Below are 55,092 nucleotides of genomic sequence, written 5' to 3' on the forward strand. Positions count from 1 at the left end.
CGCGCATCGAGGTGGCGACGCCGAAGGATCCGATCACCATCAATATGAACGTCAAGATCGAGCATGAAATTCATATCAAGGTGGATAAGGACGTCGAAAACCTGCTGAAAACCCAAAGCGGTCTGTTCTAGGAGCCGACATGAAAAAACGTTATTTGTGGCTGGCCGGCGCCGCCTTGTTGTTCAGCGGCGTGGCGATGGCGTTGACGCTGGATGAGGCGAAGCAGCAAGGGCGGGTGGGCGAAACCCTGAGCGGCTATATCGCCCCGGTGAAGCAGGACGCGGAAACGCTGGCGCTGGTGAAGCGCATCAACGCCGGCCGCGCCGAGAAGTATCAGGAAGTGGCGGACGGCAACCATATCGCCGTCGACGAAGTGGCGCGCATGGCCGGGCAGAAGCTGGTGACGCGGGCGCAGAGCGGCGAGTATGTGCGCGGCATCAACGGCCAGTGGCTGAAGAAATAAAAAAAAGCGCGCCGTCTGGCGCGCCAAGAGATACGGATAGATGATTATTATGAGGGTAGTGCAGGTTTGACAGGATTTGCTTCTTGTCCGGCAGGGGCGCGGCGCCCCTGCGCAGGATCTTAGGCAGACACCACCTGAGACAGGGCCGCCTTGGCGTCTTCCTGTGCTTTGGTCGCCACTTCCGGGCCGTAGGCGATGCCTTCCGCGAAGACGAACTCAACGTCGGTAATGCCGATGAAGCCCAGGAACAGACGCAGGTAAGGTTCCACCAGGTCGGTCGGGGTGCCTTTATGAATGCCGCCGCGGCTGGTCAGGATCACCGCGCGTTTGTTTTTCACCAGGCCTTCCGGACCGTTTTCGGTGTAACGGAAGGTCACGCCGGCGCGGGCAACCAGGTCGAAATAGTTTTTCAGCTGGGTCGGGATGTTGAAGTTGTACATCGGCGCGGCAATCACGATGACGTCGTTGGCCTGCAGCTCGGCGATCAGCTCGTCCGACAGGGCCAGCGCTTCTTGTTGACGCGGGGTCAACGGAGCATCGGAAGGACGCAACGCGCCGACCAGTTCACCGTCCAGCACCGGGATGGGCTGTGCGGCCAGATCGCGCACGGTGATGGTGTCGCCGCTGTGGGCGTTGCTCCATTGCTCTACGAAGAAATCGGCCAGTTGGTTAGACTGAGAGTAGGTCGCCAGGATGCTTGATTTCAGAACCAATACGTTGCTCATCGATAATTCCTTACGTTGTGACAGTGACATCAGGACTCAGCGTCCCTTGCATGGAGTACATGCTATTCACATTCCTCCAACAGTGATAGCGCAATATTTCGAGATCTTCGTTCGATTTTATTGAATGACATGGCGAGGCTTTACTCGTGGAAGTAGGGGGAGAAAGCCGTTTGTGATAGGCTGTGCGGCTAAAGCAAAAAAATCGCTAAAAAAACATCAAACCGTTGCCAAGCCTGGCCTTGGCGGCGAAGAAACAAGGAACACCGAACGTGAAATCTCCGCTCGAGGCACTGCCGGCCCAACTGGGTGAGCTGATGCTCCGCGATCAACAACGTCTGCGTCGTCGCCTGCAGGGCGCACGAAAAATCAAAAATCCCGATGCCCAGTTGGCGGTGGCCGCCGAAGTAGAAAGCGACATCGCGGCGGCGCGGCAAAAAGTGCAGGCGCGCGCCGCGTCTTGCCCGCGCATTACCTATCCGGAAAGCCTGCCGGTCAGCCAAAAAAAGCAGGACATATTAAACGCCGTCCGCGATCACCAGGTGGTGATTGTCGCCGGGGAGACCGGCTCGGGGAAAACCACCCAGCTGCCGAAGATCTGCCTGGAACTGGGGCGCGGGGTGAAAGGGCTGATCGGCCATACCCAGCCGCGCCGCCTGGCGGCCCGCACCGTCGCCAACCGCATCGCCGACGAGCTGGAAACCCCGCTCGGCGGCAGCGTCGGCTACAAGGTGCGCTTCAACGATCAGGTGGGGGAAAATACCCTGGTCAAGCTGATGACCGACGGTATCTTGCTGGCGGAAATTCAGCAGGACCGGCTGCTGATGCAGTACGACACGCTGATCATCGATGAAGCGCACGAGCGCAGCCTCAACATCGACTTTATTCTCGGCTACCTGCGCGAACTGCTGCCGAAGCGCCCGGATCTCAAGGTGATCATCACCTCGGCGACCATCGATCCGCAGCGCTTCTCGCGCCATTTCAACAATGCGCCAATCATCGAGGTTTCCGGCCGCACCTACCCGGTGGAGGTGCGCTACCGCCCGGTGGTCGACGACGGCGACGATACCGATCGCGACCAGCTGCAGGCGATTTTCGATGCGGTGGACGAGCTTGGCCGCGAAGGGCCGGGCGACATTCTGATCTTCATGAGCGGCGAGCGCGAGATCCGCGATACCGCCGACGCCCTCAACCGCCTCAATCTGCCGCATACCGAGGTGCTGCCGCTGTATGCGCGCCTGTCGAACAGCGAGCAGAACCGGGTGTTCCAGTCGCACCACGGCCGGCGCATCGTGCTGGCCACCAACGTGGCGGAAACCTCGCTGACGGTGCCGGGCATCAAGTACGTTATCGATCCGGGCACCGCGCGCATCAGCCGCTACAGCTTCCGCACCAAGGTACAGCGCCTGCCGATCGAACCGGTGTCGCAGGCCTCTGCCAACCAGCGCAAAGGGCGCTGCGGCCGCGTGTCGGAAGGGGTGTGCATCCGTCTGTACTCTGAGCAGGACTTCCTGTCGCGGCCGGCGTTTACCGATCCGGAAATCCTGCGTACCAACCTGGCATCGGTTATTTTGCAGATGACCTCGCTGGGGCTGGGCGACATCGCCGCGTTTCCGTTTGTCGAGGCGCCGGACAAGCGCAATATTCAGGATGGCGTGCGCCTGCTGGAAGAGCTGGGGGCTATCGCCACCGCCGACAACGGCCACTATCAGCTGACGCCGCAGGGCCGCCAGCTGGCGCAGTTGCCGATCGACCCGCGTCTGGCGCGCATGGTGCTGGAAGCGCAGAAGAGCGGCAGCGTGCGCGAGGTGATGATCATCACCGCCGCGCTGTCGATTCAGGATCCGCGTGAGCGCCCGATGGACAAGCAGCAGGCCTCGGATGAAAAACACCGCCGCTTCGCGGACAAGGACTCGGACTTCCTGGCGTTCGTCAACCTGTGGGATTATCTGCAGGAGCAGCAAAAGGCGAACTCCTCCAGCCAGTTCCGCCGGCTATGCCGCAACGATTTCCTCAACTACCTGCGGGTGCGCGAGTGGCAGGATATCTACACCCAGCTGCGCCAGGTGGTGAAAGAGCTGGGGCTGCCGATCAACAGCACGCCTTCCGACTACCGCAGCGTGCACACCGCGCTGCTGACCGGCCTGCTGTCGCACATTGGCCAGAAGGATGCGGACAAGCAGGAATACACCGGCGCGCGCAACGCCCGCTTCTCGATCTTCCCCGGCTCCGGCCTGTTCAAGAAGCCGCCGAAGTGGACCATGGTGGCCGAACTGGTGGAAACCAGCCGCCTGTGGGGGCGCATCGCTGCGCGCATCGAACCGGAATGGATCGAGCCGCTGGCTCAGCACCTGGTGAAACACAGCTACAGCGAACCGCACTGGTCGAAGTCGCAGGGGGCGGTGATGGCCAGCGAAAAGGTCACGCTGTTCGGCCTGCCGATCGTCGCGGCGCGCCAGGTCAATTACGGCTCCATTGATCCGCTGCTGTGCCGTGAGCTGTTTATTCGCCATGCGCTGGTGGAGGGCGACTGGCAGACGCGCCACGCCTTCTTCCGCGAAAACCAAAAGCTGCGCGCCGAAGTGGAGGAGCTGGAGCATAAATCACGCCGCCGCGACATTCTGGTGGATGACGAAACGCTGTTCGGCTTCTACGATCGCCGTCTCCCCAACGACGTGGTTTCCGGCCGTCATTTCGACAGCTGGTGGAAGAGCGCGGCCAAACAGCAGCCGGATCTGCTGAACTTCGAAAAAGAGATGCTGATTAAGGACGGCGCCAACAAGATCAGCGCGCTCGATTACCCGAACTTTTGGCATCAGGGCAACCTCAAGCTGCGGCTGAGCTACCAGTTTGAACCGGGCACCGACGCCGACGGCGTGACGGTGCACATTCCACTGCCGATCCTCAACCAGGTGGAGGAGCAGGGCTTCGAATGGCAGATCCCAGGAATCCGCCGCGAGCTGGTGATTGCGCTGATCAAATCGTTGCCGAAACCGGTGCGCCGCAACTTCGTGCCGGCGCCGAACTACGCCGAGGCGTTCCTTGGCCGCGTCACTGCGCTGGAATTGCCGCTGCTGGACGCGCTGGAGCGTGAGCTGCGGCGCATGACTGGCGTGACCGTGTCACGTGATGACTGGCAGTGGGATCAGGTACCCGATCACCTGAAGATGACCTTCCGCGTGGTGGGCGAGAAAAATCAGACGCTGCGCGAAGGCAAAGACCTGGCCGCGTTGCGCCTGCAGCTGAAAGAGAAGGTGCAGGAGACGCTGTCGGCGGTGGCCGATGATGGGCTGGAGCAGAGCAATCTGCATGTATGGAGCTTTGGCCAACTGCCGGCGTTTTACGAGCAGAAGCGCGGCGGCTATTCGATGAAGGCTTACCCGGCGTTGGTGGATGAAAAGGACAGCGTGGCGATCCGCCTGTTCGACAGCGAAAGCGAGCAGCAACAGGCGATGTGGCAGGGCACGCGCCGCCTGCTGTTGTTGAATATTCCTTCGCCGATCAAATACCTGCATGAAAAGCTGCCGAACAAGGCCAAGCTGGGGCTCTACTTCAACCCGTACGGCAAGGTGCTGGAGCTGATCGACGACTGCATTTCGTGCGGCATCGACAAGCTGATCGCCGAACACGGCGGCCCGGTCTGGCAAGAAGAAGGCTTTGCGCGCCTGCAGGAGCAGATCCGCGCCGAGCTGAACGACACGGTCGTCGAGGTGGCCAGGCAGGTTGAGCAGATCCTGACGGCGGTCTTCAACATCAACAAACGGCTGAAAGGCCGGGTGGACATGTCGTTGGCGCTGGCGTTGTCGGACATCAAAACCCAGCTCGGCGGGCTGGTTTACCGCGGTTTCGTCACCGGCAACGGCTGGAAACGCCTGCCGGACACGCTGCGCTACCTGCAGGCGATCGAGCGCCGGTTGGAAAAACTGGCTATCGATCCGCACCGCGATCGCGCGCAGATGCTGCGGGTGGAGCAGGTGCAACAGGCGTGGCAGCAGTGGCTGAACAAGCTGCCGCCGAAGCGACAGCAGGAGGAAGAGGTGAAAGCGGTGCGCTGGATGATTGAAGAGCTGCGCGTCAGCCTGTTCGCGCAGCAGTTGGGCACGCCTTACCCGATCTCCGACAAGCGCATTTTGCAAACTATCGAACAGCTTTCGGGCTAAGTTCGGGTGCGCCGGCCGGCGTCGAACGACAGACAGCACAACTGGCCGGGCAGAAGGTTTTGGGCCGCCGGGCGAGAGGGGGCACCGTGGAGGCATTCCCCTGGCATATTTCTGCCAGGGGGCGTTTGCCTGTCCAGGCTCGGCTCCGATGGCATGAAAGGCGAGTCGAACCCTCTTCGAGTGCGCTGGAGGCTGCATTACTGAGAGAACGGGGATGTTTCAGGTGCATGTTTGTCTCAAAGTCTGTTTCGAAAACCTTGAATACCAGATGCGTGACTACACTGAATTTAATGATTCAGCGTGATTTCAAACGAATCGTTAAAAGATAAAAATGAGGGATGCCTGAGGTACAGAGGCCTTTTTTCAGCCATTATCTCTGAATGCCGCCCCATTTAAAAACATGTGAACTGCATGGCAAACCATTTCCCGAATTTGCGGTGTACTTAGCGGGGTTAATTGGCGCTGGTACACACGCATATCAACCTCTGCGGTTAATAGCGACAAAAATTGTAAAGCTCTAAGGTGCGGATCTGCCAAATGCAGTTCCTTACGCTCCATCGCTATCGCCATGAGTTCCGAGAGTTTTGTTACACTTTCTCGTATTCCTGCATCATAAAATAGAGTGCCGATATCAGAATTACCAGACTCGGCAACCACCATCCGATAAACGGCGATTGCGCTATTATCGTTGGCAACAACCTGCAGCTTTCGCTCGGCAAAACGCATCAAAGTCTGTTCCAGCGTGAAAGTTTGCGCATCAATCATCAGTCCCTCAGCGGCTTCTGTGAGGTGCTGAGTTGCATGTTCACGAACAACGGCGACAAATAGCGCCTCTTTAGAAGGGAAATAACGGTAAAGAGTCGCTTTCGATCCGCCAATCCGCTTGACCAGTTCATTCATTGACGCTCGTTCATAGCCCATTTCTTGAAAAAGCAATGCCGCTTCTTCGACGATAGCGTCGCGGCGTGCTTTAGTACGTACTTTCATTAGCATTCCTTACCGTTAAAGCAATGGTTACATGACAAGACGCTTTTTCTTGACACGCGATGAAACTGTGATAAAAGTGTACCAGGTGGTACTGTTTTGGTGTTTTTGTGATCGCTTTTGGTTGTGTACACCACCATCCACCTAAAGAAAAAGTCTTGTTAAGCACCATATTTCGGTTGTTTTTCTGGGGAAAAACAATCAGTTAAAATCAGTATCGATGATATCTCTGGTCGGGAGCCTTAAATGTCTAATTATATCAACGCTTTTCTCTTGGTTGTTGCGGTACCTACCGTTATTTTGGCCGGATGTTCGGCAAAACCACCGGTACGGTATGCTAGCATTGATTCATCATCATTGCTCACTCCTAACACTGATGATAAATCCAACCGTATTCCTTACCGCTATGCCCCGCCAGTGGACTGGAGTAAATACACCAATATCATTATCGAACCGGTCGTTATTTATCAAGGGGGGGATCACCAGTTTGGCGATCTCTTGCCGGAAGAGCGCAAGTTATTGGCGGATTATATGTATAACAAATTCAGCGAAAGTTTGCGTCCACACTTCCGAGAAGTCAGCACACCAATTTCCGGTACTATCCGATTAAAACTGACGTTAACAGGTGCTGATACGACGACGTCTTTTATCGGCACTATCACTAAGTTAGACCCTCTGGTGGGAGGGCCTTACAATATTGTGCAATCTATCCGTGGTGAGGAAGGATTATTCAACGGCTCAGTGAATTATGTTGTGGAGCTTTATGATGCTTCTAACCATAGCCTTCTCAACGCCTACGTGGCCAGACAGTATCCGAATGCTATGAATATCGGTGCAAGTATCGGCTCGCTCAACGCGGCCGAGGTGGGAATTGACAAAGGTGCGGAAGAACTGGCTGAGATGTTGAATTAATTATGCTCAATGTGCTGATGGTGAAGCTGAATTACCGCCCTTAATGGCGAAAAGATATTTTACCAGAGCCGCCGACAGATAAACATGAGCGAGTCAAGTGGGTATATTAATCTACAACGGAGACAGTGCAATAACATACATCGGCTATCAGAGAACATATGTTTGAGCGCAGTGGAAGGAGGGATGATGACGGTGGGCCGGTTTATAGTGATATTTACAATCATAGACATTTCATTTCTTGTGTTTGTTGTCTTACTGATTTTGTAAACGACACTGATATTTATAATTGGCAATGGATAGCTCAGCGGGTTTTTCTGGATGCATTATGGGAATACGGCATTTTTGCCTTATGCTCCACACAGCGGCGCCTATTCTGAAGAGGTCGCGCATCAGTATTTGAAAGCGGAATGAGATGTTATCTGGCTTTTTTTATAAAAACGGTCAGTCGCCAACTTTTTGATGAGCGCGTTGGCGGAAAGCAAAGCAAGGCAAACCACAGTTACTGATAGATTTAACCCTCTCATCGGAGAAAATAGGGCATCATAATCTCAGTGATATTTGATGAATTATTTAAATAATAAATTTGTATAGGAGTAGCTTAATTATGGCAGATGAATATAGTATGCAATCGCAAGCGTCCTCTTGGCAGAGCGTATTACCCATTTCTCGTAATCTGTATTATGGCGGAAATTGGCATGCTCCCGTCGGAGGTGAAGTCAGAGCAGTGAATAGCCCAGGAACCGGAACGGAGTTATGCAAAGTTGCAGAAGCTGACGAACGCGATGTATCTTCCGTTATCGACGCCGCCAGAAATGGATTTCAGCTGTGGCGTCAAGTCAAGCCACTCGAAAGAGCAAAAACACTTCGAAAAATGGCTGCTGTAATCCGCAGCAATTTACGCGAGCTGGCGTTGCTTGATGCCATTGACTGCGGAAACCCTGTGCAGATGTTATATGGGGATGTGGCTGCGGCGGCAGAACTGCTGGACTTCTTTGCGGGACTTGTCACCGAGATGAAAGGAAGCTCAATCCCAATGGGAGTCGGGACCGTTAATTTTTCGACACGGGAGCCCTATGGTGTTGTTGCGCGAATAATTCCTTTCAACCACCCGCTACTGACGTGTGCGGGGAAAATAGCTGCGCCGTTGGCGGCGGGAAATGCCGTTATAATTAAACCCTCAGAGCAAAGTCCGCTCTCGGCGCTGAGACTGGCTGAGCTCTTTCACGAACTGTTGCCGCCAGGGGTCTTCAATGTGGTGACAGGAGGGAAGGCCGTTGGCGCTGCACTCTCGCAGCATCCAGGCGTTTCAATGATCACTGTAGTCGGAAGCATACCTACGGGGCGGGCGGTAATGCGTGCAGCCGCGGAAACGATAAAACCGGTGCTGCTTGAGTTAGGTGGAAAAAACGCCCTCATTGCCTTCTCTGATACTCATCCAGATCAAGTTGCCGATGCTGTGATACGTGGTATGAATTTTGAGTGGTGCGGGCAATCATGTGGTTCAACAAGCCGGGCATACATTCATAGCGATATATATGAGGATGTTATCGAAAAGGTTGCATCGCGCGTGACTCGATTTAAACCAGGCATACCGTCAGACCCTGAAACCACCATGGGGGCATTGATTTCTCAGGCTCAATTAAGCCGCGTGGAATCTTATGTTGAGCAGGCAAAGCTCGCTGGGGCACGGCTTATTGCCGGAGGCTCGAGGCCCGCACATGAATCACTAAAGAACGGCTGTTTTTTTGAAGCAACTGTATTTGCTGATGTAACCATGGATATGGATATTGCACGGGAAGAAATTTTTGGTCCCGTGTTGTCCATTATAAAATGGGATAACAAGAAAAGTCTTATTCAACAAGTGAATCAGTTGGATCTTGGGCTAACTTGTTCTATATGGACTGACAGCCTGCAAGACGCGAATCAATTGGCTCAGGATGTTGAGGCAGGGTTTGTGTGGATAAATGATGTGGCTAAACATTTTCTTGGTGCTCCATTTGGTGGTGTAAAACAGTCTGGGATTGGCCGAGAAGAGTGTTTGGGTGAGCTTTTGGCCTTTACCAGGGAAAAGAATATACATATCAATTTCACACCCAAATAAGTTGATTTGATACGGCATCGATTTTATGTAAAGGGAAATATAAGGAGTTTTCACGATGAGATTTCTGAGCATTTTATTAGAACCAAAGAGATAGAGTTATTTATATGTCATTATTGCCTCAGATTATTCCCCCAGAGCATGGCAATATTTTCAATCATTGGCATGACACAAAGAACTGTCGGGTTTTAATCAAGGCGATAATGGCATGTTTCTTAACATTAAAACCCTCTTTCTCTCGGACTAAACGCTGGTTAAGGGAGATCGCCTGAAACCAGCGCTTGTGGAGATAAAGGCTATTTGCCTGCCGCCAGGGCGTCCAGTGCTTCCCGGATGCCGGGCACCGCCAGGGCGCGGTTATCGGCGCGGTAGCGATCTTTCGCCGCCGGCGCCGAGCTTTGGATGGCGATCAACTGCCAGCCGTCGGCGGTTTTCAACAGCAGCGGTGAGCCGCTGTCGCCGGGCAGGGTATCACACTGGTGCGACAGTACGCCTTGCTGGGCCCAGCCGGTGACCTTGCAGTTTTGGTGGCTGTAGAGGTCATCCAGATGATCCTCCGGGTAACCCGCCTGAGTAATCAACCGCTTGGCCTGTTTCAGGGCCTGGGTCAGCGCCTTGCTGTCGCCTTGCCACAGCGGCAACGGTGCGATCGGCAGCGGCTTTTTGTCTTTCAGACGGATCAGCGCAAAGTCATAAGCGGCGGCGGCGGGCGGCACGATCCAGCCATCGCCGTCCGGCTTCAGCTTTTTGCCCAGCTTGCTGTCGACCAGAGTTTCGATATTGTCGGTTTGATACCGCCAGGATTTATCGCCCGCCACGAAGCGCAGGGCGATGGCTTTATCCAGTTGCCCCGGCGGCGCCAGCACGCAGTGGCCGGCGGTCAACGCCAGGTGTGGGGAGATCAGCGTGGCGGTACACAGATTGCCGCTGGCGGTTTCGACCTGGCCGATGGCCTGCCAGGGCTGGGCGGTGGTATCCGTGACCTTGATGCGTTCATCTTTGCCGAAAAACAGACGCGTTTGCTCGGCCTTGGACGGGCCGTCGGCGCGTGCCGCCTGAGCAGCGATGAGCGGGAGTGAGCACAGCAACAGTAAAACGGATTTGCGCATAGATCTCTTGCCTGACAAATACGGATCATCCATAAACACACTGAATGCTAACTATAGACTGATTTAGCATCCGTGTGGATGGGCAATAATTGATTTTTCAATAATTTCCCGCCGGCGATGCGGCAGGCTACAGGTAAAAAAAGACGGCGATCAGTCCGCAAAGGATCAGGGCGGTCAGAACGATCTCGAACAGGTAGCGGCGCAGCATCAATGCGAACCCCCGATAAAAAAACACCCGGCGAACCGGGTGTTGTACACGTCAAGCCTGAAACGGTGAGGGGATCCTCACGTTGTTACGCCTTTTTGTGGCTGGCTTTCTTGTGGTGTTTTTTAGCCGCCTGGGCTTTTTGGGCCGGGGCTTTCGCACCGGCTTTTTTGTGATGCTTTTTGGCCGCCTGAGCTTTCTGAACCGGGGCTTTCTTGCCGTGGTGTTTCACCTGGGCTTTAGCCGGCGCAGCGGTGGCGGTGGTTGCGCTAGCCGCAGGTGCGGTGGTGGCAGCCTCGGCAGCGAAAGCTACGGAAGACAGACCCATTGCAGCGGCAACAACCAGAGCTAATACTTTTTTCATCGCAGAATCCTCAATATGGCTTTTGGGTATCAACCCCACTGCGGGGCCGTTGAAATGATAGTAGGCAAACGGCGTCCGCCTTTCCGTGAGTGATTGGTTTCGGCATGTAACCTAATGTACAGGGCGGCGGTGGGGAGTGGGATTGCTGTTATAATGACCGCCAGGCACGGTAAAAAGGATTTAACATGAACGAGATATCAATTCGTTGTGGCGTGACCGAACAGGGCGAGGTGCCGCTGGCCTATGAGGACTGGGGTGATGAGGCGCACCCGCCGCTGCTGCTCATCATGGGGATCGGCGCACAGCTTTTGCTGTGGCCTGACGACTTCTGCCGCGCCCTGGTGGCCAAGGGATTTCGGGTGATCCGCTATGACAACCGAGACGTCGGCCTTTCCGGCAAAACGCAGGCACAACGTACGCAGCCGTTGTGGCTGCTGATGTTGCGCGCCCAGCTCGGTTGGCAAACGCCGGTGCCTTATACCCTGGCGGACATGGCGGCGGACGCGGCGCATCTGCTCGATCATTTACGCATTCCGCAGGCTCACGTACTGGGCGCTTCGATGGGGGGGATGATCGCCCAGGTGCTGGCCGCCGAATACCCGCAGCGCGTCGCCTCGTTATGCATCTTGTTCTCCAGCACCAATCAGCCGCTGTTACCGCCGCCGGCCCCTTCGCTGCTATGGCTGTTGGTGCGCCGGCCTGCGGCCGATTTGACGCTGCAGCAGCGCCACGAAGGGATGAAAACCTTCCTGCGCGCGCTCGGCACCCGATTTTATCCGCCGGAGGAGGCGGAGCTGGATACGCTGGTGACGCGGTTGCTGAAGCGGGGCGTGGATCCGGAAGGCATGCAGCGGCAACTTTCCGCGTTGCTCGGCAGCGGCGATCTGCGTCGTTATAGCCGGCGCATAGCCGCGCCGACGCTGGTTATTCACGGCGATCGCGATCGGCTGGTGCGCAAGGCGGGTGGGGTTGCGATCGCCCGTGCGGTCGCCAACGCCAAATTGCATATCATGCCGGGCATGGGGCATGACCTGCCCGCGCCATTGAGGCCGCAGCTGGCGGCGATGATCGCCCGTCATGCGCTGGGGTGACAGGCCGGAAAGCCCGGCGTTTTTTGCTATTTTAGTTACAACATACTTATGGTGAGTAGCCAGCCGCCACTCTGTGGCCAAGGCGTTGTCGGCAAGGAATGCGCGCTATGAAACATTATCCGGTCATGCAGGCGGGAAAAGGGCGCGGCCGGGGCCGCGCCAGGAGAGATTACAGGTAGCGGATTTCCAAATGCTGACGGAAGTAGCGTGGGTTGAGCGCTTCGCCGGTCGCGTTGGCGATCAGCGTTTCGGTCGGGAAACGGCTGCCGTGGCGCCAAATATTGTGCTGCAACCAGTGGAACAGCGGCTGCAGGTTGCCGGCGGCGATATCTTCGCTCAGCGAAGGCAGGGCCTGACGCACGCTGTGGAACAGCTGCGCGGCGTACATCGCGCCGAGGGTGTACGTCGGGAAGTAGCCGAAGGCGCCGTCGGTCCAGTGAATATCCTGCATGCAGCCGTTGCGGTAGTTGCCGATGGTATCGAGGCCGAGGTAAGCCTGCATCTTCTCATTCCACAGCGCCGGAATGTCTTCCACCTCGATATCGCCTTCGATCAGCGCTTTTTCAATTTCGTAGCGCAGGATGACGTGGGCAGGATAGCTCACCTCGTCGGCGTCGACGCGGATCAGGCCCGGTTTAACGCGCTGGTTGAGGCGAATAAAGTTGGCCTCTTCCAGCGCCGGCTGTTCGCCAAACTGCGCGGTGACCAACGGACGCAAGATCTTCAGGAATTCATTGCCGCGCGCCAGCTGCATTTCGAACAGCAGGCTTTGCGATTCGTGGATAGCGGTGGAACGAGCCAGGGCGACCGGCTGGCCGAGCAGATCGCGCGGCAGGTTCTGCTCGTAGCGGGCGTGGCCGGTTTCGTGCACGATGCCGAGCAGCGCGGTCAAAAACTCTTTCTCGTTGTAACGCGTGGTGATGCGCACATCTTCCGGCACGCCGCCGCAGAACGGGTGGGCGCTGACGTCGACGCGGCCGTTGTCGAAGTTGAAACCGAGCAGCTTCATCACGCTGAGGCTAAGCTGGCGCTGGGTGTCTACATTGAACGGACCCTGCGGCGCCTGGCAGGGCTCGTTAGCCTGTTTGGCCACCACGCGCTGCAGCAGATCCGGTAGCCAGGTTTTCAAATCGCCGAAGATGCGGTCGAGATCGCTGCTGCGCATGCCCGGTTCATACAGGTTTAGCAGGGCGTCGTAACGGCTGGTGCCGGCCGCCTGCGCGCGGATCTGCGCTTCTTCCCGGCTGAGCTTGACCACTTCGCGCAGGTTGTCGGCGAAGCCGTCCCAGTCGTTGGCCGGGCGCTGGGCACGCCAGGCGTGTTCGCAGCGCGCGCCGGCCAGCGATTTGGCTTCGACCAGCGCGGCCGGCAGCAGCACGGCGTCTTCATATTGGCGGCGCATTTCGCGCAGGTTGGCGCGGTCGATTTCGTCCAGCGTCTCTTGCTGCGCGCGATCCAACAGCGCGCCGGTGCTTTGTGCCGTTAAAATCTGGTGCTGCAGCACGCTCAGCTCGGCCAGCGCTTCGGAGCGCGCCTTGCTGCCGCCCGGCGGCATCATGGTTTGCATGTCCCAACCGGCGATGGCGGACAGGTGGCCGAAACGCGACAGCCGGCTGAACAGGGCGCGCAGGTGATCGTAAGCAGACGTGTTGGAATGTGCAGATGTCATTATTATTCGGCTCCAATGAGAAGGTCTGGCGGCATTACGCCAGATCGGCTTTTAAACTGAATGTCGGCTTCACCGGCCAGCAGAAACGGAAGCTGGCGCCGCCGAGCGAACTGCCTTCGACGAACACCTGTCCCTGGTGGGCGACGGCGATGGAATGGACGATGGCCAGCCCCAGCCCGCAACCGCCGGTAGCGCGATCGCGGCTGGGATCGAGACGGACGAAAGGTTCAAACACCCGTTCGCGCTCTTCCGGCGGGATACCCGGCCCGTCATCCTCGACCTGCAAGCAGGCGAGGTCGCCGTCAAACCACAGGCCAACGCGCAGCCGCTGTTCGGAATAGCGCAGCGCGTTGTTGACCAGGTTGTCGAGCACGCGCTCCATCAGGCGCAGATCGACGCCGCCGAAGTCGCCGACGTGCGGGATATCGAGCTGGATGTCGCGATCCTGATGGATCAGGCGGATATCATCGACCTTGTCCTCGAGCCACTTTGGCAGATCGATGGGTTCAATGTTTAACGCAACCTGCGGACGGTCCAGACGGGCATAGGTCAGCAGCTCGTCGATCAGCGACTCCAACTGGCCGATATCGCGGTTCAGCGCCTGCTGCTCGCTGTCGGACAGGTTATCGCTCATTTCAAGCCGGTAGCGCAGGCGCACCAGCGGCGTGCGCAGCTCGTGCGCGATGCCGTCGATAAGCTGTTTCTTGCTGGCGATCAGGGTATTGACGTTGTCGGCCATCTGGTTGAACGCCACGCCGAGCCGGCTCAGGCTGGAGGTGGGATCGAAGTGGGTGCGTTCATCCAGATGCCCGGCGCCGAGCCGCTGGGCGGCGTTTTCCAGCTTGAGCAGGTCTTGCCAGTGCGGCCGCATCCACAGAAACACCGGCAGCGCCAGCGACATGCCGATAAACACCAGCAACACCAGATCCAGCAGGCGCATCTGATGCAGATAGAACAGATAAGGAATGGGGCCGACCACCAATACGTAGTGGCTGCGCGGAATGCGCTGCATAAAGGTGTACTGATCGTCGAGGGCGATGATTTCCCCCAGCCGCAGCCGTTTTTTCAGATCCTCGCTCAGCTCCTGTTTGCCGAGCGGTTCGATATGCAGCTTGAACGACAGGTTGAGATCCAGCGTGGCGATGGTCTTGTTCCAGTCCTTCAGCGGGATTTCGCGCAGCTCGCTGCGCATCAGGTACAGCGAACTTTTCATCAGATCGTCCATCGACTGGCGGCCGGCGCGCTCGGCGGTCACTTTGTACACCAGGCCGACCAGCATCGCCATCACCAGAAAACAGACGAACAGCAACAGGAAGAACTGGACGAAAAGTTTTCTCATTGTTGCACCGATGCCCAGGCGTTAGGGGCGAACAGATAACCTTTATTGCGCACGGTCTTGATACGGAACGGCTCCAGCGCGTTGTCGTACAACTTGCGGCGCAGGCGGGAGATCGCGACGTCGATGCTGCGGTCCATACCGTCATAGCTCACGCCGCGCAGGTTTTGCAGCAGCGCCTCGCGATCCATGATCTGCCCGGCGTGGGTCGCCAGCTCCCACAGCAGATCGAAATCCGAGGTGGACAGCGTGACAGTTTCTTCGCCCAGCGTGACCTGCCGGTTGACCGGATCGATGCACAATAGCCCGAAATGCAGCGCGTTGTGCTGGGTAAGCGGCTGAACCGACTCTTCTTTCGGCTGTTGGCCGTGTTGGCGCAGGTGCAAACGCAGGCGTGCCAGCAACACCGCCGGCGGCGTGGTTTTCAGGATATAGTCGTTGGCGCCCATCTCCAGCGACAGGATATGGTTCATGTCGCTGTCGAGCGAGGTGAGCAGTACGATCGGGCCGGGGAAGGTGGGGCGCAGATCGCGGCACAGCGTCATGCCGTCTTTGCCGGGCAGCATGATGTCCAGCAGCACCAAATCGGGTTGCTCGTGCGCGATGCGCGCCTGCGCGCTGTCGCCGCGCGGTTCGATCAACACCTCGATGTCGTGTTTGCCCAGATAGGCGGCGATCAGTTTGCCGACTTCGGGATCGTCTTCCACAAAAACAATTTTATGCATATGCCCGTGTTTTAATAAGAAAAGCGGATTTCAGCATAGCGCGGCCCGCGGTGATGCGCCATGCGGATCTTGGCCTCAGCGCAGCGGCCGGCCGCCGTCGACGCCGTGGGTGCGGCCGGTGACGTAGCGGCTCTCCATCAGGTAGTTCACCAGGTTGACCACTTCGCTCTCGCCCGGCGCGACCTTCATCAGCGATTTCGCCAGCGCCTGCTGGCGATAAGCCTCGTCGTCGCCAGGATTGAAGATGATCAGCGCCGGCGCAATGGCGTTGACCTTGACCTCCGGCGCCAGCTTGCGGGCGAACGAACGGGTCATATTATCCAGCGCGGCCTTGCTGGCGGCGTAGGCGATGTGTTTGTCGCTGCCTTTTTCCACCACGTAGTCGGTCAGATGGATAATGTCCGCGCCGGCTTGGCCCTGGCCGGCCAGGCAGGTTTCAAGCAGTTGGTTGAGCAAATAGGGCGTATAGACGTGAATTTGCAGCATCGCCGCCATCACCTGTTCCGGCGGCACCTGCGGCGACTCTGCCTGCCAGGCGCTGGCGTTGTGGATCACCGCGCGCAATTTGGGCGCCACCTGCCGCACCTGGTCGGCGAAACGGTAGATGCCTTCGTGCGTGGAAAAGTCGCCCTGAATGCAGCAGGCGCCCAAGGCTTTCAACTCGGCCATCGCCGGATATTCGCTGCGATAGGCGATGATGACGGGAACGCCGCGCTGGAGAAACGCTCTGGCGAGCGCCAGCCCGATGCGCCGCGCGCCGCCGGTAATCAGCACCGGGGCAGAGTTGGGGTGTTCCATTGATTAAAGCTCCTGGACAGACTGGCAAACAATAGGGGAATTATGCCATCATACGGCGGAAAGTCGTTAAAGCTTCGCATGATTATCCATTTCTGGATGTAAGATCCCCAATGCATTTCAGGTTGTCGCCCGGCGGCGGCTTGAAAGACCACGGGTTAACACTGGCCATGAGAGGAATGAGGGGATGAACAGCAATCACCTTGCATCCATCGCGCGCAGTGAGAAAATCTGTTTCGACTATATGGATTTTCTGTCCGCATCGTGCAGGAAGCACTGGCGCTTTGTTGATGCTATTTATGGTGTGATGCCGATCTTCGGCATGGTGTTGAAATCGCGCGTGACCACGTCACAAACGCGCAAAGAGCAGTTGAAAGAGCTGGCGCTGCAGGTGGTGTCGACCCAGGTCAGCGATGAAACCAATATCGTGCGCCTGATTGACCTGGCGCAGCAGCAGGGCCTGACGGTATTTGATATTCAGCTGCCCTATGAGCTGGAGGCGCAGCAGCTGGCGGCCATTCAGAAAGAGTGCGCGGAAGGCATCGCGATCGCCCTGGTGGGTGAGCGCATGACCGTCACCATTCCCCCTAAAAGCTGACCGGGAATCAACCCGGCCACTCGTTGATGGTTAGGCAATTGACTTGCCGCGATAGCCTAACCATGAACGAGATATTCCGCGCCGCGTAGCGGCCTGCCTTTAAAGCCGGGTTCCGGCATTGGGGCCGGAGCGTAGGGTATAAATGCCGTCTATATGAATCAGCACTGCGTATTTCGGCGGCTTTATTCCATTTTTTTCTGCAAACGCCAGCGCATCGTCAAACGGCTTGCCCGCCAGGAACAGTTCCGGGGTGCCGACAAAGCGGTAACCGTCCAGCGCCTCGCGATCGATAACCACGACGGCCATTTTCGATCCTTCCCTGATATTTTGCAGCGTCTGGCCGCCGGTATTTTCGTTGTAAATCAGCGTACGGTCGTCATACAGGCGCAAAGAGCGCTTGGGGCCGATATCGGGCACGCCGCTTGGGCTGCTGGTCGCCTGCACAGGCAGCTGTTTGGCCAGCATCTTTTTCATCTCATCATTCAATTCATTCATTGGCAGATTACCCCTCAGGTCGTGGTGGCGTTGTTAATGCACGGTGGCGGAATGGTTCGCTGCGGGCGCGCAGACGCTGGTTCCCGGCAGCCGGTGCTCGCGCAGCGCCTGCAGCGTTTCAATTCGGAACCGCAGCAGGTGCCGTTCGGCGATCTGCTGCATCTGTTCGCACAGCGAGGTGTCGTCCATCAGTTGCTCGATGGCGAGCCGGGCCTGATGCACGTGGGGTTCTACGCCGCGAAGCGGCTTTTGCCGCAGGCGCAGATGGGTGATGTTGTTGAACGTGACGATCAGCGCGGCCAGGGCGGATTCGAAAAGATGCAGTGCGTCAAACCGTTCGATATATTCTGCGTTTTGCCAGGGCCGCTCGGCGACGAGCGCCTGAGCGGCCTCCAGTGCCTGCTGGTAGTGCGCCATCGCCAGGCGATCGCGCCGCTGATTAAATGCCGTGTTGCCCTCGGCGATCAGCGCTTCCCAGGCGGCAAACAAGGGTAATGCGTGCAGCAGTTTTTCAGCCATGAAATGCCTTCCATTTTCAGCCGGTCTAAACCCGCCTCCTGACGCCTCTCGGCAGGGGGCACTCGCGTCTTGCCGTTAATGCTCAAATGATAATGATAATTAATTGCATTTAAGATCGCAAGAGGAGCAACTGACGGATCAACAACGGGTAGCGGGGTAACGAGGAAAGAAGGGGGGAAACGAAATGCGGCTGACGGGCAGCCGCATCGACAGGCGATTTTAGTGCAGCATAAGCCAACCGGCAGGCAGCGTGGCCGCCAGCAGCAAGAAGATGCTGCTCTTCTCCAGCCGGTTGAGCAGATTGATGTCCCGGTGGCCGCGGCGGGCATACATGAACACCAACAGCCCAGGCGCATACAGCAGCACCGACATCAGCAGGTGCATCAGCCCGGAAGCGTACAGCAGCCACAGGCCATAGACGCAGGCGCCGGTGGCGGCGAAGATCAGGCGTTTGTCGCGGCGGCGGTAAGCCACCTTGAACAGAAACGCGCCAACCAGGAAGTAAGGCACCAGGATCATTTCCGAAGCGATGGTCAGCAGCGAGTTATAGTTGCTGCCGGTCAGCCAGATCAGCACCAGCGCCAGCTGCACCGCGATGTTGGTCAGCCACAGCGAAGAGGACGGGGCATGATGGCGGTTCTGCTTGCCGAACACGCGCGGAAACGCGCCGTGCTGCGCGGCCAGCAGCGGCACTTCCGCCGCCATGATGGTCCAGCTCAGGTAGGCGCCGCACACGGAAATGATCAGGCCGGCGGCGATGAGCACGTCACCCCACGGGCCGATCAGTTCCACCATCAGCACCGCCATCGACGGATTGCGCATTTCGGCCAGTTCGCTGCGCGGCACCACGCCCAGCGACAGCAGCGTCACCATCAGATACACCGCCAGCGCCGACAGCACCGCCAGCATAGTGGCGCGGCCCACGTCTTTCTTATTGCGGGCGCGAGCGGAAACCACCACCGCGCCTTCCACGCCGATAAACACCCACAGGGTGATCAACATGGTGTCCTTGACCTGTTCCCACACCGGCTTGCCGAGGGCGATGCCTTTGAAATCCAGCGTGAACACGTCCATTTTAAAGGCGATCGCCGCCAGAACGGCGAACATTCCCAGCGGCAACAGCTTGGCGAGGGTGGCCGCCAGATTGATGCTGGCGGCGGTTTGCACGCCGCGCAGCACCAGCGCGTGCACGATCCACAGCAGGGCGGATTCGGCGATCAGCGCTTGCCAGGTATTGCCGTCACCGAGAATCACGCTGCCGCCGCGATCGGTGAAGATACTCAGCGCCGCGAACACGATCACCAGATACGAGACGTTGGCGATCACGGCGCACAGCCAGTAACCCCAGGCGGAGCAGAAGCCCACCAGCTCGCCGAACCCTTCCTTGGCGTAGGTGAAAATGCCGCCGTCCAGATCCGGACGCAAACGCGTAAGCAACAGCATGGCGAAGGCCAAAAACAGAATGCCGACGCCGGTGATCCCCCAACCCAGCAGCAGCGCGGCGGGGCTGGCGACCTGCGCCATGTTTTGCGGCAGACTGAACACGCCGGCACCCAGCATTGAGCTGAGCACCAAAGCGGTTAGCGCGGTAAGACCGAGTTTTTTTTCCAATGACGGATCCTGAACGCAGAATAAACAACTGGAAGGGAACTGCTTGGTGGCAACAATGTATTAACTACCACTGCGCGAATAGACAATAGCCCTAAAAATTGGCGCAAATTTTACGGAGGGATGATTAGAGATGCAATGATTGAATATGCGGAATTTACAAAAAACTATTCAACGCGCGATGAAAAAAGCGGCAATAAAAACGGGCAGCTCAAGGGCTGCCCGATGGTAAACCGAAAAGCGGTTTTTATTTGAACAGATCGGCGCTGACGGTCAGGTTGCCGCCGCTCTTGTTCTGCCACTGGCGGGTGACGTGGTAGTACTTGGCGCCTTTCTCGGCCGCGCGTTTCGCCACTTCGGTGGAGACATCGGTCATGCTGTTGAAGTGGCCGGTGAAGGTGACGGAATCGAACGGCACCATCTGCGCGGCGGTCACGTTGTTCACTTCCTGGATCTTGGTGCCGTTAGGCAGCGTGACGGTATAGCGTTGGCCGGTAGAAGACTGGGTTTCAAAGAAACGACCCACTTCGCGGCTTGGCGAACCGGAAGACGCGACGCCAGGAATTTCGACTTTCGCGGCAGCGGCGCCGCCGGCGGCCAGTGCGGCGCGGCCGGCGTCAGAATCGGCCGGAATGGCGTCCGGGCTCTGCACGCGGCGTTTTGGCGCATCGGCCTTATAGATGTAGGCGGTAACGAACTGGTTGCCGCCGGAGTTGGCGTCAACCTGGCGCACGATGAAGAACGAGGCGGCGCCTTTTTTCTTCGCTTCTTTGGAGATAGCGTCATTGATGTCCGGCTGGCTGCGGTAGAAACCGCTGACGCTCACGGTATCGTAAGGCTCCAGCAGATAGGCTTCCTCTTTAGGCAGTTCGTTCACGCCGTTAAATACGCGGTATTTTGGTGTTTTGCTCACTTCTGGCGCATCTTTATGATAAAGGTCTGCGGTGACGCGCCAGTTGCCGCCGTTGTTGCTGTTGTTGCTGTCCTGGATATAGAAGGAATCGGCACCCAGTTTGTCTGCACGGCGGGATACGGCGTCGACGGCTTCATTGATGGCATTGAAGCGGCCGGTAATCGTGATGCGATCAAACGGCTTCAGCGCCGCTGCTTTCTCAGGAGTTAACTCTTGCGCCGCATGAGCAGACAGCGCGGTGAGTGATAACAAGGCTGACGCGATGATCGTGGTCTTCAGCTTCATAAAAAATCCTTTCGCCTAGCGCATTAACGTTTATAACGTACTGAACTGTTTAAGTGTAATTCAGCCGTCGATTATTACATGTAATTCTGAAAACTGTCTCAGCATTTTATGTTATCCCGTGCGACAAATCGCCGACGGTGACGCCGGGCGCACGGATGGCGCCATAGCCATAAGTTTCCATAATAACGGCTTTGGTGTCATTAATGTTAATTATTCACAAAATGATAACTTTTATGCTTTTACACCGCGCATGGCCATAAATCGTTACGCCGGGCGTAAATCTCTTTTCACGCAGAATGCGCTGTTCTGTATGGATTTTTTCACAGTAAATTGCGATTTGTCATATCACGCGCGGCGTTTTTATGTAAAAACAGAGCTGAATGCGTAAGCAATTATGGATCATCGACCTTATTTTCAGTAGGTTATAGTTGGCGTCTGAAATCAGTGCGGGCAAGTTAATGCCACGCCCGCCGGTGACGCCGTGCTATGGGCAGGAAAATAATAAACATCATCCAAGACAGGTGAGAAGGGAACATTATGCGTATTGGTGTACCAAGAGAGCGGTTGGCCAATGAAGCCCGGGTCGCAGCCACGCCAAAAACGGTGGAACAACTGCTGAAGCTGGGTTTTACCGTCGCGATTGAACGCGGGGCGGGCAAACTGGCCAGTTTTGAGGACGTCGCCTACGAGGCCGCCGGCGCGGCGCTGGTCGACGAAAGCGAAGTGTGGCAGTCGGATCTGATTCTGAAAGTCAACGCGCCGCAAGACGACGAGATCGCCTTGATGCGCGAAGGCAGCACGCTGGTCAGCTTTATCTGGCCGGCGCAAAACCCCGAATTGATGGCCAAGCTGGCGGCGCGCAACGTCACCGCGCTGGCGATGGACTCGGTGCCGCGCATCTCGCGCGCCCAGTCGATGGACGCGCTGAGCTCGATGGCCAACATCGCCGGCTACCGCGCGATCGTCGAAGCGGCGCATGAGTTCGGCCGTTTCTTCACCGGCCAGATCACCGCCGCCGGCAAAGTGCCGCCGGCCAAGGTGATGATCATCGGCGCCGGCGTGGCCGGCCTGGCGGCGATCGGCGCCGCGGGCAGCCTCGGTGCCATCGTGCGCGCCTTCGATACCCGCCCGGAAGTGAAAGAGCAGGTGCAGAGCATGGGCGCGGAATTCCTCGAGCTGGATTTTGAAGAGGAAGCGGGCAGCGGCGACGGTTACGCCAAAGTAATGTCCGAAGCCTTTATCAAGGCCGAGATGGCGCTGTTCGCCGCGCAGGCGGCGGAGGTCGATATCATCGTCACCACCGCGCTGATCCCGGGTAAACCGGCGCCGAAACTGATCACCAAAGAGATGGTGGCGTCGATGAAGCCGGGCAGCGTGATCGTCGATCTGGCGGCGCAAACCGGCGGCAACTGCGAGCTGACCGTGGCCGACACCATTACCGTGACCGACAACGGCGTGAAAATCATCGGCTATACCGATCTGCCGAGCCGCCTGCCGACCCAATCTTCGCAGCTGTACGGCACCAACCTGGTCAACCTGCTGAAGCTGCTGTCGAAAGAGAAAAACGGCGAGATCGACATCGATTTCGACGATACGGTGATCCGCGGCGTTACCGTGGTGCGCAGCGGTGAAATCACCTGGCCGGCGCCGCCGATCCAGGTCTCCGCCCAGCCGAAAGCGGCACCCGCCGCCGCACCGGCCGCCAAACCCGAAGCCAAACCGACCTCGCCGTGGCTGAAGTACGGCCTGATGGCTCTGGCGATCCTGCTGTTCGGCTGGCTGGCGGACGCGGCGCCGAAAGAGTTCCTGTCACACTTTACCGTGTTCGCGCTGGCCTGCGTGGTCGGTTACTACGTGGTCTGGAACGTCAGCCATGCGCTGCATACCCCGTTGATGTCGGTCACCAACGCGATCTCAGGGATTATCGTGGTCGGCGCGCTGTTGCAGATCGGCCATGGCGGCTGGGTGAGTTTCCTCTCCTTTATCGCCGTGCTGATCGCCAGCATCAATATTTTCGGTGGGTTCACCGTCACTCAGCGCATGCTGAAGATGTTCCGCAAGAACTAAGGGGTAGCAAATGTCTGGAGGATTGGTTACAGCTGCATACATTGTTGCCGCTATTTTGTTTATTTTCAGCCTGGCGGGCCTGTCGCGCCATGAAACGTCGAAGCAGGGCAACCTGTTCGGCGTCGCAGGTATGGCGATCGCGCTGATCGCCACCATTCTGGGGCCGGATTCCGGCAACGTCGGCTGGATCATCATCGCCATGATCATCGGCGGCTCGATCGGCGTCTATCTGGCCAGGAAGGTCGAGATGACCGAAATGCCGGAATTGGTGGCGGTGCTGCACAGCTTCGTTGGCCTGGCGGCGGTGCTGGTCGGCTTCAACAGCTACCTGGATCACGGCGCGCCGATGGAGCCGGTGATGGCGAACATCCATCTGACCGAAGTGTTCCTCGGCATCTTTATCGGCGCGGTCACCTTCACCGGTTCGATCGTCGCCTTCGGCAAGCTGCGCGGCATCATCTCTTCCAAGCCGCTGATGCTGCCGAACCGCCACAAGCTGAATCTGGCGGCGCTGGTGATCTCGTTCCTGCTGCTGGTGGCGTTCGTGCGTACCGACAGCGTGGGCTGGCAGGTGGTGACGCTGCTGCTGATGACGGCGATCGCGCTGGCGTTCGGCTGGCATCTGGTGGCCTCGATCGGCGGCGCCGACATGCCGGTGGTGGTATCGATGCTTAACTCCTACTCGGGGTGGGCGGCCGCCGCGGCGGGCTTCATGCTGAGCAACGATCTGCTGATCGTCACCGGCGCGCTGGTGGGTTCTTCGGGTGCGATCCTGTCTTACATCATGTGCAAGGCGATGAACCGCTCGTTTATCAGCGTGATCGCCGGCGGCTTCGGCAGTGACGGTTCGTCCACCGGCGACGCCGAAGAGATGGGCGAATACCGTGAAACCACGGCGGAAGAGGTGGCCGAGCAGCTGAAGAACTCCACTTCGGTGATCATCACCCCGGGTTACGGCATGGCGGTGGCGCAGGCGCAATATCCGGTGGCGGAAATCACCGAGAAACTGCGGGCGCGCGGCGTGAAGGTGCGTTTCGGCATTCACCCGGTCGCGGGGCGTTTGCCGGGCCACATGAACGTGCTGCTGGCGGAGGCGAAGGTGCCGTACGACGTGGTGCTGGAGATGGATGAAATCAACGAAGATTTCCCGGATACCGACACCGTGCTGGTGATCGGCGCCAACGACACGGTGAACCCGGCGGCGCTGGAGGATCCGCGCAGCCCGATCGCCGGCATGCCGGTATTGGAAGTGTGGAAAGCGCAGAACGTGATCGCGTTCAAACGCTCGATGAACACCGGCTACGCCGGCGTGCAGAACCCGCTGTTCTTCAAGGAGAACACCCAGATGCTGTTCGGCGACGCCAAAGACAGCGTGGAAGCGATTCTGCGGGCATTGCAGAAGTAATTGAGCAACCAAAAAAACGGGCCGCTAAGCGGCCCGTTTTTTATGCGCGAGGGTTAATCTTCGTCGTCGTGCTCATCGTCTTCATCCGTCTCAATCGGGCAGTTGAAGTTCTCCGGCTTAATCACCAGCAGATCGCATTTCAGATGGTCGATCACATGTTCCGCGGTGTTGCCGATAAAGGCCGCCGAAATGCCGGTGCGGCCCAGCGTGCCCAGAACCACCACGCCGGCCTGCAGGTGTTCGGCCAGATCGGGGATCACCTCTTCCGGCAGGCCTTTTTCCACGTGGGTGAACTCTTCCTTAATGCAGAATTTCTGCCGCAGCGCCTTCATGGCGATCAGATGCTGGCCGCGGATGGCGTCGTTGTAGACGCTCGGATCGAAATCGGGCAGCTCGATGGCGATGTTGATCGGAGTAACGGGATAGGCGCCGACCAGGTGAACCTCGGTCTGGTTGACGTTCTGCGCCAGTTCGACGGTTTCTTGCACCAGTTTGATATTGAGCGGATCGTGATAGGGTTCTTCGCTGGCCAGGTTGACCGCCACCAGCGCTTTACCGCCTTCCGGCCAGGGCTGGTCTTTCACCATCCACACCGGGCAAGGGCATTTTCGCAGCAGGTGCCAGTCGGTGGGGGTGAAGATCACCGATTCCAGCCGGTCGTGCTGGTGCGCCATTTTCAACAGCAGGTCATGTTGGCCGGAAAGCACTTCCTGAATGATGGCTTCGAAGGGGCGGTTGTGCCAGACCACTTTGATTTCGATCGGCACGCCGTCGTTGAGGTAAAAGCGGCACTGCTCGTTGATCCAGGCGGCGCGTTGGCTGATCACACCTTGCCGCATCGCCGTTCTTTCGTCCGGAGAGAGCAGGGTCGTCATTTCGTAAGAGAAGTCATAAATGGGCAGGAAGGCTTTGATGCGCCCGCCGTTCCGTTTCACCAGGTACACGGCGCGGCGCAATGCCGGCTGGTCGTCCTGATTGGGGTCAATAGCCACCAGAAGATTCTGATACTTCGCCATAGGGCCTCCTTACAGCTGAAATCAACAGTCTGTTAATTTACAGAGTAACCCAACATTGAAAAACAGAACAACAACAGAAGCGGCGCCGGATCAACAATTTCAGTGAAATGTTGATCCGGCAGGAGAATCAGGCGTTAACGGACACGTTGATGCGTGGTGTACCGGCCAGCACCGACAGGGCGTCGGCGTTTTCGATGGTGATGTATTTGCCTTTCACGCTGAGGATTTCGCTTTTCTGGAAGCGGCCCAGCAGGCGGCTGATGGTTTCCACCGTCAGGCCGAGGTAGTTGCCGATGTCGCCGCGGGTCATGGTCAAACGGAACTCGCGCGGTGAGAAGCCGCGCTCCGCGAAGCGGCGCGACAGGTTGTAAACGAACGCCGCCAGGCGCTCTTCGGCATTTTTCTTCGACAGCAGCAGGATCATGTCCTGGTCGCCTTTGATCTCGCCGCTCATCAGCCGCATGATCTGCTGACGCAGGTTAGGCATTTTGCCGGACAGATCGTCGAGGGTTTCGAACGGGATCTCACACACCATCGAGGTTTCCAGCGCCTGGGCAAAACTCGGGTGCTTCAGACCGCCGATGGCGTCGAAGCCCACCAGATCGCCCGCGAGGTGGAAGCCGGTGATCTGCTCGTCGCCTTGCTCGGTGATGGTATAGCTTTTGATGGTCCCGGAACGGATCGCGTACAGCGACTTCAACTCGTCGCCGGCCTTGAACAGGGTCTGGCCTTTCTGGATGGGCTTTTTCCTCTCGATAATGTTGTCGAGCTGATCCAGCTCGTGGGCATTAAGGGTGAAAGGAATGCACAGCTGGCTGATGCTGCAGTCCTGGCAATGGATCGCACAACCACCAGACTGGATACGACGAATCACGCGTTTTTCCGGGATCATAGATTACGCTCATTCAATAATTGATATGAGTCAATTTTAACATCTTTTGCAGCAGCTGATAAGGGTGGCATTAGCATGAATAGGGGTATTGTGTGCGAATTTTGCGCACACATGCCGCCGATTATTCTGTATGGGACTGAAGTTATGAGTATTATTTGTGACTTATGCGTCTTATTCACACAAGTTATTGATAGTGCCAAAGCGGGGACGAGCGCGGCGTTGAGCAACGTGCTTTATTAAGCAGCGCCAAACAATGGCGCTGGATGAGCTCATCGCCGCGGCTACAGCAAACTTTTCGGCAGGTAGCCTTCATGCTGCAACAGCCACTGCTTGCGCTGTACGCCGCCGGCATAGCCGGTCAGCGCGCCCTGCGAACCGATCACCCGGTGGCAGGGCACCACGATGCTGATCGGATTCGAACCGTTGGCCATGCCGACCGCGCGCGAGGCGGTCGGACGGCCGATGCGTTGCGCCAGCTGGCCGTAGGTCAGGATCTCGCCGCACGGGATTTGGCGCAGCTGTTGCCATACGGTGCGTTGGAACTCGGTGCCGGCGGTCATCACCGGCAGCCGATCGATAATGCTCAGCTCACCGGCGAAATAGCGTTGCATCGCATCGGTCAGGCCGCCGGGATCGCGCTGCTCGCGCAGGGTGAAGCGATCGGCGCGGTAGTGGGTATTCAGCAGCTTCATCAGGCGCGCTTCGTGATCGGTCCAGTCAATCGCCCGCAGGCGCCCCTGTTCATCGGCAATCAGCACCAGTTCTCCCACCGGCGTGGCGGTACGATCAATCAAAAAAGTCTGCATCTGGATCACTCCTCGGTTTGGTATGGCGATTATCGCATGAAAGCGGGGGAAGCGATGGCGGATTTCGGACATGCTGATGGGCAACCGCAGGGTTGCCCAAATAGCCGGCTCAGGGTAAGCCGTGGAGTCATTGTTCGATGAATTTATAAAATAAATTTATAAGTAATCAAGGCAAGTTGTGTTCTGTTTATTATTTCATCAGGCATTAACGCGTTGGCGTTACTTATAGCTGATGGTCACGCGCTTTAAATGGGGATCGTTATTCACTATTTCGCTGGTGACGGCAGAGACTAATTCTTTTGGCATCTCTTTTAACGAGGAGGAAATATATCCGTTCTGATATTCGGTCACTTTGCCGAAGCAGTTGGAGACAAGCTGTTCATCCTGATGTGTGATGGTGCAGGCCGGGGTGGTAATGGCGCCGGTGAAGCGCACGACGCCGGAGGCGACCTGGCTGCCGGAAAGCGGTTTTGCTTGCAGAGCGAAGGGCAGAATGACCAATGCGCTTAATACGGCTAAGTAATGGTTCATACGCTGTTCCTCTCAGAGTAAAAAACACTGCCAATTAAAAACAAGCACGCTTGTTTTCATCAAATAATCAATTTCGCCTGGCGAAATAAAAACGAATGGGCAAAAATCCTACTGCCTGCATTCAATGAATTTGATAGTAAGGAGGTAGGGTGGGTAAAACCATGATTTGGATCATAGTGAAGACCGGTTAATGGTTTCCGGCGCGGGCAGGGTAAAAGGCTGTGATCGTTCTCTCAGGAAAGCGGGAAAGGGCGGGATGTTTTCGCCCCCGTGGCGCAACCGCAGGAACCGGGGGCGAGCGGGGGATTACAGCATACCGCTGCTGCCGCAGATGCGGATCTTTTCCGCCACCACTTCTTTCATCGCCAGCTTGCCGGGGACGATGTATTTGCGCGGGTCATTGGCATCCGGGTGCTGTGAAAAGTAGCTTTTCACCGCGTCGGCGAAGGCGATTTTCAATTCGGTGGCGACGTTGACCTTGCAGACGCCGAGCGAGATCGCGCGCTTAACCATCGCCTCCGGAATGCCGGAGGCACCGTGCAGCACCAGGGGCACGTCCACCTGTTCGCGGATCAGCGCCAGGCGCTCGAAGTCCAGCTTCGGCTCGCCGTGATACAGGCCGTGGGCGGAACCGATCGCCACCGCCAGCGAATCGATGCCGGTGGCGGCGACGAACTCGCGTGCCGCCGCCGGGTCGGTATAGAAGCTGTCCGCCGTATCGACGATCAGATCGTCTTCCTGCCCGCCCAGGCGCCCCAGCTCCGCTTCCACGCTGGCGCCGTAGCGATGGCACAGGGCCACTGCGGCGGCCACCTTGGCGATGTTCTGCTCGAACGGCAAATGCGAACCGTCGATCATCACCGAGCGGATGCCGCTTTTCACCTTGTGCTCGATGTCGTCCAGCGCTTCGTGATGATCCAGATGCAGCGCCAACGGCAGATCGTAGCGGTGCGCGGCAGATTGGCAAATGCCGATCAGGTAGTCGGTGCCGGCATAGCTAAAGGTGCCGGGCGTGCCGGCCATGATCACCGGCGAGCGCAGTTCGGCGGCGGTTTCCGCCACCACCTGCACGGTTTCCAGATTGTGGACGTTAAACGCCGGGACGGCGTAACCCTGACGCTGCGCCTTGAGCAGCATTTCTCGGTTGGCTATCAGATACATGGGATCTCCTTACAGCACCGGGGAAGGAAAACGGTAAATCGTCACGCCTTTCACCACCCGGTTGACCTCGCCGGTCGGGCAAGGATTGTCCGGGGTCAGCCCCAGCGCCAGCGAACTCTCGAAGGCCAGCATCTGGGTGAACAGCAGATACGGGAACAGCAGCCAGATATCGTCAGCCGCGTCGTGCATAGGCAGCAGGGCATCGGACAGGGGTTGGCGCTCGCCGGTCAACCCGACCAACTGCATCGCCAGCCCGTCGCGCTGCAGTTCGTTCCACAGATCGCGGTCATACTGGCGGGCGTAGTCGTCGCAGGAGAACATCAGCACCACCAACGTCTGGCCGTCGACCATGAATTTCGGGCCGTGGCGCAGGCCGAGCGGCGAGTCGTAGCGTGTAACGATGCGGCCGGCGGTCAGCTCCAGCATCTTGAGCGAGGCCTCTTCCGCCAGGCCGGTAAAACAGCTGCCGCCGAGGGTGATATAACGGCGGAAACCGCTGGCGGCCAACGCCTTCACCTGCGGCTGCAGCGTTTCGCGCAGTGTACGGCAGCGCTGCACCATGGCGTTGAGCGGCGCCTGGGCGGCCTCGAGCGAAGCCGGGCCGAGCAACAGCGCGGCGCTCAGCATCATGCAGCTGAAGCTGGAGGTCATGGCGAAGCTTTGATCGTTGGAGCCTTGCGGCATCACCAGCGAACAGACGTTGCCACGCTGATGCGCATACTGCGCCAGCCGGCTGTCCGGGTTGCACACCAGCATCAGGTGATAGCTTTCCGGCAGCAGCTGGTCGGCCAGCTCCACCGTCGCCACGCTCTCCGGGCTGTTGCCCGAGCGGGCGAAGGAGACCAGCAGCGTCGGCCGCTCAGGGTCGAGATACTGCCGCGGATTGGCGACGATATCGGTGGTGCCGTAGGCCGCCACGTCGCGGCCGGTTCGTTCGCGCAGCCAGGGCGCCAGGGCGCGGCCGGCGAACGCCGAGCTGCCGGCGCCACACAGCACGATTTGCAGGCGCGGATTGGCCAGCAGCGGCGCCAGGAACGGCTGCCACTGCGCCTGTTGATCCTGCAATTGCCGGTGCAGCGCGGCCCACAGATCCGGCTGCTGCCAAATCTCTGCGGCGGTGTGCCAGGCGTTGCGCTGCTTCAGCCAATCCGCCTCGTAAGAGAAATACGCGTTCATGATGACAACTCCTTAAAAGCCTTGGTTAACGGTCGGCGATAATCACGTCGCTCCCTCAATGGTGCAGCGCCTTTAGGCAAGCACCGATCCTGCAATGCTGCGGGTCGATAATTAATTCCCGGCGTTTTGCGGTATTGGGCATTAACGCAAACTCCGGATTTACCGGTAGCCGTGCCCGACCACGGCTTAATAAGCCGCGGCGATACCGACCGGAACGCTTTCAGTTAGTTATGGCGAATTACAGCAAACGAAACGCTGAAATGCAATCGGTTATTTTAAAAATACTTATATCTATCAGTTGGTTATATTTATTTTTGCTTTCGATTGAGCGGCAAGCGAAAGCGGTGTCAACGCAAAGTGAAAACGGCAAATTCGTTATTTATCAGTCGACAATTCTCGGCGTCTATTTATTCAGTCTGCCGATGACGAAAGCCGCAGCGGTAATTCGACAATCGCCGGGCTTTCACTGTTTTTTTATGCCGGCGCGCGTAACCGTGCTGTTCCGCGTACGCCGCTAGTGGCGCCGATGTGAGGGCAAGTGGGGACGAAAATGCGTCTTTCGCTCCCAATTCTTCATTACTTTGCTATACCTGATAGTCGATGGATTCATTTTATTGTCATGTAACTGACACGTCAGAGTCACGGCTCTGGCTTAAGTTTGCAGCGACTACGTCAGGAGATAACGCGATGTTCAGCTTGGATTCTCTGTTGCAAGATGCATTTCCACACCGCAATACCCCTGCCTGGCAGCGCAGCCTGCTAAGAACCCTTCTCTTCGAAAAAGAATTCAAACAGTTCGCCGCCGACTATCCCCACCTGAAAGGGCTCGATCTGATCGAGCAGGTGGTGGACTACTTCAACCTCAGCTGCGAGCTGGTGGACGGCGATCTGGAAAACATCCCGAGCCAGGGGCCGGTGGTGCTGGTGGCCAATCACCCGATCGGCTCGCTCGACGGCCTGGTGCTGCTGCGCGCCGTCGCGGCGGTGCGCCCGGATGTGAAAGTGGTGGCCAGCCAGCTGCTGACCTACATCGAACCGCTGCGCAACCTGTTCGTGCCGGTGGATAACGTCGCTTATAAAACCAGCCGCAAACAGATTGAAGGCATGCAGCGGCAGCTGGACAATCAGGGCGCGCTGATCCTGTTCCCGGCCGGCGAAGTGTCGCGCATGAGCCCGAAAGGCATCCGCGACGGCCACTGGCATACCGGTTTTCTGCGCCTGGCCGCCAAGGCGCGCGCGCCGATCGTGCCGATCCACATCAGCGCGCGCAACAGCAACCTGTTCTACTTTACCTCGCTGGTCTACCGGCCGCTGTCGACGCTGCTGCTGGTGCGCGAAATGTTCCAGCAGCGGGGCGGGCGCATCAAGATCCGCGTCGGCGGCCGCGTGCCGTTCGCCAGCTGGCACGACGGCCACACCAGCGCCAAGGATCTGGCGGAGCGTTTTCGCCGCCACGTGTATCGCCTGGGGCAGGGCAAGCCGGGGCTGTTCGCCAGCGAGTCGCCGATCGCGCTGCCGGAAGAGCGTCTGGAGCTGAAAAAGGCGTTGGCGAACTGCGAGCGGTTGGGGGTGACGCCGGACGGTAAAACCATCTACCTCTATCGCCGCCACGACGAAGCGCGCACGCCGATCCTGCGCGAACTGGGGCGTCTGCGCGAGATCGCCTTCCGCGCGGTAGGAGAAGGCTCCGGCCGCCGCCGCGATCTGGACAGCTATGACGACGATTACTACCACCTGGTGCTGTGGGATGAGGAGGAGCTGGAGATCGTCGGCGCCTATCGCTTTATCCCCACCGCCGAACAAATCGCGCGCAAAGGGCTGGAAAGCATCTACAGCAACAGCCTGTTCCACTACGATCGCGATATGGAGCCGATCCTGGCGCAGGGGATCGAGCTGGGGCGCAGCTTCATTCAGCCGGCCTATTGGGGCAAGCGCGGGCTGGACTATTTGTGGCTGGGCATCGGCGCCTACCTGGCGAAATACCCGCAGTATCGCTATCTGTTCGGCCCGGTGTCGATCTCCGGCGGCATGCCGCTGGCGGCGCGCGATTTGCTGATCGCCTTCTATCGGCTCTATTTCTCGCCGGACCACGCCTTCGCGCAATCGCGCCGGCCTTATCCGGCGTCGCTGCCGCAGGTGCTGGCGCAGTTTGCCGGGGATAACTACCAGGAAGATCTGGTGCGGCTGAAGAGCCTGCTCAGCAATATCGGCTGCTCGATCCCGACGCTGTACAAGCAGTACACCGAACTGTGCGAGCCGGGCGGGGTACAGTTTATCGACTTCGGCACCGATCCGGCTTTCAACAACTGCATCGACGGGCTGGTGCTGGTGGATACCACGCGGCTCAAGCCGTCGCGGTATCAGCGTTATATCGCGGTGCACCAGCCGCAGCCAGCCGAGACGGCATGACTACAGTCTGACTCATGCCTTTTTGATCTAAGCACGACCTTGGGGCCGGCGACGGGATAGCGCTACGATAAACGTTTTGCTTTCCACCGCCGGAGCCCGTCATGCCTCACTCGTTTATCCCGCCGTTATTGTCCGCCGACGAACCCTCTGCCGCCGCCGTTGAAATCCCGCGCGGCAAAGCGCCCTTTTTGCTGCTGTGCGATCACGCCGGCAAGGCGATCCCGCAATCCCTCGGCGACCTCGGTTTGCCGCCGGGGGAGATCGAACGCCACATCGGCTGGGACATCGGCGCGCTGAGCGTGTCGCGCCATCTGAGCCGCCAGTTGGACGCCACGCTGATCCACCAGCGTTACTCACGGCTGGTGATCGACTGCAACCGGGCGCCCGGCATCGCCAGCTCGATCCCGCATTTGTCCGAGCTGACGCCGATCCCCGGCAATATCGGTATCGACGCCGAGCACGCGCTGGCGCGCGAGCGCGAGGTGTTTTTGCCGTATCACCACGCCATCGACGATCATCTGGGGCAACGCCAACTGCGCGAACTGCCGACGGCGGTGATCGCCATGCACAGTTTCACGCCGGTGTTCAAAGGGGCATCGCGCCCCTGGCAGGTGGGGCTGCTGTTTAACCGCTACCCGGAATTTGCCCATCTGCTGGCCGAGCTGCTGCGCGAAGAGGGAGATTTGCAGGTGGGGATCAACGAACCCTATGCGATGACCGATGCCACCGACTACACGTTGCCGGTCCATGCGGAACGCCGCGGTTTGCCTTATGTCGGCATCGAAATCCGCCAGGATCTGATCGCCGACGAACGTGGGCAACAGGCGTGGGCGAAACGTTTCGCACGCCTGCTGCCGCAGGCCTGGCAGCGCTGGCAAATTTGACTTTAGGAATATTCCCAGAGATGATAACCGTAAGGAATACGTAATACGTCATTAGAAAAAAAGTCAGGAGAGACGTGTGGAGCACAGCGATAACGGACTGTTTATCAAACGGGAGCGTTTTGAAGTTCTGGCGATTCTGCGTGAAATTTGCAAACAACGCACGCCGCTGCGCGTAGAAAATCAGCAGCACCGGTTTCAAAGTCTGTTATTGAGCGTCGGGCCGGACAATATCGTGTTTAGCGGTGAGGAAGCGGAAAACGCCATCGACGGCGCCTGCACCATCGTGATTGAAAGCAACGACGCCAAAATCGAGTTTTCCGTCGGCCAGGCGGAGCTGACCGAACATCAGGGCGTCCAGGCCTGCTCGACCCGGCTGCCGCAGGAGTTGGTCTACATCCAGCGCCGTCGCCAGTTCCGCATCACCACGCCGCACTGGCGCCAATTCTTCTGTACCGGCGAATACCCGAACGGCACGCCTTATGAGCTGCGGATCCACGATCTGTCCGCCGGCGGCGTCGGTTTGCGTTTCGACGGCCCGCTGCCGGATTTCTTCCAGCCGGGCCTGCAGTTCAAGAAAGCGGAGTTGGATTTGGGCAGCTACGGCAGCTTCAAGGTCAACATGGAGCTGGTGGTAGTCAACGACGATCAGGAAACCGACGATAACGATCAGGTGGTGCACTTCTCGCGCCTATCGTGCCGTTTCCTCAAGCTGGGGCTGGCGATGGAGCGCAAAATTCAAAGCGCGGTGTTCGCCTTCGAGCTGGATTTCAACAAAAAGAAAAAACGCTGATATTTATCAGGGGCGGCACGCTGCCCCTGACTCTCCACTGGCCTTACGGCTGTAACGCCCGCAGGCTGCCGATCTCTTCCCAACCGAAATGCGCCGCTTCGGCCAGCACGTCGCACACTTCGCCGCCGGCGGCGACCACGGCCGCGTCAAGCGCGGCGCCGTGCAGCAGATGGCTCACCAGCAGTGCGGCGAACAGATCGCCGGTGCCTTTGACCGCCGATTTGACCTTCGGATGGGTAAAGCACTGCGTTTCCTGCCGGGTGACCAGCATCAATCCCACTTCGTCTTCGTGCTGCGCCACGCCCGGCGCGCTGGTGACCAGCACCCATTCGGTGGTGTCGTTCAACAGCGCCTGCGCGGCGTGCTGCGTCTGCTCTTGGCTACTCAGTTGCCGGCCGCACAGCTGCTCCAGTTCGAAACCGTTCGGCGTCAGGCCGTTGGCCAGCCGCAGGAACGGTGAGCGATAGCAGTTGACAATGCGCTCATCCACGTAGATCCCTTCACCGTAATCGCCCATCACCGGATCGATATAGATCTTTATCTGCGGATTGAGGGCGCGCACCCGCTGCAGCCAGTTGGCCAGAATATGGCACTGCATCACGTCGCCCAGATAGCCGACGATCACCGCCCGGGCGCGCTTCATCACGCCGCGGGCGATCAGATCGTCGAGAAAGCCGCCGAACCACTCGCCGGAGATGACGCCGCCGTGCGGCTTGCCGTAATAGGGCGGGCAGCCGAACAGCACGCTGGGCACCTGCAGCGCTTCCAGCCCTTTTTTCAGCAGGGCGCGGTAGGCGATGCCGTTGCCGACGCTGCCGTAGACCACCTGAGATTGAATGCTGATCACGTCGATGGACGGTGATCGCAAGGGTGAAGTCTGTTGCATGAGTTACATCCTTGGTTCGTTATTATCCAGCCAGCGGGCGAACACCTGCCGCGCGCGCTGTTCCAGCTGTACGCCGTGGCGCGCCGCCTGTTCGCGCAGGCTCTGGGGCGCGATGTCGGCCAGTTCCAGTTCGCAGGCATGGCCAATCAGCCAGCGTTCGATATCGCGATGATCCGCCTCCAGATGGAACTGCAGCCCGAGCGCGAACCCCTGATAGTCGAAGGCCTGATGCGGGCAAACCGCCGTGCCGGCCAGGCAGCGGGCGCCCTCCGGGATCATGAACATATCACCGTGCCAATGCAGCACCGGCGTATCGGCCAGCGGCGCCAGCACCGAGTCGTCTTGCGCCGTGAGCGTGGTCAGCGGGGCGAAACCGATCTCTTTGACGCCGAGCGAGATCACGTCGGCGCCCAGCGCCTGGGCGATCACCTGCGCGCCGAGACACACCCCAAGGGTCGGCCGCCGCTGCGCCAGCCGCTGTTTGACCAGCGCCAATTCATGGTCGAGAAAATCATAGCGCTGCGCGCCGGAAAAGTGTTGGGCGGCGCTGATCGGCCCGCCGAGCACCACCAACAGATCGGTCTCTTCATTATTGATAGCACGAATATCATCGCGGCCGGCATCGTAATAGTCGATCTGATAGCCGCGCAGCGAGAGCAGGGAACCGAGGATGCCCAGGTTTTCAAAATTGACGTGTCGAATGGCGACGGCTTTTTTCATTGTTTAACCTCGTGAGCGTGGGTGAACGGCGTCAGCGCCAGCGACTCGCCCAGCACCGCGATGCCTTGCGCGCCGCTCTGGTAGACGATGCGGCGTTCGCTGACCTGGCTGAGCTGCACCTGATAACCCTGCGCGGCCGGGAACAGCGCGCAAGCCTGCTCCAGCTGATCGGCCGCCCAGGGCGTGAACATCTGCAGGCGGGCAAAGGCTTTTCCTGCATACTGAATGTCGAGCACGTAATGTTTATCCATGGAACCCCTTACTTTTAGCCGCGGAAGCTGTTAATCTATTTTGAACTAGTACAAAAGGATTTATGTATGACTTCATTGTATGCAAAAGGCGGCGGCGCTGTCCAGATTGCCGAGCAGATCGCCGCACGCATCAAAGACGGCGCGCTGCGGCCGGGCGAGCTGTTGCCGCCGGTACGCCAGCTGGCGGCGGAGCTGGAGGTCAATGCGAATACCGTCGCCAGCGCATACGCCCGATTGCGCGATGCCGGTCTGGTGGCGACGCGCGGGCGGGCGGGAACGGTGGTGCTGGAGCCGCCGCTGGCGGCGGTGAGTGCGGCCTATGCGCCGCGCCAGGTGCCGGCGGGGATGTGCGATCTGGCCAGCGGCAATCTCGATGCCGCATTGTTGCCGGCGTTGGCGCTGGGCGCGGCGGAGGCGTTCCCGCAGCAAAACGGCTATGACATCAGCGGCGATCTGCCGGTATTGACCGGCCTGGGGCGCGAGTGGCTCGGCCGCCAGGGCGTCACGCTGGGGGAACCGGCGGTGTTCTCCGGCGCGCTGGACGCGATGGAAAAGGCGCTGCGCTGCCATATGCAGCCGGGCGCGGCGGTGTGGGTGGAAGATCCCTGCTGGCCGCCGCTATTGACGCTGCTGCGCCACCTGCGTCTGCGGCCGCTGCCGCTGGCGATGGATGAACAGGGGGGTCGGTTGCCGGAAAGCGGAGCGGCGGGCGCGGTGATCCTGACGCCGCGTGCCCACAATCCGACCGGCGCCTCGCTCTCTGCGCAACGCGCGCAGCAGTGGCGGCGTTTTCTCAGCGCGAATCCGCAGTGTCTGGCGATCGTCGACGACTTCTGGGGGCCGCTGTCGCAGCAGCCGTTGCATCTGCCGTTCGATGGCGATCGCGGGCTGTACGTGCTGTCGCTGAGCAAGTTTCTCAGCCCGGATCTGCGCATCGCGCTGGCCTGCGGCAACCCGACGTTGCTGCAGGCAATGCGCGCCGATCAGTACATCAGCGAGCGCTGGGTCAGCCATATCTTGCAGCAGATCGCCGCCAGGCTGTGGGGGCAGGCCTTGCAGGAAGGGCAGCTGCAGCGGGCGCAGCAGGCGTATCAGGCCAGAAGGGATGAACTGGTGCAACGGCTCAACGCGCTGAATCACACGGCGCTGGCGGTAGGTGAAGGGCTGCACCTGTGGTTGCCGGTGCGGTCGGAAACCGCCGCCGCGCAGCTGATGGCGCAGCGGGGGTGGCTGGTGCAGGGCGGCGAGCCTTTTCGTCTGAAGAGCGATCCTGCGATCCGCGTCAGCCTGGCCAACGTGGCGCCGGCGCAACTGGCGGCTCTGGCGCAGGATCTGGCCGACGCCATGCGGGCCAGTACGGCGATCAACTAGGCCGGCGTCAGGCTCTCCTCCGCCAGCAGCTGCAGTGAGGTGAGCCGGGCGCTCGGTTCGGCGATCGGCGTGTCGATGATGAACTCGTCCACGCCGTACCGCTGCTGCAGCTGCGCCAGTTGTTGATGCACCTGCGGCGCGGTGCCGAGCAGGATATGGCTTTCCCGCGGCTCGATGCGGTAGTCGGTGGCGCCGGCCTGCTGCACGAAACTCTCGGCCTGCGCCAGGCTGCCGACGGTCACGCTCTGCTCACCGGCGACGTGGACGCGGTATTGCTGTATATCCGCCGCCAGCGCCGCGGCCTGTTCCGCGCTTGGCGCCACGATCGCCGCTACCGCCAGCAGCGCCTTGCGGCCGCCGCTGTGTGCGGCGTAGTGCGCCAGCGCCGCGCTGATATCTTGCGGATTGCCGTTCAGATGCGCGGCGAACACGAAAATCCAGCCGGATTCGGCCGCCAGCGTCGCGCTCTCTTTGCTGGCGCCGAGCAGGAAGCGCTGAGCGCCGTGCGGCGGCAGCGGCGTGGCGCTCAGGCCGGGCTCGGCGTCGTCGTTCAGATAGGCGGTCAGCTGCGACAGCTGCTGCGGGAAAGCCGGTTTGTGTTGCCGGTCATGGGCGGCCTGCAGCGCCTGGGTGGCGAGCGGCAGCCCGCCGGGCGCTTTGCCCACCCCGAGATCGACGCGCCCCGGCGCCAACGCCGCCAGCAGGTTAAAGTTTTCGGCCACCTTGTAGGCGCTGTAGTGTTGCAGCATCACGCCGCCGGAGCCGATGCGAATGCGCGACGTCTGGCCGAGCAGGTAGCCGATCAGCACTTCCGGCGACGGGCAGGCGAGCTGCGGCGTGTTGTGGTGCTCCGCCAGCCAGAAACGCCGATAGCCCCAGCGTTCCGCCTGTTGCGCCAGATGCAGCGTGCGCGCCAGCGCCTGGGCGGCGCTTTCCCCGTCGGCGATCGGACTCTTTTCCAATATGCTCAAGGCATAAGCCATTTTCCCGCTCCTTTCCTCATCAGATATGCCTGACAAATACCATGCGGGCGGCGCGCGCCTTAATACTGATTGGCGATAGGATATTCCATTGATCCAAAACGAATTTGGATATGCGCAGATCGGTAAAGCGCCGCGCTATTATCCTTCGAGCCAGGCCTTCAGACGAATGGCGTCACGGTAGTGGCCGTAGCGCGACTGCGCGCCGAGCAGGATCATCACCACCGGCTGCCCTTTGATGGTGGTGCGCATCACCAGGCAGTGGCCGGCCTCGTCGGTAAAGCCGGTTTTCTGCAGCTGGATCTTCCAGGCTGGGTTGTTGATCAGGCCGTTGGAACTGCGGTAGACCAGCTGGCCGCGGCCAGGACGCACGATCTGCTGCTTGTCGGTGCTGAAGCGGCGAATCGATTGATAGCGATAGGCGTGATTGACCATCTTCAGCAGATCGTTGGCGGTCGCCACATTGCGCGGCGTCAGCCCGGTCGGATCGTAGAAGCGTGCGCGTTTCATGCCGATGGCGCGCGCTTTCTGATTCATTTTCGCCACGAAGGCCTTGCGTCCGCCAGGATAACTGCGGCTCAGCGCCGCAGCGGCGCGGTTCTCCGAAGACATCAGGGCGATGTGCAGCATGTCGCGGCGGCTGAGCACCGAGCCGATGGTCAGGCGCGAGTGGGTTTTCTTCAGCAGATCGCGATCGGCGGCGGTGACTTTCAGCCTGCTGCCCATCGGGCGTTTGCTGTCCAGGGCGACCATGGAGGTCATCAGCTTGGTGAGCGAGGCGATCGGCAGCACGCGGTTCGGCTGCTTCTGATAGAGCGTCTTTCCGGTGCGTTGATTGACGACCAGCACCGATTTGGCGTTCAGCACCAGCGGCGGCGCAGCGGCATGCACGGGCGCCAAAACGAACAGCAGGCTGAACAGGAGGGCGGCGCCGAAGCGCCGGGCGGGCAGACGGAGAAAAGCGTGAGATAAAAGCATAACGGCGGCAATAGTGACCCTAAGTGATTAAAAAATATCAAAAGAGTCTGCCCGGCAAATGTGAAGAAAATAGGGCGATAATCGCTCAAACTGTTACAACAATCCCTTCTGTTGCAGCGTGAAGCGTGTGGCCTCGTTCAAATCGTAGTCCGCGAGACGCTCGCGCGGCACCCAGGCGTAGTCGTCGAACTCGTCGTTGATCGTCACGTCGCGGTTGGCGGCATGGCAGTCGAAAATCAGGTAAATCATGTAGATTTGCTCCCGGCTGCCGTCGGCATAGGTTTTGATGCGCACATCGTCGCGGAAGGTCCAGGGCGTGATGCCGTCGAGGATCAGCGCGGCGCCCAGCTCTTCGCGCACTTCGCGCCGCAGTGCCTGTTCTATCTGTTCACCCGGCTCGACGCCGCCGCCGGACAGCGCCCACTGGCCGGGGAACACGCCCTTGTGCGCCGCCATTTTGCACAGCAGGAAGGCGTTATCGTTTTCAATCAGCGGGCAGACAATGATGCGCTGGCGCATGGAAGACTCCTGTCAAAATGGAAAGCAACCACTTTAACATGGGGTTTAGCCCCTTAGCGTGAGAGAAATCAACGCGTTGTATTAGCGCAGAGAAGCGGTAGCCGCCTCTCTGCGCTAAGGTCAGTAGATTTCCGGCACCACCATGTTGTCCGGCACCGGGCTACGGTGGTATTCCGGGCTGCGTTTGCGCTGCGGCAGCGTGATGACGTTGCCTTCGGCTTCCTCATAAGGCACCTGCTGCAACAGGTGGGTGATGCAGTTCAGGCGGGCCTTTTTCTTGTCGACGCCCTGAACCACCCACCAGGGCGCTTCGGCAATGTTAGTGCGCGCTAACATGATTTCTTTGGCCTCGGTGTAGTCCTCCCAGCGGCGGCGGCTTTCCAGATCCATTGGGCTGAGCTTCCACTGCTTGAGCGGATCGTGAATGCGGCTGAGGAAACGCAGCTCCTGCTCCTCATCGGTGATTGAAAACCAGTATTTGACGATTTGGATGCCGCTGCGCGTCAGCATTTTTTCGAATTCCGGCACGCTGCGGAAAAACTCCTCATACTCTTCGTCGTTGCAAAAGCCCATCACGCGCTCCACGCCGGCGCGGTTATACCAGCTGCGGTCGAACAGCACCATTTCGCCGGCGGCAGGCAGATGTGCGATATAACGCTGAAAATACCACTGGGTGCGTTCGCGATCGTTCGGCGCCGGCAGCGCCGCCACGCGGCAGGTGCGCGGGTTGAGGCGCTGGGTGATGCGCTTGATCACGCCGCCCTTGCCGGCGGCGTCGCGGCCTTCGAAGATGATCACCAGCCGGTGGCCGGTGCGCATCACCCAATCCTGCAGTTTCACCAGCTCGCCCTGCAGGCGCAGCAGTTCGCGGAAGTACTGCTTGCGCCAGGCTTTTTTCGCGTCGCTGTCGACTTCTGCCGCGTCGAAGCGCAGGTCGTCCAGCTCCATTTCCAGCTCTTCGTCGTAGCTGTCGTAAAACTCTTGTAGCAGGCGCTGGTTGAAACCGTCATCGCGGTTGACTTCATGCATGGTCATCAGATTTTCTCCGTATCGGCCCGGTGTTAGAAATGGTTGAAGATCCAGTACAGCACCGCCGACAGCAGCACCGAGGCCGGCAGGGTTAGCACCCAGGCCATCAGCAGATTGCGCAGGGTGGCCATCTGCAGCCCGGAGCGGTTGGCGGCCATGGTGCCGGCGATGCCGGACGACAGGACGTGCGTGGTCGAAACCGGCAAGCCGAAGGCGTCGGCCGCGCCGATGGTGGTCATCGCCACCAGTTCGGCGCTGGCGCCCTGGGCGTAGGTCAGGTGCGATTTACCGATCTTTTCGCCCACCGTCACCACGATGCGGCGCCAGCCGACCATGGTGCCGAGCCCCAGCGCAATCGCCACCACCACCTTCACCCAGAAGGGAATGAAGCGGGTGGCGTTGTCGAGTTCGCCCTTCAGCGCGTCGAGGTTGCGCTGCGCGTCGGGATTGATCTGCAGCTGATGCTCTGCCTTCAGGTGCTTGATGGTCTCGGACGCCAGATACATGTCGTTGCGGGTGTTCGACACCGCCTGCGCCGGGATCTTGTCGACCGAGCCGTACTGACGGATTTGATCGCCGATCGCGCCGGCCAGCTGCGCCAACGCCGGCACCACCTCCGGCGTCAGCTCGCTGGTGCGCACATAGCCGGTCAGCACCTCGCGCGGCGGCGTTTGGCCGCCGGCCGGGAACTGGCGCAGCAGCTGGTTTTGGGTCACCTCCGCCAGCGCCGCCACCCGGGGAATCTGCTCCGGCGGCATCGAACGGTTCAGGGCGTAGGCGATCGGCATGGTGCCCACCAGGATCAGCATGATAAGGCCCATGCCTTTCTGGCCGTCGTTGGAACCGTGGGCGAAGGAAACGCCGGTGCAGGTGAGGATCAGCAGCCCGCGGATCCACAGCGGCGGCGGGGTATTGCCCTTAGGGGCGCTGTACAGCTGGCGGTTCTTGACGAACAGCTTCAGCGACAGCAGCAGCAGGCCGGCGAACACGAAGCCGATCACCGGCGACAGCAGCAGCGCGTAGCCCACCTTGATCGCCTGGCCCCAGTCCACGCCGCTGGTGCCGGTGCGGCCGTGGATCAGGGCGTTGGCTACGCCGACGCCGATAATCGAGCCGATCAGCGTATGCGACGACGAGGCGGGCAGCCCGAGCCACCAGGTGCCGAGGTTCCAGATGATGGCGGAGAACAGCAGGGCGTACACCATGGCGAAACCGTTGCCGGTGCCGGCCTGCAGGATCAGCTCGACCGGCAGCAGCGAAATGATGCCGAAGGCCACCACGCCGCTGGAGAGCAACACGCCGAGAAAGTTGAAGAAACCGGACCACACCACGGCGACCATCGGCGAAAGCGAGTGGGTGTAAATCACCGTTGCGACCGCATTGGCGGTATCGTGGAAGCCGTTGACGAATTCAAAGCCCAGCGCGATCAATAGCGCCAGCCCCAATAATAAAAACGGAACGTAACTGGTATAGACGGCGCCGGCGTCGCTGACGTCGTTAAATAAGTTCACCCCGGCGAACGCGATCCCCAGAATTAATAAGAACATAAAAAAAAGAACAGTGAGTCGACTGTTCTTTTGATGCAGTTTGGGCAGGCTGGAGGCGGCCGGCATGTCCGGTTGAACGGCGCTGTTATCGCTCATAATGACCTTCCTGAGAGGATTGGATGCGGTAGCTGTCGCCTGAAAAGTATTCTGAATGAATGTGGCTTTTTTATGACGAAAATATTAATCATCGGGAACGGCGAAAATCATTAACGCCGATAAATAAAGATTGTTATAACAGCGGGGACGGTCTTGGGTTAACGGCAACAGGCAGGATAGGGCGTTATGGTGCAACGGTTAGCGGAAAAGATGCACAAGCTGGATTTTGATGATGAAGTGACCGGGCTGATCTACGGCCATGTGTTTCGTTCCGGTGAGCCGCCGAGGCGCCTGAACTCGCAGCAGGTCTGCCAGGCCTACCAGACGTTGCCGCCCGGCGACGGTTTTATCTGGCTGCACCTCAATCTCAACCACGCGGCGGCGGAGAAGTGGTTGAAAAATCATTTTGCCATTTCCGATTTTTTCTTCCACGAGATTCGCCACGGTTCGCACACCACGCGCATTGAGCGCCAGGGCGACGATCTGTTCGCGGTGCTCAACGATGTGATCTTCCACCCCGAGGACAGCAACCCGGAAACGGCGACGCTGTGGCTCTATTGCTGCCGCGGGCTGGTGGTGACCGTGCGCCATAAACCGGTGCGGCTGATTGAACGGCTGCTCGGCCGCCTGACGGCGCTGCAGCTGGCCTCGTCTACCGAACTGCTGGCGCACCTGCTGGAAGAGCAGGAGGACGTGCTGGAGCAGGTGGTGCGGCAGGCCAACCAGTATGTCGATACCATCGAGGATCGCCTGCTGACCCGCCGCGTCAAACGCAATCGCACCGAGCTGGGGCGCATGCGCCGCATGCTGCTGCGCTTTCAGCGCCTGTTGGCGCCCGAACCGGCCGCGCTGTTTCGCCTGTTGAACCGGCCGCCGACCTGGCTGAGCCGTGAGGTGGTGCAGGATCTGCGGCAGTTTACCGAAGAGTTCACCGTGGTGTTGAACGATCTCGCCAGCCTGACCGAACGCATCCGGCTGCTGCAGGAGGAGCTGGGCGCCAAGCTGATGGAGCAGAACAACCGCACGCTCTACACGCTGACGGTAATCACCGTGCTGGCGCTGCCGATCAATATCGTCGCCGGTTTCTTCGGCATGAACGTGGGGGGGATCCCGCTGGCCAGCAATCACCACGGTTTTATCCTGCTGGTGTTGCTGGTCGGCAGTTTTACGCTGATCGCCGGTTATCTGGCGTTCAGGCGCAGGGACGAGTCGTAATTACAGGCGGGCGCGGTACTCTTCTTCCAGCCGGGCATGGGTGCTCCAGAACGGCTGCGGTGCCCGATCGTGCAGACGATCCAGCAGGATATCCAGATGGGTGTGCCAGCCGCCGGCGACGCTGAGCATCTCGTCGCGGTTGGCCAAGCGCCGGTGGGTGACCGTCAGCAGCACGGCGCTTCCCTGTTCCGTCAGTTCGAAGGTCACCTCGGAAGGGCGACCCTGATCCTGTTCGGCCCAGGTAAAGCTCAGCAGGCGCGGCGGGAACAGGCAGGTGATGTGGCCGCGGTTGCTGACGCAGCCGCCGTGCTGTTTGTACTTGGCCGGCGGGGGTTCGTGCTCGCCCGCCAGATCGGAGTTGCGAAATTCCAGCTCCAGCGGCGCGCCGTTCTCCAACGTCATGGCGCCGGCCGCCAGCCAGGTGGCGCGCTTGTCGGATTCGGTCAGGTAAGCCCACACCCGCTCGATGGGGCCGGGCAGCAGCCGCTGGATGCGCAGCGTACCGGGTTCGATAATCATGCCGTAATCATTCATGGTTCACTCCTTGGGAGGAAGCTGTTCGGGCTGCAGCAGCGCCTGTTCGAGCGCATCCAGCCGTTCAGTCCAGAAATGTTCATAGGTTTGCAGCCAGTGCATGGCCTGCGCCATAGGCTCGGGTTCGAGCCGGCAGATATGGTTTCTTCCTTGCACGGTGCGTTGCACCAGGCCCGCATGTTCCAGTGCTTTCACGTGCTTGGAGGCGCCGGCGAACGACATCTGCAGCGGCGCGGCCAGTTCGCCGATGCTGCGCTCACCGCCGGCCAGCGCGCGCAACATCGAGCGGCGGGTCGGGTCGGCCAGCGCATGAAAAATGGCGTCCAGCTGTGAGGAAGATAATTCAACCATATGGTTGAATATAGAACAGGCGGGCTAATATTCAACCGTTTTGTTGAATATTTTTTGCCCCGGCGAAAACCGGGGCGGGGATCAGGCGCCGGCGTGCGCCAGCAGGGTGTTCAGCAACACGTCGGCGCCGGCGGTTGCCCAGGCGGGGGTGATGTCTTCCCGCTCGTTGTGGCTGATGCCGTCCACGCAGGGAATGAAAATCATGGCGGTTGGGGCGACGCGGTTAAGGTAACAGGCATCGTGGCCGGCGCCGGAAATCATGTCGCGATGGCGGTAGCCCAACGCTTGCGCGGCATGACGTACGCTGTCGATGCAGCCCCGATCAAAAGCGATCGGGGGATACTGGAAAATGCGCTCGGCGCGAGCGGTCAGGCCGCCGCCGTTGACGTGGTTTACCGCCGCCAGCAGGCGCTGCTCCATCTGTTCCAGAATTGACTCCTGCGGATGGCGGAATTCGACGCTGAAAAAGACCCGGCCCGGCACCACGTTGCGTGAATTGGGGGTAATTTGCGCCATGCCCACCGTGGCGCGCGCGTCGGGCGCGAAATCCCAGCCGATGCGGTTGACCGCCGTCACCAGCTCGGTGAAGCCCAGCAGGGCGTCGCGGCGGCGATCCATCGGCGTGGTGCCGGCGTGGGCGCTGAAGCCGACGACCTCCAGTTCGTACCAGCGCTGCCCCTGTGCGGCGGTTACCACGCCGATGTCGAGGTGCTCCGCTTCCAGAATCGGCCCCTGTTCGATGTGCAGCTCGAAGGCGGCATGGATCGGCGTGCCGCCCACCGGGTGTTCGCCGGCGTAGCCGATGCGTTCCAGCGCGTCGCCGAGGCTGACGCCGTGCTCGTCGCGGCGCGTCAGACCGTATTCCAGCTCGAAGACCCCGGCGAACACGCCGGAGGCGATCATCGCCGGCGCGAAGCGAGCGCCTTCTTCGTTGGTCCAGTTGATCACTTCAATCGCGCGTTCGGTGACGATCTGCCGATCGTTAAGGCTGCGAATCACCTCCAATCCGGCCAGCACGCCGTAGATACCGTCGAAACGGCCACCGCGGGGCTGCGAGTCGCCGTGAGAACCGGTGACCACCGGCGCCAGCTCGGGCCGCGCGCCTTCACGGCGCAGGAACATGTTGCCCATTCGATCGACGCGCACGCTGCAACCGGCCTCCAGTGCCCACAGGCGCAGCTGGTCGCGCGCCTGGCGATCCTCTTCGCTGAGCGCCAGGCGGGTGACGCCGTTGTCGGCGATGGCGCCGAACTGCGCCATCGCGTGCAGGCTTTGCCACAGGCGCTCGCCGTTGACCCGATACGTCATTGTTCTTCTCCCGGCGTTTTGGCGGTGTAGCGGAAATCGCAGCAGGGGGCGCCGGACATGATGGTTTGGCTGCGCTGCAGCTCGACCTCCGGCGCATAGCCGACGATAAACTGGCTGTCGCGCGCGCAGGAGAGCAGGTGGCCGATTTCTCCCAGCCCCATCTCGTGGTACATCTCGGCGTAGCGGCAGCGGGTGACGTTATAGTCGAAGTGTTGTTCGTCCTGGTTGATCACCTCAACGCGCAGCGCGTCGTCTTTTTCCCACAGATACTGCAAGGCGGCGAAGCTGCGCAGATCCGCGCCGTTCGGCTCCTGTGCGGCGAACCGTTTGCCCGCCTCGATGGCGGCATTCTCGATGGCTTCGCCGATCACCGCCTGAGCGCGCGCCTTGCCGATTTCACGCACCAGGATCTGGTAGATCGGTTTGATGATCTCCGCTTCGATCTTTCTGCGGGCCAAAATGCCCAATTCGTTGTTTGCACAGCTCATCGCCTTGCTCCTCTTGATTTATTGTGGTTTGGCGCCGCCCAACACGGTTTGCGGCTGCCATTTGCCGTCCACTACCCGGTACAGGGTGAAGCTCGGCTGTTGCAGGTTGCCCTGCGCATCGAAGGCGATGGCGCCGGTCACGCCCTGATAATGGATGGCGCGCAGTTTCGGCAGGTAATCGGCCGGATTGGCCGAGCCGGCCTGTTCGATGGCGGCGATCAGCACCCGGGTGGCGTCGTAGGCGAAGGGCGCATGCAGTTCGATGTGGGTGCGATAACGGTCGCGGTAGGCTTGTTCAAACGCCTTGCCGCCCGGCATCTGTTCCAGCGGCAGCCCCGGCTCCAGCGCGACGACGCCTTCGCCTTCACGCTGCGCCAGCGTCAGGAAGGTCTGGCTGACAAAGCCGCCTGCGCCCATCAGCTGCGCGTTCATGCCCAGCTGTTTCAGTTTGCGCGCCAGCGGTGCCGCCTGGGAGTCCACGCCGCCGAAGAAGATCAGATCGGCGTTTTTGCTGCGCACGGTGGTCAGCACGGCGCTGAAATCGACGGTCTTGTCGTCGACGTATTCGCGGGTGACCGGCTGCACGCCCTGGGCCTGCAGCGATTTGATGAACTCGTCCGCCAGGCCCTGGCCGAAGGCGGTGCGATCGTCGATCACCGCGATGCGCTGGGCTTTCAGCGTTTTCACCGCATACTGCCCGGCATAGTTGCCGCCGTCGTCGTCATGGCCCATCACGCGGAAGCTGGTGTCAAAGCCTTGTTGCGTGTAGCCGTGGCCGGTGGCGACCGGCGCCACTTGGGCGATGCCGGCGTCGTGATAGATGCGTGCCGCCGGGATGCTGGTGCCGGTGTTCCAGTGGCCGACCACGCCGGCGACACCTTCGTCCACCAAACGCTGCGCGACGGCCACGGCGGTGCGCGGATCGGACTGATCGTCCTCGGACAGCAATTTGAAGGTGACCGGTTTGCCGTTCAGCGTCGGCTTTTGCGCGTTGGCGTCGGCGATCGCCAGCCGCGCGCCGTTTTCGAGATCTTTGCCGATGCGCGCGGAAGGGCCGGTCAGCGGCCCGGCCAGGCCGATCAGCACGGTGTCGTCCGCCAGCGCCGGGAGGCTCAGGATCATCGTCATGGCGGCCAGCGCCAACGGCTTGATGCGAAAGTTCTGCTGCATGTCATACTCCTGGTGCGGTTAAAGGTAACAACGGTTATTCACCCAAATAGATCTGTTTGATTTTTTCATCGTCCAGCATGTCGGCGGAGCGGCCGCTGTGGCTCAGGCTGCCGCTGTCCAGCACATAGGCACGATCGGTGGATTCCAGCGCCAGGCGGGCGTTTTGCTCGACCAGCAATAGCGTGACGCCGTCACGCGCCAGCTGTTTGATGACCGAAAAAATGGCCTCCACCACAATTGGCGCCAGCCCCATCGACGGCTCGTCCAATATCAACAGGCGCGGGCGGCTGAGCAGCGCACGGCCCATCGCCACCATCTGCTGCTCGCCGCCCGAAAGCAGCCCGGCCGGTTGGTTCAGGCGCTCGTTCAGGCGCGGGAAGGTGGCGCATACTCGTTCGAAATCGTGCCGTACCGCCGGTTTGTCACGCCGCGCATAGGCGCCCAGCTGCAGGTTTTCTCGCACCGTCAGGCGGGTGAAAATGCCGCGACCTTCCGGCACCATCACCAGCCCCTGTTGCAGCAAGCGGTGCGGCGCCATGCCGCGAATCGAACGGCCGTCGAACAGGATGTCGCCCTCGAACGGTTGCAGCCCGGTCAGCGCCCGCAGGCTGGAGGTCTTGCCCGCGCCGTTGGCGCCGATCAGCGTGACCTGTTCGCCGGCGTTGACCGTAAAATCGATGCCTTTGACCGCATGAATGCCGCCGTAGGACACTTTGAGTCGTTTAACGCTCAGCAGGGCTTCAGACATGCGCGCCACCTCCCAGATAGGCCTGAATGACCGCCGGTTCACGCCGAACCTGCGCCGGTTCGCCTTCGGCGATCGCTTTGCCATAGTCCAGCACCGTCAGGCGATCGCACAGGCCCATCACCAGCTTGACGTCGTGTTCGATCAACAGCAGCGTTTTGCCGCTGTCGCGAATGCGCAGCAGCAGCTCGCGCAGCGCCACTTTTTCTCCGGCGTTCATGCCGGCCGCCGGTTCGTCCAGCGCCAGCAGCCGGGGCTCGGTCGCCAGCGCGCGGGCGATCTCCAGGCGGCGCTGATGACCATAGGCGAGATCGCCGGCGCGGTAATGGGCGAATTGGCCGATGCCGACGTACTCCAGCAGCGCATGGGACTTATCGCGCACCGCCTGTTCCTCCTCCCTGGCGCGGCGGTGGCGGGCGATCGCCGCCCACAGGCCGTTGCGGGTGCGCACGTGGCAGCCGACCATCACGTTTTCCAGCACGCTCATTTCGTTGAACAGCCGCAGGTTCTGGAAGGTGCGGGCGATGCCGGCCTGCGCCACTTTATCGATCGCCTGGGGCCTATAGCGCTGGCCCGACAGGCGGAATTCGCCCGCGTCGGCGCGATACAGACCGGTGATCAGATTGAAGCAGGTGGTTTTACCGGCGCCGTTCGGCCCGATCAGGCCATAGATTTCCCCCTGGCGGATGCTCATGCTGACGTCATCCACCGCCGTCAGGCCGCCGAAGCGTTTGCTGACGTGATTTAAAGCGAGCAAAGGCGTCATGCGGCATTCCCCCTTATATGGCGTGCCGGCCACAGGCCCGCCGGGCGATACAACATCACCAGGATCAGCGCCAGGCCGTAAAACAGTTGGCGAATGATTTCCGGGTCGATCAGCACCTGGCCGAACAGCGCCTGCTGCAGTGGCCCCATGCTGCTGCGCAGCAGCTCCGGCAGGGCGGCCAGCAGCAGCGCGCCCAGGATCACCCCAGGGATGTGCCCCATGCCGCCGAGCACCACCATCGCCAGGACGGCGATCGATTCCTGCAGGGTGAACGATTCCGGCGACACGAAGCCCTGAAACGCGGCGAACAGCGCGCCGGCCACGCCGCCGAAGGTGGCGCCGATGGCAAAGGCCAATAGCTTGAAGTTGCGGGTGTTGATGCCCATCGCCCGCGCGGCGTCCTCGTCTTCGCGGATCGCCGTCCACGCGCGGCCGATGCGCGAATTTTGCAGCCGCAGGCTGATAAACAGGATCGCCAGCAGCAGGGCGGCGAACAGGTAGTAATAGAGGTACAGGCCGGAGAAACGCACGCCGAACCACTCATGCATGCCGGAAAACTTCAGGCCGAACAGGCTGACCGGGTCGATGCCGGAAATGCCTTTGGGGCCGTTGGTGAGGTTGACCGGGCGATCGAGATTGCGCATCAAAATACGTACGATCTCGCCGAAACCGAGCGTGACGATCGCCAGATAGTCGCCGCGCAGCCGCAGCGTCGGAGCGCCAAGCAGAATGCCGCACACGGCCGCCAGCAGCGCCGCCAGCGGGATCAGCCACAGCATCGACAGATGAAGCCCGTCGGGGAACCACTGCAGCAGCAGCGGGAACTGCTGCGTCAGATGCGGTGACGACAGCAGCGCGGCCAGATAGGCGCCAACGGCGTAAAAAGCGATAAAGCCCATGTCCAGCAAGCCGGTCATGCCCACCACGATGTTCAGCCCGAGCGCCAGCATCAGGTACAGCAGCGCGAAGTCGACGACGCGCACCCAGTAGTTGCCGCCGGCGGCGCCCGCGACCCAGGGCGCCAGCAGCAGGGCGAGAATGAACAGCGTCAGCCCCAGCCTGGCGCGCCGAGGCGTGGCCAGGGGAAGCGTGGAAGTTAAAACGGTCATCATGATGTCCTTATGCGCGCGTGGCGATGCGTTCGCCCAACAGCCCGGAGGGGCGGAAGACCAGTACGGCGATCAGCACCAGAAACGCGAAGACGTCCTGGTAGTTGCTGCCGAATACGCCGCCGGTCAGCTCGCCGAGATAGCCGGTGCCCAGCGATTCGAACAGCCCCAGCAGCAAACCGCCGAGCATCGCGCCGCGCAGGTTGCCGATGCCGCCGAGCACGGCGGCGGTAAAGGCTTTGATGCCGGGCAGAAAGCCCATCGAGAAACCGGCGTTGCCGTAGTTGCTGGCCATCATGATGCCGGCTACCGCCGCCAGCGCGCCGCCGAGCGCAAAGGTCAGAACGATGATGCGGTCAGGACTGATGCCCATCAGGCCGGCGACCTGCGGGTTTTCCGCCGTGGCGCGCATGGCGCGGCCGAAACGGCTGTGTTCGACCAGCAGCCAGAGGCCGGCCATGACCGCCACGGCTACCGCCAGCGTGACGATCGCGGTGCCGGTGATCACCGCCGGCGCATGTTCGGCGCTGCCTGCGGTCAGGGCGATGGGCGCCATCGGCAACAGCTGCGGAAACATCAGGGGATTGCGTGACCAGATCAGCATCGCCAGGGTTTGCAACAGCAGCGAGACGCCGATGCCGCTGATCAGCGGGGCCAGGCGTGGTGCATTGCGCAACCGGCGATAGGCCAGGCGCTCGATCGCCATCGAGGTGATGGCGCAGACGGCCATGGCGAACAGGGCCGCCAGCAGCAGCGTGGCGTAGGGCGAAAGCGCGGGAAAATGATGCTGCAACACGCCGATCGCCGACAGCGCGCTGAGCGCCCCGACCATCAGCACGTCGCCGTGCGCGAAGTTGATGATGCGCAGGATGCCGTACACCATGGTGTAGCCGAGCGCGATCAGCGCATAGATGCTGCCGAGCATCAAACCGTTGACGGTCTGCTGTACCAGCGTATCCATAAGGAGAGTCCGGAGATAATGAGTCAGGAGGCTCACAGTAGAGAATTTAAAAAAATTGTAAAATACGGAAAAATACTTTCTTATACAAAAAATGAGTGATTTTAATTTGTTGATTTTTATGTATATTAAATAAATCCTCTCTCTGTGACTTCCATAAAACAATAGATATATGAAAAAAACAGAACAGTATGATGAGCCGTTGCCGATGCTGCCGAACGATCCGCCGCTGCGCGCCGTGCGGGCGTTCGAAGCCATCGCGCGCCTGGGCAGCATCAGTGCGGCGGCGAAGGAGCTGATGATTTCGCCTTCGGCGGTCAGCCATCAGCTGAAAACGCTGGAGGCGTTTTTGCAGATGCCGCTGACAGAACGGCAGGGGCGTCATCTGGTGCTGCGCAGCGAGGGGCGGGAGTATTACCGTTCGATCCGCTCGGCGTTTAACGTGCTGCGCCAGGCGACCGAACACGTGCGCGAGCAGTCCGCATCGCGGCAGGTCACCATCAGCCTGATCCCGCTGTTTGGCATGGGATGGTTCATTCCGCGGCTGCGCGGCTTTCTGCGCGAGAATCCGGATATCGACATCAATGTGGTTTACGCCAACCACCGCAATTACCTGAGCGACGCCGCCGATCTGTCGATTCGCTTCGGGGTTGGGCAGTGGACCGGCTATCGCAGCGAAAAGCTGATGTCCGGCCAAATGGTGCCGGTGTGCAGCCGGGCGTTCAGTAAACTGCACGGTTTGCTCGATACGCCGGATCAGCTGGCGACGCTGCCGCTGCTGCACGACGAGGAGCGCAATACCTGGATGCAATGGTTTCAGCAGGCCGGTGTTAAACGCCCGCTGCGCAGTATCGGCCCGATGTTCGAAGACGGATTGTTGACGCTGGCGGCGGTGCAGGCGGGATTGGGATGCGCGCTGATGCGTGAGCCGTTAATCGCCCACTACCTTGAGAGCGGTGAGTTAATCAAAATGTTCGATCTGCCGATCGACGACGGCCGCGATTATTACCTGTGCGCTCGCCTGGATAGCGAACTGTCGCAGGAAGGCGAAAATCTGCGGCAGTGGCTGCGCCGTGAGGCGGCGGCTCAGAACGCCGGGGCATAATCTGCAACCCGTCGATGTGGCCAACATCAAAGCGCTGCGCATGGGCGCGCGCCGCATTGAGGATGAAGAGCATGATTACGGCGAAGGCGCGCTGGCGATTGCCGATCGGCCGGGAGATTAAGCGTTGCCCAGGGCCGTCAGCGCCACCTTTACCGCCGCCAACAGTCGTGTTTCAGTGACGCCGTCACGCGCCTGAATCGACAGGCCGTGCAGGAAGACCGCGAAATAGTCCCCCAGGCTGTCGGCGTCGGTGCCGGCCGGCAGTTCGCCGGCTTGCACCGCCTGCCGCAGCCGCTCGACGATCTGTTGCGTGCGCTGCAACCGATGTTCAGCCAGCCAGGTTTTGAGCCCATCGTTTTCCGCGCTGACGCTGGCGGCGGAGGAGACCACCATGCAGCCCTGCGGCAGGTCCGGCCGGCTGTAGAGCCGCACGGCGTCTTCCAGCAGGCGTTTGATCGCCGGGCGAATGCCGCTTTCCTGCGCGAAGGCGCGATCGGCGAAGCCGCCTTCCTCGGTTTCATAACTGGCGATCGCCTCGCGGAACAGCTGCTCTTTGGAGCCGAACGCCTTGTAGATGCGCGCGGAAGCAATGCCTAATTCCGCCACCAGATCCGACATCGAGGTGCCTTCGTAACCCTGTCGCCAGAATAAGTTTCGCGCCTTCAAAAGCGCCTGTTCGCGGTCGAACTCGCGCGGTCTGCCTGCCATTTGCTGCTCCAATTTACCTGCCATTCAGCGACATAGGATCGCTTAAATCGTCGGGAATACCAATGTCTTTATAAATTTCACTTGCGGTCATCGCGCTTTGCTCCTATTGTTTGTCAATCGACAACCAATAGGAGTTTACGATGAAAACCCTCAAAGGTCCAAGCCTGCATCTCGCGCAGTTCAGCGATGAGACAGCGCCGTTCAACAGCCTGCCCGCCATTGCCGAGTGGGCGGCGCAGACCGGCTTTAGCGCGCTGCAGATCCCGGCCTGGGATCGGCGTTTATTCGACGTGGCCACCGCCGCAGAAAGCCAAACCTACTGCGATGATTTGACCGGCATGTTGGCGGAACAGGGGTTGGTGGTCAGCGAATTGACCAGCCATATCTTCGGCCAGCTGATGGCGGTACACCCGGCTTACGATGCGCTGTTTGACAGCTTCGCGCCGCCGGCGCTGCAGGGCAATCCGCAGGCGCGAGGCGAGTGGGCGCGGCAGCAAATGCTGTTGGCGGTGAAGGCGTCGGCGCGGCTCGGGCTCAGCGAGCTGGGCACCTTTTCCGGTTCGCTGGCCTGGCCCTATCTGTTCCCGTTCCCGCAGCGCCCGGAAGGACTGATCGATACCGCGTTCGACGAGCTCGCCAAACGCTGGCTGCCGGTGCTCAACGCCTGCGACGAGCAGGGCATCAACCTGTGTTATGAAATTCACCCGAGCGAGGATCTGCACGACGGCGTGACGTTCGAGATGTTCCATGAGCGCGTCGGCCATCATCCGCGCTGCCGGGTGCTGTTCGATCCGAGCCATATGGTGCTGCAGCAGCTCAACTATCTGGAGTTTATCGATATCTATAAAGAGGTTATCGGCATGTTCCACGTCAAGGACGCCGAGTTCAATCCGACCGGTCGCCAGGGCATTTACGGCGGCTATCAATCCTGGATCGATCGCGCCGGCCGCTTCCGCTCGCTGGGCGACGGCCAGGTCGATTTCAACGGCATCTTTTCACGGCTGACGCAGTATGGCTATTCGGGGTGGGCGGCGCTGGAGTGGGAATGTTGCCTGAAAAACCCACAGGACGGCGCGCGCGAAGGCGCAGCTTTCATTCGCGATCGCATTATCCGCGTCACCGACAAAGTGTTCGACGACTTCGCCGGCGCGCCGGTCAACCCACAACAGATCAATGCCTTGCTCGGCATTCGCTGAGCCTAATCCTTCAGGGAGTCACCCCATGCAATACCGACAGAACGAGGTCCCGTTGGCGGATCTCGCGGCGGAACACGTCTATCTCCAGGTCAACGGCCGACGCATTCACTGCGTGGTGGCCGGTGAAGGGCGGCCGGTGCTGCTGATCCCCGGTTGGCCGCAAACCTGGTACACCTGGCGCCATGTGATGCAAGCGCTGGCGGCGGCTGGTTTTCAGGTGATCGCCGTCGATCCGCCGGGCATCGGCGATTCTGACAAGCCCGCTGGTGGCTATGACACCGGCAGCATCGGTGCGACATTGCACGCGATGATGGCGCAATTGGGCCATGAACGTTACCAACTGGTTGGCCACGACATCGGCATGTGGATCGGATACGCCATGGCGAGCGATTTCCCGCAGGCGGTGGAGCGTCTGGTGCTGACGGAGGCGGTGATCCCCGGTCTGGCGCCGCCGCCGCCGATTTTCGTCGCGCCGGAGGAGAACATTTTCCTGTGGCATTTCATGTTCAATCAGCTGGCGGATTTGCCGGAGACCCTGACCCAGGGGCGTGAGCGGGAGTATCTTGGCTATATCTTCAACCGCTGGTCCTATCGGCGCGATCGGGTGGCGGCGGAGGTGTATATCGCGGCTTACTCAGCGCCTGGCGGCCTGCGCGCCGGGTTCGACTATTACCGGGCGATCCCGGAGACCGTGCGGCAGAACCGCCTGCGCGCCGCCACGCCCCTGACGATGCCGGTGTTGACGGTGGGGGCCGAGCACGCCACCGGCGACGCGCCGCTGACGACGCTGCGGGGCAATGCGCACGATCTGCGGGGCGAAACGATCGCCGGCTGCGGGCATTTCATTACCGAAGAGTGTCATGAGGAATTTATT

At 60.0% G+C, this 55,092-nt stretch carries 55 protein-coding genes (2 of these 55 cut by a window edge); 19 read left to right on the top strand and 36 right to left on the bottom strand.

The window, feature by feature from the left end; all coding sequences use genetic code 11:
* A protein-coding gene (locus ACJ8MK_RS08350; protein WP_025302979.1) for a YnbE family lipoprotein crosses the window boundary here: on the top strand, positions 1-131 show its 3' portion. It extends 67 nt beyond the left edge of the window; 131 of the gene's 198 nt are visible here — the last part of the coding sequence; its start codon lies beyond the left edge, outside the window; it ends in the stop codon at positions 129-131.
* Between the two features lie 8 nt (positions 132-139).
* Entirely contained in the window at positions 140-463 is a 324-nt protein-coding gene (locus ACJ8MK_RS08355) for a YdbL family protein (protein WP_101426970.1), read from the top strand.
* 119 nt (positions 464-582) lie between these two features.
* On the opposite strand, the gene azoR is transcribed toward ACJ8MK_RS08355, so the two are convergent.
* Positions 583-1,188, bottom strand: a complete 606-nt coding sequence (gene azoR / locus ACJ8MK_RS08360) for an FMN-dependent NADH-azoreductase (protein WP_033634661.1) — start codon at positions 1,186-1,188, stop codon at positions 583-585.
* Positions 1,189-1,457: 269 nt separating this feature from the next.
* Between azoR and hrpA the strand changes: the two genes are divergently transcribed.
* Entirely contained in the window at positions 1,458-5,345 is a 3,888-nt protein-coding gene (hrpA, locus tag ACJ8MK_RS08365; RefSeq protein WP_072021559.1) for an ATP-dependent RNA helicase HrpA, read from the top strand.
* 363 nt (positions 5,346-5,708) lie between these two features.
* Here the strand turns inward: hrpA and ACJ8MK_RS08370 are convergent, their stop codons facing one another.
* Positions 5,709-6,332 (bottom strand): TetR/AcrR family transcriptional regulator, encoded by a 624-nt coding sequence (locus tag ACJ8MK_RS08370; RefSeq protein WP_174158814.1) that lies wholly within the window; start codon positions 6,330-6,332, stop codon positions 5,709-5,711.
* A gap of 243 nt (positions 6,333-6,575) precedes the next feature.
* Here ACJ8MK_RS08370 and ACJ8MK_RS08375 point away from each other — a divergent pair, with 243 nt between their 5' ends.
* Together ACJ8MK_RS08375 and ACJ8MK_RS08380 are read left to right on the top strand one after the other, a co-directional pair.
* Positions 6,576-7,241 (top strand): DUF3313 domain-containing protein, encoded by a 666-nt coding sequence (locus ACJ8MK_RS08375; RefSeq protein ID WP_047567285.1) that lies wholly within the window; start codon positions 6,576-6,578, stop codon positions 7,239-7,241.
* A 604-nt stretch (positions 7,242-7,845) separates the two neighbouring features.
* Positions 7,846-9,342: an aldehyde dehydrogenase family protein gene (locus ACJ8MK_RS08380; RefSeq protein WP_442517648.1), complete on the top strand. Its 1,497-nt coding sequence runs from the start codon at positions 7,846-7,848 to the stop codon at positions 9,340-9,342.
* Positions 9,343-9,635: 293 nt separating this feature from the next.
* Here the strand turns inward: ACJ8MK_RS08380 and ACJ8MK_RS08385 are convergent, their stop codons facing one another.
* On the bottom strand, positions 9,636-10,448 hold the full coding sequence (locus ACJ8MK_RS08385) for a trypsin-like serine peptidase (RefSeq protein WP_033634660.1): 813 nt from the start codon (positions 10,446-10,448) through the stop codon (positions 9,636-9,638).
* Positions 10,449-10,741: 293 nt separating this feature from the next.
* Entirely contained in the window at positions 10,742-11,017 is a 276-nt protein-coding gene (gene asr, locus ACJ8MK_RS08390; RefSeq protein ID WP_033648431.1) for an acid resistance repetitive basic protein Asr, read from the bottom strand.
* Positions 11,018-11,202: 185 nt separating this feature from the next.
* Here asr and ACJ8MK_RS08395 point away from each other — a divergent pair, with 185 nt between their 5' ends.
* On the top strand, positions 11,203-12,108 hold the full coding sequence (locus ACJ8MK_RS08395) for an alpha/beta fold hydrolase (protein ID WP_033648430.1): 906 nt from the start codon (positions 11,203-11,205) through the stop codon (positions 12,106-12,108).
* A gap of 169 nt (positions 12,109-12,277) precedes the next feature.
* Here ACJ8MK_RS08395 and ACJ8MK_RS08400 read toward each other — a convergent pair whose 3' ends face one another.
* The 4 genes from ACJ8MK_RS08400 to folM form a co-directional block, all read right to left on the bottom strand.
* Positions 12,278-13,777 carry a carboxypeptidase M32 gene (locus tag ACJ8MK_RS08400; RefSeq protein WP_103798502.1) on the bottom strand — a complete coding sequence of 500 codons (1,500 nt, stop codon included), beginning with the start codon at positions 13,775-13,777 and terminating at the stop codon, positions 12,278-12,280.
* 34 nt (positions 13,778-13,811) lie between these two features.
* Positions 13,812-15,116, bottom strand: a complete 1,305-nt coding sequence (gene rstB, locus ACJ8MK_RS08405; RefSeq protein WP_033648428.1) for a two-component system sensor histidine kinase RstB — start codon at positions 15,114-15,116, stop codon at positions 13,812-13,814.
* Complete coding sequence (gene rstA / locus ACJ8MK_RS08410) at positions 15,113-15,838, bottom strand: two-component system response regulator RstA (RefSeq protein WP_033634655.1); 726 nt, start codon at positions 15,836-15,838, stop codon at positions 15,113-15,115. Before rstA ends, rstB begins: the two co-directional genes overlap by 4 nt.
* A gap of 75 nt (positions 15,839-15,913) precedes the next feature.
* Entirely contained in the window at positions 15,914-16,636 is a 723-nt protein-coding gene (gene folM / locus ACJ8MK_RS08415; RefSeq protein ID WP_103772361.1) for a dihydromonapterin reductase, read from the bottom strand.
* A 184-nt stretch (positions 16,637-16,820) separates the two neighbouring features.
* On the opposite strand from folM, the gene ACJ8MK_RS08420 reads away from it, so the two are divergent.
* On the top strand, positions 16,821-17,231 hold the full coding sequence (locus ACJ8MK_RS08420; protein ID WP_033648426.1) for a hypothetical protein: 411 nt from the start codon (positions 16,821-16,823) through the stop codon (positions 17,229-17,231).
* Positions 17,232-17,330: 99 nt separating this feature from the next.
* Here ACJ8MK_RS08420 and ACJ8MK_RS08425 read toward each other — a convergent pair whose 3' ends face one another.
* The 3 genes from ACJ8MK_RS08425 to ACJ8MK_RS08435 form a co-directional block, all read right to left on the bottom strand.
* Complete coding sequence (locus ACJ8MK_RS08425) at positions 17,331-17,726, bottom strand: pyridoxamine 5'-phosphate oxidase family protein (protein WP_033648425.1); 396 nt, start codon at positions 17,724-17,726, stop codon at positions 17,331-17,333.
* A 33-nt stretch (positions 17,727-17,759) separates the two neighbouring features.
* Entirely contained in the window at positions 17,760-18,245 is a 486-nt protein-coding gene (locus ACJ8MK_RS08430) for a hypothetical protein (protein WP_049233156.1), read from the bottom strand.
* A gap of 219 nt (positions 18,246-18,464) precedes the next feature.
* Entirely contained in the window at positions 18,465-19,856 is a 1,392-nt protein-coding gene (locus tag ACJ8MK_RS08435; RefSeq protein ID WP_033648423.1) for an amino acid permease, read from the bottom strand.
* Positions 19,857-19,976: 120 nt separating this feature from the next.
* Between ACJ8MK_RS08435 and ACJ8MK_RS08440 the strand changes: the two genes are divergently transcribed.
* Positions 19,977-20,108 carry a hypothetical protein gene (locus ACJ8MK_RS08440; RefSeq protein WP_274380821.1) on the top strand — a complete coding sequence of 44 codons (132 nt, stop codon included), beginning with the start codon at positions 19,977-19,979 and terminating at the stop codon, positions 20,106-20,108.
* On the opposite strand, the gene ydgH is transcribed toward ACJ8MK_RS08440, so the two are convergent.
* Positions 20,101-21,051 (bottom strand): DUF1471 family protein YdgH, encoded by a 951-nt coding sequence (gene ydgH / locus ACJ8MK_RS08445; RefSeq protein WP_004938291.1) that lies wholly within the window; start codon positions 21,049-21,051, stop codon positions 20,101-20,103. The genes ACJ8MK_RS08440 and ydgH overlap by 8 nt on opposite strands.
* 537 nt (positions 21,052-21,588) lie before the next feature.
* Between ydgH and pntA the strand changes: the two genes are divergently transcribed.
* Both pntA and pntB read left to right on the top strand, forming a co-directional pair.
* Complete coding sequence (gene pntA / locus ACJ8MK_RS08450) at positions 21,589-23,118, top strand: Re/Si-specific NAD(P)(+) transhydrogenase subunit alpha (protein ID WP_004938288.1); 1,530 nt, start codon at positions 21,589-21,591, stop codon at positions 23,116-23,118.
* A gap of 10 nt (positions 23,119-23,128) precedes the next feature.
* A complete protein-coding gene (gene pntB, locus ACJ8MK_RS08455) occupies positions 23,129-24,523 on the top strand; it encodes a Re/Si-specific NAD(P)(+) transhydrogenase subunit beta (protein ID WP_033634648.1) in 1,395 nt (464 codons plus the stop codon).
* Between the two features lie 53 nt (positions 24,524-24,576).
* Here pntB and uspE read toward each other — a convergent pair whose 3' ends face one another.
* The 6 genes from uspE to ACJ8MK_RS08485 all read right to left on the bottom strand — a co-directional run bounded on the left by uspE (position 24,577) and on the right by ACJ8MK_RS08485 (position 30,105).
* Entirely contained in the window at positions 24,577-25,539 is a 963-nt protein-coding gene (gene uspE / locus ACJ8MK_RS08460; RefSeq protein WP_033648422.1) for a universal stress protein UspE, read from the bottom strand.
* 127 nt (positions 25,540-25,666) lie between these two features.
* Complete coding sequence (locus ACJ8MK_RS08465; RefSeq protein ID WP_033634646.1) at positions 25,667-26,431, bottom strand: FNR family transcription factor; 765 nt, start codon at positions 26,429-26,431, stop codon at positions 25,667-25,669.
* Between the two features lie 281 nt (positions 26,432-26,712).
* Positions 26,713-27,237, bottom strand: a complete 525-nt coding sequence (gene ogt, locus ACJ8MK_RS08470) for a methylated-DNA--[protein]-cysteine S-methyltransferase (RefSeq protein ID WP_047567308.1) — start codon at positions 27,235-27,237, stop codon at positions 26,713-26,715.
* A 219-nt stretch (positions 27,238-27,456) separates the two neighbouring features.
* On the bottom strand, positions 27,457-27,768 hold the full coding sequence (locus tag ACJ8MK_RS08475) for a hypothetical protein (protein WP_033648420.1): 312 nt from the start codon (positions 27,766-27,768) through the stop codon (positions 27,457-27,459).
* A 306-nt stretch (positions 27,769-28,074) separates the two neighbouring features.
* Positions 28,075-28,929: a tagatose bisphosphate family class II aldolase gene (locus ACJ8MK_RS08480; RefSeq protein ID WP_033634643.1), complete on the bottom strand. Its 855-nt coding sequence runs from the start codon at positions 28,927-28,929 to the stop codon at positions 28,075-28,077.
* 9 nt (positions 28,930-28,938) lie between these two features.
* Positions 28,939-30,105 (bottom strand): SIS domain-containing protein, encoded by a 1,167-nt coding sequence (locus tag ACJ8MK_RS08485; protein WP_442517649.1) that lies wholly within the window; start codon positions 30,103-30,105, stop codon positions 28,939-28,941.
* Between the two features lie 260 nt (positions 30,106-30,365).
* Between ACJ8MK_RS08485 and ACJ8MK_RS08490 the strand changes: the two genes are divergently transcribed.
* The 4 genes from ACJ8MK_RS08490 to ACJ8MK_RS08505 all read left to right on the top strand — a co-directional run bounded on the left by ACJ8MK_RS08490 (position 30,366) and on the right by ACJ8MK_RS08505 (position 34,188).
* Positions 30,366-30,623, top strand: a complete 258-nt coding sequence (locus ACJ8MK_RS08490; RefSeq protein ID WP_126192093.1) for a hypothetical protein — start codon at positions 30,366-30,368, stop codon at positions 30,621-30,623.
* A gap of 169 nt (positions 30,624-30,792) precedes the next feature.
* On the top strand, positions 30,793-32,514 hold the full coding sequence (gene olsF / locus ACJ8MK_RS08495; RefSeq protein WP_033648417.1) for an ornithine lipid synthase OlsF: 1,722 nt from the start codon (positions 30,793-30,795) through the stop codon (positions 32,512-32,514).
* 101 nt (positions 32,515-32,615) lie between these two features.
* Positions 32,616-33,398 (top strand): N-formylglutamate amidohydrolase, encoded by a 783-nt coding sequence (locus ACJ8MK_RS08500; RefSeq protein ID WP_033634640.1) that lies wholly within the window; start codon positions 32,616-32,618, stop codon positions 33,396-33,398.
* Positions 33,399-33,474: 76 nt separating this feature from the next.
* Positions 33,475-34,188, top strand: a complete 714-nt coding sequence (locus tag ACJ8MK_RS08505; RefSeq protein WP_033634639.1) for a flagellar brake protein — start codon at positions 33,475-33,477, stop codon at positions 34,186-34,188.
* Between the two features lie 43 nt (positions 34,189-34,231).
* On the opposite strand, the gene pdxY is transcribed toward ACJ8MK_RS08505, so the two are convergent.
* From pdxY to ACJ8MK_RS08520, 3 genes are read right to left on the bottom strand one after another with little or no spacing between them, the layout of a single operon-like run.
* Entirely contained in the window at positions 34,232-35,074 is an 843-nt protein-coding gene (pdxY, locus tag ACJ8MK_RS08510) for a pyridoxal kinase (RefSeq protein ID WP_033653079.1), read from the bottom strand.
* Positions 35,075-35,077: 3 nt separating this feature from the next.
* Entirely contained in the window at positions 35,078-35,794 is a 717-nt protein-coding gene (locus ACJ8MK_RS08515) for a glutamine amidotransferase (RefSeq protein ID WP_442517650.1), read from the bottom strand.
* The gene (locus tag ACJ8MK_RS08520; RefSeq protein ID WP_033634636.1) at positions 35,791-36,045 is read right to left on the bottom strand and encodes a hypothetical protein; all 255 of its coding nucleotides are present in this window, start codon (positions 36,043-36,045) and stop codon (positions 35,791-35,793) included. Before ACJ8MK_RS08520 ends, ACJ8MK_RS08515 begins: the two co-directional genes overlap by 4 nt.
* 66 nt (positions 36,046-36,111) lie before the next feature.
* Here ACJ8MK_RS08520 and ACJ8MK_RS08525 point away from each other — a divergent pair, with 66 nt between their 5' ends.
* The gene (locus ACJ8MK_RS08525) at positions 36,112-37,416 is read left to right on the top strand and encodes an aminotransferase class I/II-fold pyridoxal phosphate-dependent enzyme (RefSeq protein WP_442517651.1); all 1,305 of its coding nucleotides are present in this window, start codon (positions 36,112-36,114) and stop codon (positions 37,414-37,416) included.
* Here the strand turns inward: ACJ8MK_RS08525 and ACJ8MK_RS08530 are convergent.
* The 5 genes from ACJ8MK_RS08530 to ACJ8MK_RS08550 form a co-directional block, all read right to left on the bottom strand.
* Positions 37,413-38,399: an MsnO8 family LLM class oxidoreductase gene (locus ACJ8MK_RS08530; protein WP_033653083.1), complete on the bottom strand. Its 987-nt coding sequence runs from the start codon at positions 38,397-38,399 to the stop codon at positions 37,413-37,415. The genes ACJ8MK_RS08525 and ACJ8MK_RS08530 overlap by 4 nt on opposite strands.
* Positions 38,400-38,537: 138 nt before the next feature.
* Complete coding sequence (pbpG, locus tag ACJ8MK_RS08535; protein ID WP_442517652.1) at positions 38,538-39,374, bottom strand: D-alanyl-D-alanine endopeptidase; 837 nt, start codon at positions 39,372-39,374, stop codon at positions 38,538-38,540.
* Positions 39,375-39,467: 93 nt separating this feature from the next.
* Positions 39,468-39,893: a nucleoside triphosphatase NudI gene (gene nudI, locus ACJ8MK_RS08540; protein ID WP_033653086.1), complete on the bottom strand. Its 426-nt coding sequence runs from the start codon at positions 39,891-39,893 to the stop codon at positions 39,468-39,470.
* A gap of 120 nt (positions 39,894-40,013) precedes the next feature.
* Positions 40,014-40,928 (bottom strand): polyphosphate kinase 2, encoded by a 915-nt coding sequence (gene ppk2 / locus ACJ8MK_RS08545; protein ID WP_033648410.1) that lies wholly within the window; start codon positions 40,926-40,928, stop codon positions 40,014-40,016.
* Positions 40,929-40,954: 26 nt separating this feature from the next.
* Positions 40,955-42,565, bottom strand: coding sequence for an inorganic phosphate transporter (locus tag ACJ8MK_RS08550; protein ID WP_442517653.1), 1,611 nt, complete (start codon positions 42,563-42,565; stop codon positions 40,955-40,957).
* A gap of 186 nt (positions 42,566-42,751) precedes the next feature.
* Here ACJ8MK_RS08550 and ACJ8MK_RS08555 point away from each other — a divergent pair, with 186 nt between their 5' ends.
* Entirely contained in the window at positions 42,752-43,780 is a 1,029-nt protein-coding gene (locus ACJ8MK_RS08555; protein WP_033653089.1) for a transporter, read from the top strand.
* Here the strand turns inward: ACJ8MK_RS08555 and ACJ8MK_RS08560 are convergent, their stop codons facing one another.
* The 9 genes from ACJ8MK_RS08560 to ACJ8MK_RS08600 all read right to left on the bottom strand — a co-directional run bounded on the left by ACJ8MK_RS08560 (position 43,781) and on the right by ACJ8MK_RS08600 (position 51,212).
* On the bottom strand, positions 43,781-44,314 hold the full coding sequence (locus tag ACJ8MK_RS08560; protein ID WP_038880195.1) for an SRPBCC family protein: 534 nt from the start codon (positions 44,312-44,314) through the stop codon (positions 43,781-43,783). It lies immediately after the preceding gene.
* 3 nt (positions 44,315-44,317) lie between these two features.
* Complete coding sequence (locus ACJ8MK_RS08565) at positions 44,318-44,665, bottom strand: ArsR/SmtB family transcription factor (protein WP_004938187.1); 348 nt, start codon at positions 44,663-44,665, stop codon at positions 44,318-44,320.
* An 81-nt stretch (positions 44,666-44,746) separates the two neighbouring features.
* Positions 44,747-45,973, bottom strand: coding sequence for a Zn-dependent hydrolase (locus ACJ8MK_RS08570; RefSeq protein ID WP_048321617.1), 1,227 nt, complete (start codon positions 45,971-45,973; stop codon positions 44,747-44,749).
* Positions 45,970-46,461 (bottom strand): L-2-amino-thiazoline-4-carboxylic acid hydrolase, encoded by a 492-nt coding sequence (locus ACJ8MK_RS08575; protein ID WP_033634625.1) that lies wholly within the window; start codon positions 46,459-46,461, stop codon positions 45,970-45,972. The genes ACJ8MK_RS08570 and ACJ8MK_RS08575 overlap by 4 nt, the downstream gene beginning before the upstream one ends.
* An 18-nt stretch (positions 46,462-46,479) precedes the next feature.
* Positions 46,480-47,589: a branched-chain amino acid ABC transporter substrate-binding protein gene (locus ACJ8MK_RS08580; protein ID WP_373275680.1), complete on the bottom strand. Its 1,110-nt coding sequence runs from the start codon at positions 47,587-47,589 to the stop codon at positions 46,480-46,482.
* Positions 47,590-47,665: 76 nt separating this feature from the next.
* Positions 47,666-48,379, bottom strand: coding sequence for an ABC transporter ATP-binding protein (locus ACJ8MK_RS08585; RefSeq protein ID WP_033648405.1), 714 nt, complete (start codon positions 48,377-48,379; stop codon positions 47,666-47,668).
* Positions 48,372-49,142 (bottom strand): ABC transporter ATP-binding protein, encoded by a 771-nt coding sequence (locus ACJ8MK_RS08590; protein ID WP_033648404.1) that lies wholly within the window; start codon positions 49,140-49,142, stop codon positions 48,372-48,374. The genes ACJ8MK_RS08585 and ACJ8MK_RS08590 overlap by 8 nt, the downstream gene beginning before the upstream one ends.
* Positions 49,139-50,251, bottom strand: coding sequence for an ABC transporter permease subunit (locus ACJ8MK_RS08595; RefSeq protein WP_033648403.1), 1,113 nt, complete (start codon positions 50,249-50,251; stop codon positions 49,139-49,141). The genes ACJ8MK_RS08590 and ACJ8MK_RS08595 overlap by 4 nt, the downstream gene beginning before the upstream one ends.
* 10 nt (positions 50,252-50,261) lie before the next feature.
* On the bottom strand, positions 50,262-51,212 hold the full coding sequence (locus ACJ8MK_RS08600; RefSeq protein WP_033634620.1) for a branched-chain amino acid ABC transporter permease: 951 nt from the start codon (positions 51,210-51,212) through the stop codon (positions 50,262-50,264).
* A gap of 169 nt (positions 51,213-51,381) precedes the next feature.
* Here ACJ8MK_RS08600 and ACJ8MK_RS08605 point away from each other — a divergent pair, with 169 nt between their 5' ends.
* Entirely contained in the window at positions 51,382-52,314 is a 933-nt protein-coding gene (locus tag ACJ8MK_RS08605) for a LysR substrate-binding domain-containing protein (RefSeq protein ID WP_039565997.1), read from the top strand.
* 117 nt (positions 52,315-52,431) lie between these two features.
* Here the strand turns inward: ACJ8MK_RS08605 and ACJ8MK_RS08610 are convergent, their stop codons facing one another.
* Positions 52,432-53,022, bottom strand: coding sequence for a TetR/AcrR family transcriptional regulator (locus ACJ8MK_RS08610; protein WP_442517654.1), 591 nt, complete (start codon positions 53,020-53,022; stop codon positions 52,432-52,434).
* 140 nt (positions 53,023-53,162) lie between these two features.
* On the opposite strand from ACJ8MK_RS08610, the gene ACJ8MK_RS08615 reads away from it, so the two are divergent.
* Together ACJ8MK_RS08615 and ACJ8MK_RS08620 are read left to right on the top strand one after the other, a co-directional pair.
* Entirely contained in the window at positions 53,163-54,218 is a 1,056-nt protein-coding gene (locus ACJ8MK_RS08615; RefSeq protein ID WP_308415057.1) for a sugar phosphate isomerase/epimerase family protein, read from the top strand.
* A gap of 25 nt (positions 54,219-54,243) precedes the next feature.
* Positions 54,244-55,092, top strand: the 5' portion of a protein-coding gene (locus tag ACJ8MK_RS08620) for an alpha/beta fold hydrolase (protein WP_442517655.1). Its footprint extends 48 nt past the window's final position; 849 of the gene's 897 nt are visible here — the first part of the coding sequence; its start codon is at positions 54,244-54,246; its stop codon lies beyond the right edge, outside the window.

Source organism: Serratia sp. CY38905 (assembly GCF_052168875.1).
Classification (GTDB): Bacteria; Pseudomonadota; Gammaproteobacteria; order Enterobacterales; family Enterobacteriaceae; genus Serratia; species Serratia sarumanii.

Bases quoted from the DNA above. Each gene is read 5' to 3' on its own strand.
- ACJ8MK_RS08355 (WP_101426970.1), top strand. From the start codon at position 140: ATGAAAAAACGTTATTTGTGGCTGGCCGGCGCCGCCTTGTTGTTCAGC.
- azoR (WP_033634661.1), bottom strand. From the start codon at position 1,188: ATGAGCAACGTATTGGTTCTGAAATCAAGCATCCTGGCGACCTACTCT.
- ACJ8MK_RS08370 (WP_174158814.1), bottom strand. From the start codon at position 6,332: ATGAAAGTACGTACTAAAGCACGCCGCGACGCTATCGTCGAAGAAGCG.
- ACJ8MK_RS08375 (WP_047567285.1), top strand. From the start codon at position 6,576: ATGTCTAATTATATCAACGCTTTTCTCTTGGTTGTTGCGGTACCTACC.
- ACJ8MK_RS08380 (WP_442517648.1), top strand. From the start codon at position 7,846: ATGGCAGATGAATATAGTATGCAATCGCAAGCGTCCTCTTGGCAGAGC.
- ACJ8MK_RS08385 (WP_033634660.1), bottom strand. From the start codon at position 10,448: ATGCGCAAATCCGTTTTACTGTTGCTGTGCTCACTCCCGCTCATCGCT.
- asr (WP_033648431.1), bottom strand. From the start codon at position 11,017: ATGAAAAAAGTATTAGCTCTGGTTGTTGCCGCTGCAATGGGTCTGTCT.
- ACJ8MK_RS08395 (WP_033648430.1), top strand. From the start codon at position 11,203: ATGAACGAGATATCAATTCGTTGTGGCGTGACCGAACAGGGCGAGGTG.
- ACJ8MK_RS08400 (WP_103798502.1), bottom strand. From the start codon at position 13,777: ATGACATCTGCACATTCCAACACGTCTGCTTACGATCACCTGCGCGCC.
- rstB (WP_033648428.1), bottom strand. From the start codon at position 15,116: ATGAGAAAACTTTTCGTCCAGTTCTTCCTGTTGCTGTTCGTCTGTTTT.
- rstA (WP_033634655.1), bottom strand. From the start codon at position 15,838: ATGCATAAAATTGTTTTTGTGGAAGACGATCCCGAAGTCGGCAAACTG.
- folM (WP_103772361.1), bottom strand. From the start codon at position 16,636: ATGGAACACCCCAACTCTGCCCCGGTGCTGATTACCGGCGGCGCGCGG.
- ACJ8MK_RS08420 (WP_033648426.1), top strand. From the start codon at position 16,821: ATGAACAGCAATCACCTTGCATCCATCGCGCGCAGTGAGAAAATCTGT.
- ACJ8MK_RS08425 (WP_033648425.1), bottom strand. From the start codon at position 17,726: ATGAATGAATTGAATGATGAGATGAAAAAGATGCTGGCCAAACAGCTG.
- ACJ8MK_RS08430 (WP_049233156.1), bottom strand. From the start codon at position 18,245: ATGGCTGAAAAACTGCTGCACGCATTACCCTTGTTTGCCGCCTGGGAA.
- ACJ8MK_RS08440 (WP_274380821.1), top strand. From the start codon at position 19,977: ATGATTAGAGATGCAATGATTGAATATGCGGAATTTACAAAAAACTAT.
- ydgH (WP_004938291.1), bottom strand. From the start codon at position 21,051: ATGAAGCTGAAGACCACGATCATCGCGTCAGCCTTGTTATCACTCACC.
- pntA (WP_004938288.1), top strand. From the start codon at position 21,589: ATGCGTATTGGTGTACCAAGAGAGCGGTTGGCCAATGAAGCCCGGGTC.
- pntB (WP_033634648.1), top strand. From the start codon at position 23,129: ATGTCTGGAGGATTGGTTACAGCTGCATACATTGTTGCCGCTATTTTG.
- uspE (WP_033648422.1), bottom strand. From the start codon at position 25,539: ATGGCGAAGTATCAGAATCTTCTGGTGGCTATTGACCCCAATCAGGAC.
- ACJ8MK_RS08465 (WP_033634646.1), bottom strand. From the start codon at position 26,431: ATGATCCCGGAAAAACGCGTGATTCGTCGTATCCAGTCTGGTGGTTGT.
- ogt (WP_047567308.1), bottom strand. From the start codon at position 27,237: ATGCAGACTTTTTTGATTGATCGTACCGCCACGCCGGTGGGAGAACTG.
- ACJ8MK_RS08475 (WP_033648420.1), bottom strand. From the start codon at position 27,768: ATGAACCATTACTTAGCCGTATTAAGCGCATTGGTCATTCTGCCCTTC.
- ACJ8MK_RS08480 (WP_033634643.1), bottom strand. From the start codon at position 28,929: ATGTATCTGATAGCCAACCGAGAAATGCTGCTCAAGGCGCAGCGTCAG.
- ACJ8MK_RS08485 (WP_442517649.1), bottom strand. From the start codon at position 30,105: ATGAACGCGTATTTCTCTTACGAGGCGGATTGGCTGAAGCAGCGCAAC.
- ACJ8MK_RS08490 (WP_126192093.1), top strand. From the start codon at position 30,366: ATGCAATCGGTTATTTTAAAAATACTTATATCTATCAGTTGGTTATAT.
- olsF (WP_033648417.1), top strand. From the start codon at position 30,793: ATGTTCAGCTTGGATTCTCTGTTGCAAGATGCATTTCCACACCGCAAT.
- ACJ8MK_RS08500 (WP_033634640.1), top strand. From the start codon at position 32,616: ATGCCTCACTCGTTTATCCCGCCGTTATTGTCCGCCGACGAACCCTCT.
- pdxY (WP_033653079.1), bottom strand. From the start codon at position 35,074: ATGCAACAGACTTCACCCTTGCGATCACCGTCCATCGACGTGATCAGC.
- ACJ8MK_RS08515 (WP_442517650.1), bottom strand. From the start codon at position 35,794: ATGAAAAAAGCCGTCGCCATTCGACACGTCAATTTTGAAAACCTGGGC.
- ACJ8MK_RS08520 (WP_033634636.1), bottom strand. From the start codon at position 36,045: ATGGATAAACATTACGTGCTCGACATTCAGTATGCAGGAAAAGCCTTT.
- ACJ8MK_RS08525 (WP_442517651.1), top strand. From the start codon at position 36,112: ATGACTTCATTGTATGCAAAAGGCGGCGGCGCTGTCCAGATTGCCGAG.
- ACJ8MK_RS08530 (WP_033653083.1), bottom strand. From the start codon at position 38,399: ATGGCTTATGCCTTGAGCATATTGGAAAAGAGTCCGATCGCCGACGGG.
- pbpG (WP_442517652.1), bottom strand. From the start codon at position 39,374: ATGCTTTTATCTCACGCTTTTCTCCGTCTGCCCGCCCGGCGCTTCGGC.
- nudI (WP_033653086.1), bottom strand. From the start codon at position 39,893: ATGCGCCAGCGCATCATTGTCTGCCCGCTGATTGAAAACGATAACGCC.
- ppk2 (WP_033648410.1), bottom strand. From the start codon at position 40,928: ATGACCATGCATGAAGTCAACCGCGATGACGGTTTCAACCAGCGCCTG.
- ACJ8MK_RS08550 (WP_442517653.1), bottom strand. From the start codon at position 42,565: ATGAGCGATAACAGCGCCGTTCAACCGGACATGCCGGCCGCCTCCAGC.
- ACJ8MK_RS08555 (WP_033653089.1), top strand. From the start codon at position 42,752: ATGGTGCAACGGTTAGCGGAAAAGATGCACAAGCTGGATTTTGATGAT.
- ACJ8MK_RS08560 (WP_038880195.1), bottom strand. From the start codon at position 44,314: ATGAATGATTACGGCATGATTATCGAACCCGGTACGCTGCGCATCCAG.
- ACJ8MK_RS08565 (WP_004938187.1), bottom strand. From the start codon at position 44,665: ATGGTTGAATTATCTTCCTCACAGCTGGACGCCATTTTTCATGCGCTG.
- ACJ8MK_RS08570 (WP_048321617.1), bottom strand. From the start codon at position 45,973: ATGACGTATCGGGTCAACGGCGAGCGCCTGTGGCAAAGCCTGCACGCG.
- ACJ8MK_RS08575 (WP_033634625.1), bottom strand. From the start codon at position 46,461: ATGAGCTGTGCAAACAACGAATTGGGCATTTTGGCCCGCAGAAAGATC.
- ACJ8MK_RS08580 (WP_373275680.1), bottom strand. From the start codon at position 47,589: ATGACGATGATCCTGAGCCTCCCGGCGCTGGCGGACGACACCGTGCTG.
- ACJ8MK_RS08585 (WP_033648405.1), bottom strand. From the start codon at position 48,379: ATGTCTGAAGCCCTGCTGAGCGTTAAACGACTCAAAGTGTCCTACGGC.
- ACJ8MK_RS08590 (WP_033648404.1), bottom strand. From the start codon at position 49,142: ATGACGCCTTTGCTCGCTTTAAATCACGTCAGCAAACGCTTCGGCGGC.
- ACJ8MK_RS08595 (WP_033648403.1), bottom strand. From the start codon at position 50,251: ATGACCGTTTTAACTTCCACGCTTCCCCTGGCCACGCCTCGGCGCGCC.
- ACJ8MK_RS08600 (WP_033634620.1), bottom strand. From the start codon at position 51,212: ATGGATACGCTGGTACAGCAGACCGTCAACGGTTTGATGCTCGGCAGC.
- ACJ8MK_RS08605 (WP_039565997.1), top strand. From the start codon at position 51,382: ATGAAAAAAACAGAACAGTATGATGAGCCGTTGCCGATGCTGCCGAAC.
- ACJ8MK_RS08610 (WP_442517654.1), bottom strand. From the start codon at position 53,022: ATGGCAGGCAGACCGCGCGAGTTCGACCGCGAACAGGCGCTTTTGAAG.
- ACJ8MK_RS08615 (WP_308415057.1), top strand. From the start codon at position 53,163: ATGAAAACCCTCAAAGGTCCAAGCCTGCATCTCGCGCAGTTCAGCGAT.